Source organism: Streptomyces sp. NPDC001292 (genome assembly GCF_042896465.1).
In the GTDB taxonomy this organism is placed as follows: domain Bacteria; phylum Actinomycetota; class Actinomycetes; order Streptomycetales; family Streptomycetaceae; genus Streptomyces.
Genome location: NZ_JBIAXG010000004.1, coordinates 213,736 through 270,605, shown reverse-complemented (window position 1 = coordinate 270,605; position 56,870 = coordinate 213,736). Strand labels below are relative to the sequence as shown.

At 70.2% G+C, this 56,870-nt stretch carries 52 protein-coding genes and 2 pseudogenes (2 of these 54 only partly in view); 19 read left to right on the top strand and 35 right to left on the bottom strand.

Annotated features, from left to right (window positions below):
- The 11 genes in view from ACFY4A_RS07770 to ACFY4A_RS07720 are tightly spaced (at most 26 nt apart) and all read right to left on the bottom strand, a layout consistent with a single transcriptional unit that may run on beyond the window.
- Positions 1-321 carry the start of a Rieske 2Fe-2S domain-containing protein gene (locus ACFY4A_RS07770; protein ID WP_390828495.1) on the bottom strand. 708 nt of this gene lie to the left of the window's left edge, so the window shows 321 of its 1,029 coding nt (coding positions 1-321); its start codon is at positions 319-321; the stop codon falls past the left edge of the window.
- 1 nt (position 322) lies between these two features.
- A complete protein-coding gene (locus ACFY4A_RS07765; RefSeq protein ID WP_390828494.1) occupies positions 323-556 on the bottom strand; it encodes a recombinase-like helix-turn-helix domain-containing protein in 234 nt (77 codons plus the stop codon).
- A 22-nt stretch (positions 557-578) separates the two neighbouring features.
- Entirely contained in the window at positions 579-1,526 is a 948-nt protein-coding gene (locus tag ACFY4A_RS07760; RefSeq protein ID WP_390828493.1) for a PDR/VanB family oxidoreductase, read from the bottom strand.
- 13 nt (positions 1,527-1,539) lie between these two features.
- Complete coding sequence (locus ACFY4A_RS07755) at positions 1,540-3,165, bottom strand: thiamine pyrophosphate-binding protein (RefSeq protein WP_390828492.1); 1,626 nt, start codon at positions 3,163-3,165, stop codon at positions 1,540-1,542.
- An 11-nt stretch (positions 3,166-3,176) separates the two neighbouring features.
- Positions 3,177-3,968, bottom strand: coding sequence for an SDR family oxidoreductase (locus ACFY4A_RS07750; RefSeq protein ID WP_390828491.1), 792 nt, complete (start codon positions 3,966-3,968; stop codon positions 3,177-3,179).
- A gap of 26 nt (positions 3,969-3,994) precedes the next feature.
- Positions 3,995-4,744: an SDR family oxidoreductase gene (locus ACFY4A_RS07745; RefSeq protein WP_390828490.1), complete on the bottom strand. Its 750-nt coding sequence runs from the start codon at positions 4,742-4,744 to the stop codon at positions 3,995-3,997.
- Positions 4,737-5,258 carry a cupin domain-containing protein gene (locus ACFY4A_RS07740; protein ID WP_390828489.1) on the bottom strand — a complete coding sequence of 174 codons (522 nt, stop codon included), beginning with the start codon at positions 5,256-5,258 and terminating at the stop codon, positions 4,737-4,739. Before ACFY4A_RS07740 ends, ACFY4A_RS07745 begins: the two co-directional genes overlap by 8 nt.
- Before the next feature lie 5 nt (positions 5,259-5,263).
- On the bottom strand, positions 5,264-6,073 hold the full coding sequence (locus tag ACFY4A_RS07735; protein ID WP_390828488.1) for an alpha/beta fold hydrolase: 810 nt from the start codon (positions 6,071-6,073) through the stop codon (positions 5,264-5,266).
- Entirely contained in the window at positions 6,070-6,873 is an 804-nt protein-coding gene (locus tag ACFY4A_RS07730) for an aspartate dehydrogenase domain-containing protein (protein WP_390828487.1), read from the bottom strand. Before ACFY4A_RS07730 ends, ACFY4A_RS07735 begins: the two co-directional genes overlap by 4 nt.
- A complete protein-coding gene (locus tag ACFY4A_RS07725; protein WP_390828486.1) occupies positions 6,870-7,808 on the bottom strand; it encodes a VOC family protein in 939 nt (312 codons plus the stop codon). The genes ACFY4A_RS07730 and ACFY4A_RS07725 overlap by 4 nt, the downstream gene beginning before the upstream one ends.
- A 23-nt stretch (positions 7,809-7,831) precedes the next feature.
- Positions 7,832-9,319 (bottom strand): aldehyde dehydrogenase family protein, encoded by a 1,488-nt coding sequence (locus tag ACFY4A_RS07720; protein WP_390828485.1) that lies wholly within the window; start codon positions 9,317-9,319, stop codon positions 7,832-7,834.
- Positions 9,320-9,725: 406 nt separating this feature from the next.
- Here ACFY4A_RS07720 and ACFY4A_RS07715 point away from each other — a divergent pair, with 406 nt between their 5' ends.
- Complete coding sequence (locus ACFY4A_RS07715; RefSeq protein WP_390828484.1) at positions 9,726-11,129, top strand: MFS transporter; 1,404 nt, start codon at positions 9,726-9,728, stop codon at positions 11,127-11,129.
- A gap of 339 nt (positions 11,130-11,468) precedes the next feature.
- Here the strand turns inward: ACFY4A_RS07715 and ACFY4A_RS07710 are convergent, their stop codons facing one another.
- Complete coding sequence (locus ACFY4A_RS07710; protein ID WP_390828483.1) at positions 11,469-12,146, bottom strand: DUF429 domain-containing protein; 678 nt, start codon at positions 12,144-12,146, stop codon at positions 11,469-11,471.
- 422 nt (positions 12,147-12,568) lie between these two features.
- Between ACFY4A_RS07710 and ACFY4A_RS07705 the strand changes: the two genes are divergently transcribed.
- On the top strand, positions 12,569-13,177 hold the full coding sequence (locus tag ACFY4A_RS07705) for a hypothetical protein (protein ID WP_390828482.1): 609 nt from the start codon (positions 12,569-12,571) through the stop codon (positions 13,175-13,177).
- A gap of 260 nt (positions 13,178-13,437) precedes the next feature.
- Here ACFY4A_RS07705 and ACFY4A_RS07700 read toward each other — a convergent pair whose 3' ends face one another.
- Positions 13,438-14,112: a pyridoxamine 5'-phosphate oxidase family protein gene (locus ACFY4A_RS07700; RefSeq protein WP_390828481.1), complete on the bottom strand. Its 675-nt coding sequence runs from the start codon at positions 14,110-14,112 to the stop codon at positions 13,438-13,440.
- A 978-nt stretch (positions 14,113-15,090) separates the two neighbouring features.
- Between ACFY4A_RS07700 and ACFY4A_RS07695 the strand changes: the two genes are divergently transcribed.
- The 6 genes from ACFY4A_RS07695 (at position 15,091) to ACFY4A_RS07670 (ending at position 24,201) form a co-directional block, all read left to right on the top strand.
- The gene (locus tag ACFY4A_RS07695) at positions 15,091-16,320 is read left to right on the top strand and encodes a sensor histidine kinase (protein WP_390828480.1); all 1,230 of its coding nucleotides are present in this window, start codon (positions 15,091-15,093) and stop codon (positions 16,318-16,320) included.
- Positions 16,317-16,985: a response regulator gene (locus tag ACFY4A_RS07690; RefSeq protein WP_390828479.1), complete on the top strand. Its 669-nt coding sequence runs from the start codon at positions 16,317-16,319 to the stop codon at positions 16,983-16,985. Before ACFY4A_RS07695 ends, ACFY4A_RS07690 begins: the two co-directional genes overlap by 4 nt.
- A gap of 159 nt (positions 16,986-17,144) precedes the next feature.
- On the top strand, positions 17,145-19,388 hold the full coding sequence (locus ACFY4A_RS07685; RefSeq protein WP_390828478.1) for an MMPL family transporter: 2,244 nt from the start codon (positions 17,145-17,147) through the stop codon (positions 19,386-19,388).
- 568 nt (positions 19,389-19,956) lie between these two features.
- Positions 19,957-21,768 carry an ABC transporter ATP-binding protein gene (locus tag ACFY4A_RS07680; protein ID WP_390828477.1) on the top strand — a complete coding sequence of 604 codons (1,812 nt, stop codon included), beginning with the start codon at positions 19,957-19,959 and terminating at the stop codon, positions 21,766-21,768.
- Positions 21,765-22,604 carry a serine/threonine-protein kinase gene (locus ACFY4A_RS07675; protein WP_390828476.1) on the top strand — a complete coding sequence of 280 codons (840 nt, stop codon included), beginning with the start codon at positions 21,765-21,767 and terminating at the stop codon, positions 22,602-22,604. Before ACFY4A_RS07680 ends, ACFY4A_RS07675 begins: the two co-directional genes overlap by 4 nt.
- Positions 22,605-23,025: 421 nt before the next feature.
- The gene (locus tag ACFY4A_RS07670) at positions 23,026-24,201 is read left to right on the top strand and encodes a hypothetical protein (protein ID WP_390828475.1); all 1,176 of its coding nucleotides are present in this window, start codon (positions 23,026-23,028) and stop codon (positions 24,199-24,201) included.
- Positions 24,202-25,124: 923 nt separating this feature from the next.
- On the opposite strand, the gene ACFY4A_RS07665 is transcribed toward ACFY4A_RS07670, so the two are convergent.
- From ACFY4A_RS07665 to ACFY4A_RS07655, 3 genes are all read right to left on the bottom strand, one after another.
- On the bottom strand, positions 25,125-25,205 hold the full coding sequence (locus tag ACFY4A_RS07665; RefSeq protein WP_390828530.1) for a hypothetical protein: 81 nt from the start codon (positions 25,203-25,205) through the stop codon (positions 25,125-25,127).
- Between the two features lie 111 nt (positions 25,206-25,316).
- Positions 25,317-26,495: a Cmx/CmrA family chloramphenicol efflux MFS transporter gene (locus ACFY4A_RS07660; protein WP_390828474.1), complete on the bottom strand. Its 1,179-nt coding sequence runs from the start codon at positions 26,493-26,495 to the stop codon at positions 25,317-25,319.
- Between the two features lie 441 nt (positions 26,496-26,936).
- Positions 26,937-27,989, bottom strand: coding sequence for an aldo/keto reductase (locus ACFY4A_RS07655; protein ID WP_390828473.1), 1,053 nt, complete (start codon positions 27,987-27,989; stop codon positions 26,937-26,939).
- A gap of 103 nt (positions 27,990-28,092) precedes the next feature.
- On the opposite strand from ACFY4A_RS07655, the gene ACFY4A_RS07650 reads away from it, so the two are divergent.
- Positions 28,093-28,722, top strand: coding sequence for a TetR/AcrR family transcriptional regulator C-terminal ligand-binding domain-containing protein (locus ACFY4A_RS07650; RefSeq protein ID WP_390828471.1), 630 nt, complete (start codon positions 28,093-28,095; stop codon positions 28,720-28,722).
- A gap of 31 nt (positions 28,723-28,753) precedes the next feature.
- Here the strand turns inward: ACFY4A_RS07650 and ACFY4A_RS07645 are convergent, their stop codons facing one another.
- The 11 genes and pseudogenes from ACFY4A_RS07645 to ACFY4A_RS07595 form a co-directional block, all read right to left on the bottom strand.
- Positions 28,754-29,614: a hypothetical protein gene (locus tag ACFY4A_RS07645; protein WP_390828470.1), complete on the bottom strand. Its 861-nt coding sequence runs from the start codon at positions 29,612-29,614 to the stop codon at positions 28,754-28,756.
- The gene (locus ACFY4A_RS07640) at positions 29,586-29,831 is read right to left on the bottom strand and encodes a hypothetical protein (RefSeq protein ID WP_390828469.1); all 246 of its coding nucleotides are present in this window, start codon (positions 29,829-29,831) and stop codon (positions 29,586-29,588) included. Before ACFY4A_RS07640 ends, ACFY4A_RS07645 begins: the two co-directional genes overlap by 29 nt.
- A 69-nt stretch (positions 29,832-29,900) precedes the next feature.
- Positions 29,901-31,361 (bottom strand): aldehyde dehydrogenase (NADP(+)), encoded by a 1,461-nt coding sequence (locus ACFY4A_RS07635; RefSeq protein WP_390828468.1) that lies wholly within the window; start codon positions 31,359-31,361, stop codon positions 29,901-29,903.
- Positions 31,358-32,833 (bottom strand): amino acid permease, encoded by a 1,476-nt coding sequence (locus ACFY4A_RS07630; protein ID WP_390828467.1) that lies wholly within the window; start codon positions 32,831-32,833, stop codon positions 31,358-31,360. Before ACFY4A_RS07630 ends, ACFY4A_RS07635 begins: the two co-directional genes overlap by 4 nt.
- Positions 32,834-32,974: 141 nt before the next feature.
- Entirely contained in the window at positions 32,975-33,976 is a 1,002-nt protein-coding gene (locus tag ACFY4A_RS07625; protein ID WP_390828466.1) for a proline racemase family protein, read from the bottom strand.
- A complete protein-coding gene (locus ACFY4A_RS07620) occupies positions 33,976-34,908 on the bottom strand; it encodes a dihydrodipicolinate synthase family protein (RefSeq protein ID WP_390828465.1) in 933 nt (310 codons plus the stop codon). Before ACFY4A_RS07620 ends, ACFY4A_RS07625 begins: the two co-directional genes overlap by 1 nt.
- A 50-nt stretch (positions 34,909-34,958) precedes the next feature.
- Complete coding sequence (locus ACFY4A_RS07615) at positions 34,959-36,440, bottom strand: FAD-dependent oxidoreductase (RefSeq protein ID WP_390828464.1); 1,482 nt, start codon at positions 36,438-36,440, stop codon at positions 34,959-34,961.
- A complete protein-coding gene (locus tag ACFY4A_RS07610; RefSeq protein WP_390828463.1) occupies positions 36,437-36,805 on the bottom strand; it encodes a (2Fe-2S)-binding protein in 369 nt (122 codons plus the stop codon). Before ACFY4A_RS07610 ends, ACFY4A_RS07615 begins: the two co-directional genes overlap by 4 nt.
- Entirely contained in the window at positions 36,802-38,001 is a 1,200-nt protein-coding gene (locus ACFY4A_RS07605; protein ID WP_390828462.1) for an NAD(P)/FAD-dependent oxidoreductase, read from the bottom strand. The genes ACFY4A_RS07610 and ACFY4A_RS07605 overlap by 4 nt, the downstream gene beginning before the upstream one ends.
- Positions 38,002-38,110: 109 nt before the next feature.
- Positions 38,111-38,725, bottom strand: a complete 615-nt coding sequence (locus ACFY4A_RS07600) for a helix-turn-helix domain-containing protein (protein ID WP_390828461.1) — start codon at positions 38,723-38,725, stop codon at positions 38,111-38,113.
- A gap of 105 nt (positions 38,726-38,830) precedes the next feature.
- Positions 38,831-38,995 (bottom strand): annotated as a pseudogene (locus tag ACFY4A_RS07595) (transcriptional regulator); the annotation flags it as partial.
- A gap of 239 nt (positions 38,996-39,234) precedes the next feature.
- Between ACFY4A_RS07595 and ACFY4A_RS07590 the strand changes: the two are divergent.
- Positions 39,235-39,468: a hypothetical protein gene (locus tag ACFY4A_RS07590; RefSeq protein ID WP_390828460.1), complete on the top strand. Its 234-nt coding sequence runs from the start codon at positions 39,235-39,237 to the stop codon at positions 39,466-39,468.
- Positions 39,469-39,831: 363 nt separating this feature from the next.
- Here the strand turns inward: ACFY4A_RS07590 and ACFY4A_RS07585 are convergent, their stop codons facing one another.
- From ACFY4A_RS07585 to ACFY4A_RS07575, 3 genes are read right to left on the bottom strand one after another with little or no spacing between them, the layout of a single operon-like run.
- A complete protein-coding gene (locus ACFY4A_RS07585) occupies positions 39,832-40,617 on the bottom strand; it encodes a 3-oxoacyl-ACP reductase (RefSeq protein ID WP_390828459.1) in 786 nt (261 codons plus the stop codon).
- 5 nt (positions 40,618-40,622) lie between these two features.
- Complete coding sequence (locus ACFY4A_RS07580) at positions 40,623-42,020, bottom strand: aldehyde dehydrogenase family protein (RefSeq protein ID WP_390828529.1); 1,398 nt, start codon at positions 42,018-42,020, stop codon at positions 40,623-40,625.
- A gap of 29 nt (positions 42,021-42,049) precedes the next feature.
- Positions 42,050-43,414 (bottom strand): glutamine synthetase family protein, encoded by a 1,365-nt coding sequence (locus tag ACFY4A_RS07575; protein ID WP_390828458.1) that lies wholly within the window; start codon positions 43,412-43,414, stop codon positions 42,050-42,052.
- Between the two features lie 76 nt (positions 43,415-43,490).
- On the opposite strand from ACFY4A_RS07575, the gene ACFY4A_RS07570 reads away from it, so the two are divergent.
- Positions 43,491-44,234 (top strand): FadR/GntR family transcriptional regulator, encoded by a 744-nt coding sequence (locus tag ACFY4A_RS07570; protein ID WP_390828457.1) that lies wholly within the window; start codon positions 43,491-43,493, stop codon positions 44,232-44,234.
- Positions 44,235-44,369: 135 nt separating this feature from the next.
- A complete protein-coding gene (locus ACFY4A_RS07565) occupies positions 44,370-45,071 on the top strand; it encodes a gamma-glutamyl-gamma-aminobutyrate hydrolase family protein (RefSeq protein ID WP_390828456.1) in 702 nt (233 codons plus the stop codon).
- 24 nt (positions 45,072-45,095) lie between these two features.
- Here ACFY4A_RS07565 and ACFY4A_RS07560 read toward each other — a convergent pair.
- The 3 genes and pseudogenes from ACFY4A_RS07560 to ACFY4A_RS07550 form a co-directional block, all read right to left on the bottom strand.
- Positions 45,096-45,317, bottom strand: a pseudogene (locus tag ACFY4A_RS07560) (LysR substrate-binding domain-containing protein); the annotation flags it as partial.
- 267 nt (positions 45,318-45,584) lie between these two features.
- Positions 45,585-45,881, bottom strand: a complete 297-nt coding sequence (locus tag ACFY4A_RS07555; protein WP_390828534.1) for a hypothetical protein — start codon at positions 45,879-45,881, stop codon at positions 45,585-45,587.
- A 52-nt stretch (positions 45,882-45,933) separates the two neighbouring features.
- Positions 45,934-46,449, bottom strand: coding sequence for an RICIN domain-containing protein (locus ACFY4A_RS07550; RefSeq protein WP_390828455.1), 516 nt, complete (start codon positions 46,447-46,449; stop codon positions 45,934-45,936).
- 325 nt (positions 46,450-46,774) lie between these two features.
- On the opposite strand from ACFY4A_RS07550, the gene ACFY4A_RS07545 reads away from it, so the two are divergent.
- Both ACFY4A_RS07545 and ACFY4A_RS07540 read left to right on the top strand, forming a co-directional pair.
- Complete coding sequence (locus ACFY4A_RS07545; protein ID WP_390828454.1) at positions 46,775-47,692, top strand: LysR family transcriptional regulator; 918 nt, start codon at positions 46,775-46,777, stop codon at positions 47,690-47,692.
- A 206-nt stretch (positions 47,693-47,898) separates the two neighbouring features.
- Positions 47,899-48,048, top strand: a complete 150-nt coding sequence (locus ACFY4A_RS07540; RefSeq protein ID WP_390828453.1) for a hypothetical protein — start codon at positions 47,899-47,901, stop codon at positions 48,046-48,048.
- A 174-nt stretch (positions 48,049-48,222) separates the two neighbouring features.
- Here ACFY4A_RS07540 and ACFY4A_RS07535 read toward each other — a convergent pair whose 3' ends face one another.
- Entirely contained in the window at positions 48,223-49,653 is a 1,431-nt protein-coding gene (locus ACFY4A_RS07535) for a M28 family metallopeptidase (RefSeq protein ID WP_390828452.1), read from the bottom strand.
- A 666-nt stretch (positions 49,654-50,319) separates the two neighbouring features.
- Between ACFY4A_RS07535 and ACFY4A_RS07530 the strand changes: the two genes are divergently transcribed.
- The 5 genes from ACFY4A_RS07530 (at position 50,320) to ACFY4A_RS07510 (ending at position 56,213) form a co-directional block, all read left to right on the top strand.
- The gene (locus tag ACFY4A_RS07530; RefSeq protein WP_390828451.1) at positions 50,320-51,342 is read left to right on the top strand and encodes an ABC transporter permease; all 1,023 of its coding nucleotides are present in this window, start codon (positions 50,320-50,322) and stop codon (positions 51,340-51,342) included.
- A gap of 11 nt (positions 51,343-51,353) precedes the next feature.
- The gene (locus ACFY4A_RS07525; RefSeq protein ID WP_390828450.1) at positions 51,354-52,292 is read left to right on the top strand and encodes a carbohydrate ABC transporter permease; all 939 of its coding nucleotides are present in this window, start codon (positions 51,354-51,356) and stop codon (positions 52,290-52,292) included.
- Between the two features lie 70 nt (positions 52,293-52,362).
- A complete protein-coding gene (locus ACFY4A_RS07520) occupies positions 52,363-54,015 on the top strand; it encodes a hypothetical protein (protein WP_390828449.1) in 1,653 nt (550 codons plus the stop codon).
- Between the two features lie 69 nt (positions 54,016-54,084).
- Positions 54,085-55,272, top strand: a complete 1,188-nt coding sequence (locus tag ACFY4A_RS07515) for a Gfo/Idh/MocA family protein (RefSeq protein ID WP_390828448.1) — start codon at positions 54,085-54,087, stop codon at positions 55,270-55,272.
- Positions 55,273-55,427: 155 nt separating this feature from the next.
- On the top strand, positions 55,428-56,213 hold the full coding sequence (locus ACFY4A_RS07510; RefSeq protein WP_390828447.1) for a DeoR/GlpR family DNA-binding transcription regulator: 786 nt from the start codon (positions 55,428-55,430) through the stop codon (positions 56,211-56,213).
- A gap of 103 nt (positions 56,214-56,316) precedes the next feature.
- Here ACFY4A_RS07510 and ACFY4A_RS07505 read toward each other — a convergent pair whose 3' ends face one another.
- Positions 56,317-56,870 carry the 3' portion of a patatin-like phospholipase family protein gene (locus tag ACFY4A_RS07505; protein ID WP_390828446.1) on the bottom strand. It continues 403 nt past the right edge of the window, so the window shows 554 of its 957 coding nt (coding positions 404-957); its start codon lies beyond the right edge, outside the window; its stop codon occupies positions 56,317-56,319.

Sequence of the window (56,870 nt, the reverse complement as noted above, 5' to 3'; positions counted from 1 at the left end):
GCCCTCCAGGTTGCAGCCGGGCAGGCCGGGCACGGAGGTGACCGTGCCGGAGCCGTCGACCTCGACTCCGTGGTACCAGCAGGCTACGCGGTCGCCGACGTGCTTGCCGAGGGAGAGCGGGGCGCCGCGGTGCGGGCAGCGGTCGGCGAGCATCGACAGGGTGCCGTCGGCCTTGCGGAACAGCAGCCAGTTCTCGCCGAGCGCGGTGACCTTGCGCAGGCCACCCGGCCGGACGAAGTGGGAGGGGACCACGGGGTGCCACTGGTTGCGCAGGCCGTGGGCGTGGATGTGGGCTGCGGTGTCGTGCGTGGAGAGGGTCATGTCAGGCTCCCAGGCGGTGCATCTCGGCGCGGAAGGTCTCCTCGGTCCACGGCTCGCCGCCGGGGGTGTGGACCTTGCGGGCGTTGAGCCCGCTGACGACGTCGGCCAGCTCGTGGCCGTCGTGGGTGAAGATCTCTTCGAGGGTGCGGGCGAGCTTGAGCTCGTACGGAGTGGGCTCGTGGTCGCGGGTCTGGTGCGGTTCGAGGCAGGGCCAGGTGGTCGTGTCGGTGGTCATGGGCTCTCGCTCTCCGTACGGGTCACAGGTCCAGGACGAGGCGGTCGGAGGCGCAGCGTGAGACGCAGATCATCATCGTCTCGCCGGCGGCGTGCTCGGCCTCGCTGAGCAGGTGGTCGCGGTGGTCGGGGGTGCCGGCGAGGACGCGGGTCTCGCACGATCCGCAGATGCCGTCGCGGCAGGAGGAGTTCACGGTCAGGCCGGCGTTCTCGGCGGCTTCGAGGATGGAGGTGGCGGCGCCGACGCTCAGGGTCACACCCGAGGTGCGGCATTCGACTTCGAAGGCGGTTTCGTCTCCGTCGCGTTCGACGACGGGCGCGGCGAACCGTTCGAGCCTGAACCGACCGGCCGGGCAGGCCTCTTCGGCCGCCTTGAGCAGCGGCTCCGGTCCGCAGCAGTAGACCAGTGTGTCCGCCGGCAGGTCCCGCAGGGCGGCTGTCAGGTCGATGTTGCCCTGCTCGTCCTGCGGAACGAAGGTCACTTCGCCGCCGGTGAGCGCGGACAGCTCTGCGCCGAACGCCATGGTGGCGCGTGACCGGCCGCCGTGGACGAGACGGAAGGCCACCGCGTCGCGCTCGGCCTGGCGGGCCATCGCAAGGATCGGGGTGATGCCGATGCCGCCGGCGAGGAAGACGTAGAAGGCGGCGGGCTCCAGGGCGAAGTGGTTGCGCGGACCGGTCACATGGACCGTCTGGCCGGGGCGCAGCCTGGTGTGCACGTGACGTGAACCGCCGCGCGAGGACGGCTCGTCGAGGATGCCCAGGCGGTACGTCGTGGGATCGGCGTGGTCGCCGCACAGGCTGTACTGGCGGACGTACCCGCCCACGTGGAGATCGAGGTGGGCGCCGGGGGCCCAGGCGGGCAGCGGCTTGCCGTCGGGGTGGACCAGGTCGACGGAGAGGACGCCGTCCGCCTCCCAGGTCATCCGGCGGACGAGGAGGTCGAGTTCGTGCTCTTGGGCAGCGGTCATGGCGGTGGCCTCCCTACGCGGTGTGGATCTTGACGGGCGGGGTGAACGGGTTCTTCATCGGGCCGAGCGCGTCGAGGTCGACCTCGACGAGGGTCGGGCCGTCGGAGCCGAGGGCGGCCTCCAGGACGGGTGCGGCGTCCGCTTCCGTCGTGATCGGCGCGTAGGCGAGTGAGCAGGCGGCGGCGAGCCCCGCGAAGTCGGGTGTGAACAGGTCCACGCCCGAGCGGCGTTCGCCGTACTTGTCCTGCATGTTGCGCAGCACCCCGTATCCGCCGTCGTTGAAGACGACCAGCGTCAGGCGCGGGCGTTCCTGCGCGACGGTGAGGAGTTCGCCAAGGTGCACAGCGAGGCCGCCGTCTCCGGCGATGACCACGGTCGGCGCGTCCGGGCGGGCGAGCGCGGCGCCGATGCCCATGCCGAGGCCCTGGCCGATGCCTCCGCCGCGCGGGAAGACGTTGGCGCGCGGGTCGTGGATCGGCAGGAGCCGATTGCCCCAGGACGAGGAGGGGATGGTGACGTCGCGGGCGACGACCGCGCCGCGCGGCAGGGCGGCGGCCAGTGCGTCGCAGACGGCTGCCTGGGGGCCGATGCTGTCGTGGAGGGTGGCGCGTACGTCCTCGCGCACGGCGGTGATCCGGGCCGACCAGTCGGTGTCCGCCCGTACGGCGCTTCCGGTCAGCGCCGGCAGGACGGCGGCCGCGTCGCCGTGCAGGGCGTGGCGCGCCGGGTGGACCCGGCCGAGCGCGGCCTCGTCGATGTCGATCTGGATGTGCGCGCCGGGGAACTTCAGCCCATAGTCGGCGGTTTCGTTGGAGCGGAAGTGGGTGCCGACGGTGAGGAGCACGTCGGCGTCGGCCAGCAGGGCGCGGCCGGCCGGGGTGGTGGCGAAGTTGCCGATGACCAGCGGGTGGTCCTCGGGCACGCAGCCGCGGCCGGAGTTGGAGGTGAACAGGCCGGCGCCTGTGGCCTCGAGCAGCGCGAGCAGCTCCTCACGGGCGGTGTTGGCGCCGCCGCCCGCCCAGATCAGCGGACGCCGGGCGCGGGACAGCAGCTCGCGCGCGGCGGCGAGCGCGGCCGGGTCCGGCACCGGTGCCACGGCGCCCGTTGGCGCCTCACCCGTGTCCTGCTGGGCCGCGTACTGCAGGTCGATGGGCCATTCCACGCTCGCGGGACCTCCGGGCGCGGTGAGCGCGGCGGCCGACGCCTCGCGCAGGAGCCGTCCTGCGTCCCGTGCGGAGCCGACGGTGGCCGCGTACTTCGACACGGCCGTCAGCATGCCGAGCTGGTCCTTCGTCTCGTGGATGTATCCGCGTCCGCCGCCCAGGTACGCGGCCTCGATCTGGCCGGTGATGTGCAGGACGGCTGTGCCGGACGCCAGGGCCTCGATCAGCGAGCCGGCCGCGTTGCCCGCACCCGTACCGGTGGAGGTGAGGGCGCATCCGATCGACCCGCGCGCCCGCCCGTACCCGTCGGCGGCGTTGACGGCGGTGGCCTCGTGGCGTACCGGCACGAACCGCAGCTCGCGGTCGACCGCTTCGACGAGCGGAAGGTTGTGCACCGATACGATGCCGAAGACGGTGTCGATGCCGAGCGACTTCAGATGGGCGACGAGGAGGTCGCCTCCGTTGTCGTACTGCATGGAGAGGCTCCTCACAGAATGCCGCGGCCGACTCCGCCGCAGACGTCGATGCTGGTTCCGGTGATGTACGAGGCGCGCGGGGCGAGCAGCGTGACGATGGCGTACGCGACCTCCTCGGCGCGGCCGAGCCGCCCGAGCGCGATGCCCCGGTCGGCGGCCAGCTCGGCCTGCCACTCCTCGTACGTGAGCCCGCTGTCCGCGGCGGCGTGCCGGCGGGTCCACTGGCCGGTGTCGATCAGGCCGAGGCAGACGGAGTTGACTCGGATGCCCTCGGCGGCGAGTTCGTGGGCGAGGGACTTGGAGAGGTTGAGGATGCCCGCGCGGGCGGCGCTGGTGGTGATCAGGCGGGTCTCGGGCTGCTTGGCGAGAACCGCGTTGACGTTGACGACCGACGCGGCGTCCGAATCTCGCAGGTAACTCCTCGCCGCGGCCAGTGGGTTGAGGACGCTTGCGAACTTCAGCTCCAGTTCGTCGCGCCAGTCCTCGGCCGTCGTGTCGTCGAGGCGCTTCATACGGGACTGGCCCGCGTTGTTGACCAGGCCGTCGATCCTGCCGCCGAAGTGGGCGGCGGCGTCCTCGGTGAAGCGGCGTACGGCGTCGGCGTCGCGGACGTCGCATGTGCCGGTGAACAGCCGCTCGGGGCCGGCTCCGAGCCGGGCGGCGGCCGTGGCGAGGCGTTCGGTGTCGCGCCCGCAGGTGGCGACCCGGGCGCCCTCGCCGAGCAGGGCGCGGACCGTGGCCAGGCCGACGCCGGAACTGCCTCCGGTGACCAGTACCGTGCGGTCGGCGAGGCCGAGATCCATGACGTACTCCTTGCAGGTCGGGTGGTTCAGTGCATGGTGAAGCCGCCGTTGACGGCGATCACTTGGCCGGTGATGTAGCGGGACTCCTCGCCGAGCAGAAAGGAGACGAGGCCGGTGAGGTCCTCGGGCTGCTGGGGGCGGGAGATCGCCCGGTTCGCGGCGTAGAGCGCGTGCCGCTCGGGTGGGACGGTGTCGGTGGCCTCGACCTCGGTGAGGCCCGGGGCGGCCGCGTTGACGGTGATGCCCTGTTCGCCCAGCTCACGGGCCATCCCCCGGGTAAGGGAGATGACCGCGCCCTTGGAGGCGAGGTAGTGGGCGAGTCTCGGCGAGCCGTACAGGGCGGCGTCCGAGGCGATGTTGACGATGCGCCCCGGCCGGGTCATCAGCGGCAGCAGGTGCTTGGCCACCAGCCAGGGTCCGCGCGCGTTGACCGCCATGAGCCGGTCCCAGACTTCGATGTCGATGTCCTGGAACTCCTTGCCGCCTACACCGTTGGCGAGCGCCGCGTTGTTCACCAGGCCGTACACGGGACCGGAGGCGGCCAGCCCGTCCGCGAGCGCGGCGACCGACTCCGGGTCGGCGACGTCCAGCGACACGAACTCCGCTTCGCCGCCGGCCTCGCGGATCGCCCGCGCGGTCCGCCTCCCCCACGCGGCGTTCAGCTCGGCGACCACGACCCGGAACCCGTCCGCGGCCGCCCGGCGGGCCACGGCCTCCCCGAGGCCACGGCCCGCCCCCGTCACGACGACCGTGCGCCGGGCGGCCGGCTCAGTCACGGGTGATGCCGTACAGCGGCGAGTACTCCGGGTACGTCGGCACCTGGGGCTTCTGGGTGCCGATGATCACGCAGAACAGTGCGTCCGTGTCGCCCTCGTTCTTCAGCGAGCGGGTGACGCCCGCCGGCACCACGATCATGTCGCGGTAGCCCAGGGTCCGGTACTCGACCTCGTCGGGGCCGCGGTGGATGCCGACGCGGACCTGGCCCTCCAGGACGAAGAACGCCTCCTCGACGTCGTGGTGGGTGTGGGCCGGCCCCTCGGCGCCGGGCGGCAGCAGCATGTTGGAGAAGGTGAAGCCGCCGGAGGGGATGATCCGGTTGTCGTTCTCGTGGTTGCCCGTGGCGCCGGAGCCGACGTAGCGGATCTGCGCACGCTTGAACTGCGGGCCCGCCTTCTCCTGGAAGGACAGGGTGCCCCAGTCGGGGTCCCGGGAGTCCTTGGTGGCGATCAGGGAGTCGGTGTACTTGGCGAGGTCGCCGCCGTGGTCGTACTCGGTGGTGGTGAGAGGCATCAGGCTCAGCCCTTCCTACGGTTCGTCAGGTGGTCGGTGGCGATGTGCAGATGGGAGGCGAGCCAGGCGTTGACACGCTCGGGCTGCTCCTGGTTGGCCAGGTGACCGGCGTCCTTGACGATCACGTAGGCGGTCTTGTGCAGACCGCCGGCCAGTACCTGTGAGCTGTCGGGGCCGGTGATCCGGTCGTTGTCGCCGCACAGGACGAGGGTGGGCGCGGTGACGCGGTGCAGTTCACCGCGCAGATCGGTGCAGGCCATGGCCTCGGCCGCGTATCCGTAGCCGGGCAGGCGGATCGAGGCTGCCATGGTGGCGGTGACGCGCTCGACGAGGTCCGCGGGGGCGTCGGGGGACAGCAGGCGCGGGGCGCGGACGGCGGCGAAGGCGTCCGGGCCGAGCTTGGCCAGCTCGTCCGTGCGGGCGCGCATCCCGGCCGCGTTGCCGGGATCAGTTCCCGAGCCGGGCGTGGAGTCGAGGACCATCACCGACTCGACGAGGTCGGGGTGGCGCACGGCGAGCCGCAGTGCGATCACGCCGCCCCACGAGACGCCGAGGACGTGGGCGCCGCCACCGCGCGCGCGGATCACGTCCGCTGCGACGTCGGCGAAGTCGTCCATCGTCAGCGGGCGCTCCGGGTCGGCCGACTCGGCGTATCCGGGAGCGTCCCAGGCGATGGCCCGGTGCGTCCGGCTCAGTGCCGCGAGTTGCGGGGCGAAGGCCGCCGAGGACGATCCGATGCCGTGCAGGCACAGCACCAGCGGGCCGCTGTCGCCGGCCTCCTCCAAGTGGAGACCGGAGATGTCGTAGGCGGTCACAGGATCTGCCCCGTCCGCCCGGCGAGCGCGGCGAGCGAACGCAGCACCGCGTACGGGACGACCTGGCTCGTCGCCGGGTTGGCGGCGTCGGGCAAGTGCCGTACCTCGAAGCGGTAGGCGCCGTGCGCGCCGCTCGCCTCGATCACGTGCGAGGTGTGCCGGGCCGCCGGGTCCGCGAGGACCCGGACCCGCACCGCGTCCGGGTCCCCGACGGCGAGGGCGACGGACGCCGCGACGTTGGTCGACTTGGGGAACTTCGCCGGCACGTCTCGCGCGGTCCCCGTCATCACCTCGACCGGCTCGGTCGCCGACCGCATGCGCCCGAGCAACTTCTCGTCCATCCAGGGCTGTTCGAGGGTGGACGGCAGTTTCGTGGTGGTCAGCCGCACCTCGTCGAGGGGGCCCATGGCGCGTACGGCCTGCAGGAGGTCGAGCCCGCCGACCGCGCCGCCGGTGAAGTACACGCGGCCGGGCCCGGCGTGCAGGAGCCTCTTGGTCAGCTCCTCGTCCGTGAGGGCTCCGGTCGAGGCGACGAGCAGGTCCGGGCCGGCGGTGAGGATCGCCTCGCCCCACTCGCGCACGACGCCCTGCCCGGCGGCTTCGACGATCAGGTCGCAGTGTTCCAGGGCCTGTTCGACGGTGTACTGCGGGACCGGGGCGGAGTCGCCGAGGGGCCGGTTGTCGACCACGCACACCAGCTCGGCGCCCGGGATCTCGCCCGCGGTCAGCGCGCCGCCGACGACGCGGCCGATGGCGCCCCATCCGATCAGGCCGATGCGGCGCGGGGTGTTTGTGCTCATGCGGGGACTCCTTCGGCGTCGACGGGCGCAACGACGGGACTGCCGTCGGGCGTGCCCGCCATGTGGGCGCGGATCAGCTTGGACGGCGGCCCTGCCGTGCCCCACACGTCGGACAGTTCGGGGGTACGCCGCCACACCTTGCAGATCCAGGCGTCCTCGGCGACCTGGGCGACGTCCGAGGTGTACTCGCAGACGAGGCCGGTCGGGTCGGTGAAGTAGGAGAAGGTGTTGTTGCCGGGCCCGTGCCGGCCCGGACCCCACTCGGGGGTGACGCCGTGGTGCCGGAGCCGTCCGAGGCCGCGCATGAAGTGGTCGAGCGAGTTCATCTCGTAGGCCACGTGGTTGAGCGACACCCATGGTGCCTGGTTGAAGGCGATGCAGTGGTGGTCGGTGTTGCAGCGCAGGAACGCCATCTGGTGCTCGGACCAGTCCGAGACACGCATTCCCAGGACGTCCTGGTAGAAGGCCACGGACGCGTCGATGTCGGGCGTGTTGAGCACGGCGTGCGTGACGCCGACCGGCACGGCGGCGTCACGTCCGCGTGCCGCGACCGCCCAGGTGTGTGCGGACAGTTCGATGAGCCGCCCGTCGACGTCCTGGAACCGGAGGCCGTAGCCGCCGCCCACCTGGTCCAACGGCCCCGGCCCGGTGACCGGGGTGATGCCGCGCGCTTCGAGCCGGCGCGCCGCCTCGTCGATCTCGGCGGGGGTGGCCACGGCGAAGGAGAGCTGCCCGAGGCCGATCCGGTCGGCACGGGTGAGCTTCAGGGCGTGGTGCTCCTCGCCGGTGCCGCGCAGCCAGCTCGCGCTGTGCTCGGCCTCGACGACCTCCAGTCCCCACACCTCTTCGTAGAAGTCGGTGGCCTCGGCGAAGTTCGGGGTGAGCAGTTCGACGGAGCGCAGTGAGCGCAGCCGGGCGATCGGGGGGTGTGTCATGGTGGGGGCCTCCGGGGAGTGCGTCAGTTGGCCCAGGGCAGGGGGGTGGCCTCGGTGCCCCAGTACAGGGACTTCTGCCGCTGGTAGGCGCGGATGAGGTCGCGGCCCTTCTCCGTGCCGAGGCCGCTGTCCTTCATCCCGCCGAACGGGGTGGAGATGGAGAACTGCTTGTAGGTGTTGATCCAGACGGTTCCCGCCTCGATGCGCCGTGCCAGCCGCCAGGCCGCCCGGGCGTCGCGGGTCCAGATACCGCAGGCCAGCCCGTACACGCTGTCGTTGGCCTGCTGTACGAGGTGGTCCTCGTCCTCGTACGGCAGCGCGACGAGGACCGGGCCGAAGATCTCCTCCTGGCAGACCCGGGCGGAGTTCGGCAGCCCGTCGATGACGGTCGGCAGGTAGTAGGCGCCGTCCGCGTAGGCAGCGCCGTCCGGGACCGCGCCGCCGCACAGGATGCGCCCGCCCTCCGCGCGCGCGAGGTCCACATACGCGGCGACCGCGTCGCGGTGCCGGTGGTGGACGAGCGGGGCGACTCTGGTGTCCGGGTCGGTGCCCGGCCCGACCCGCAGTTTCCGTACCCGCTCGACGAGTTGACCGAGGAAGGAGTCGTACAGCGACCGGTGCACGAAGAGCCGCGATCCGGCGACGCAGGACTGCCCGCTGGAGGAGAAGATCCCGAACATCACGCCGGCGATGGCCTGTTCGACGTCGGCGTCCTCCCGGACGATCGTCGGTGACTTGCCGCCGAGTTCCAGTGAGGCCGGGACGAGCTTGTCGGCGGCGGCGCGCGCGATGGTCCGGCCGGTACCGGTGCCGCCCGTGAAGCCGATCCGCCGCACGAGCGGATGGGTGACGATCGCATCCCCGACGATGCTGCCCTTGCCCGGCAACACGGAGAGCAACGCGGTCGGCATCCCGGCCTCGGTGAGGGCCTGGTGGACCAGGCGCCCGAAGGCGAGCGAGACGAGCGGCGTCCACTCGGCGGGTTTGAGCAGCACCGCGTTCCCGCCGGCGAGGGCCGGTGCGACCTTCTGCGCGTCGGAGGCGATCGGTGAGTTCCACGGGTTGATCGCGCCGACCACACCGATCGGCTCGTACACGCTCATCGTGAGGTAGGGGCCGCGCGCGGGGGTGAGAAAGTCCTCGGCGGTCTCGAGCGCGGCGGCCGTGAAGCGGAAGGTGCCGGCGGCGCTCAGTGCCAGGGCGCGGGTCTCGGTGAGCGTCTTGCCGGTGTCGGCCGTCTGCAGTGCGGACAGCTCGCCGGCGTGCTCCTCGATCAGGTCGCCGATCCGATGCAGGAGGCGGGCGCGCCGATGGGGAAGCAGGTCGCGCCAGGCGGGCGCGGTCGCGGCGTCGGCGGCGGCGCGGGCCGCCTCGTCGACATCGGCGGGCGAGGCGGCGTGGATGGTGGTGATCAGGGTTCCGTCGGCCGGGTTCACCGTCTTGATCGGGCCGCCCGCGCCGCGCCTGAAGGTGCCCGCGATGAGGATCTCGTCGGCTGGGATGCGCGGCATGGCAGAACCTCCGGACAGGAGTGGTACGGGAACCTCCGCAGGCGGTCGGCTCATGGGCCTGAAGCCGCGACGGCGAAGTGCTGGAAATCTAAGGGCTTAAATATTCTGCCCGCAAGGGGGCGGCTCCACTATTTTTCTTCCAAGGTGACGACTAACCCTTGACGGCCCCCGACATACAGGCGGTACAACCTAAGCGCTAAGAGATTCAGCGCTTACTCAATTAGCCGGTGGCGAGATCCGCGCTGCCCGCCCCTGAGGCACTCCGACCCGACCCCGCCGTACCCTCCCGTCCCTGCCTGCCGCGCGTTCGCCGGGGCCGCCCAGCCCCGCCCCGCACGGCCCGAACCCTCCCGCGCGTATCCTGCTCGTCCCGTAACACTCCGCGCGGGAGCCGGAGGACCCCTCCATGACGATCGACGCCCCCCGCGCCGCCGCGGGCCGCCACCCGGACAGCGCGGCGCTCGCCGCCGCCATCGGCGCCCGCTTCGAACGCCTGCCCCTGTGCCGCTGGCACGTCACCGTCCGTCTCATCATCGGCGCGGTAACCTTCTTCGAGGCCTTCGACCAGCTGCTCATCGCCTATGCCCTGCCCGAACTGCGTACCGAATGGCAGCTCACCACCGCGAACACCACCGCGCTGATGACCGTCGGCTCGGTGGGCATGCTCGCCGGAGCACTCCTCTCCGGCCGCCTGGCCGACCGCCTCGGCCGGGTCAAGGTCATCGCGGCCTGCATCGCACTGTCCAGCCTCTGCAACCTGGCCCTCACCCTGTGCACCTCACCTGCCCCGTTCATGGCCGCCCGTTTCGTCCAGGGCCTGGCCATCGGCGGCGAGGTGCCGGTCGCGGCCACCTTCATCGCCGAGATCACCCGCACCCACCAGCGTGGCCGTTTCGTACTTCTGTACGAGCTGGTCTTCCCGGCGGGCCTGACGGCGGGCGCCCTGCTCGCCTCGTGGCTGGTTCCCCTGCTCGGCTGGCGCTGGATGTTCGGACTCGCGGCGATCCCGGGGGCGCTGTGCCTCCTCATCGCCCGGTACGTGCCCGAGTCGCCGCGCTGGCTCGCCGACCACGGACGCCACGAGCAGGCGCTCGAAACAATGACGTCGATCGAGGAGAGGGTAGAGAAGATCACCGGCGAGCCACTTCCCGAACCTCCGGCCGCGGCACCTGCCGCACAGGGGACCACCGGCCGGGGGGGCCTGCGTGAACTGCTCTCCGGCCGCTACCGCAGGCGCACGCTGGTCGTCGGCGTCCTGTGGTTCACCGGCTACTTCGCCAACTACGGCATCACATCCTGGCTTCCCACGATCTACGGCACCCGCTTCGGTCTGAGCCTCTCGGACTCGCTCGTGTACGCGACGGTGACCTCCTGCGCGGGCCTCGTCGGGTGCCTCGTCGTGGCCCTGACCGTGGACCGCGTCGGCCGCCGCCGCACCATCATGTGGTGCCTGGGCGCCGCCGCCGTCGCTCTGCTGCTCCTCGGCCTCTTCTCCGGCGGTTCGGCCACAGGCGTCCTGGTCTGGACATCGCTGGCGAGTGTCTTCCTCTTCGGCTCCAACATCTGCCTGTACCTGTACACCCCCGAGTTGTTCCCCACCCGCATGCGGGCCCTCGGCTCGAGCGTCGGCGGCGCCCTGAACCGCCTCGGCGTCATCCTCGGCCCGATCGTGGTCGGCGCGATCTACGCGGACGGTGCGCTCGGCACCGTCTTCGTGACCCTCGCGGCAGTGGCCCTCGCCGGATCACTCACGGCGGGGGCGGGCGCGGAGGAGACGAGCGGGCAACGGCTGGAGGACTTGGCGCCGTAGCTGAGCCACACGAAGCCCCTCCACCCCTCCGGCGCGGGCGTGGGTGACAAAGCCTGCTGCACCAGGCACGGACCCGCTCCGGTTCCTCTTCGCGCGGCACGCGCCGGGAAAGCCCGCTTCGACGGCCTCTCCCGGCGCAGCCCGCTGCCTCACCACCGGAATCGAGCCCTCGCTCGGACCGCAGGCCACGGCGTACGTGCGCCCCGACCCGCGCAAGACCTGACACCCCGCTCCCCGGGACGCCGGACCCGGATCCACCGCATACCGGAACAGCGTCGGCGTGCCCGACGATTCGACGTCCGCGCAGGAGCCCTCGCGCGGATTCGAGTCATGAATCAGTCAGTATCGAATCTCGATGAGGCGGCCCTCCACGTCCGGCTCGGGCACCATGGGAAGCCGCTCTGCGATCCCGAGCGCGATCCGGTGCGCCGACCAGGCGGCGGCAGCGGCGTCGAGTACATCGTCCACGACGACCCGATCAGCCTCTCCGAGTTCGTCCGGGAGCACGAGTCCGGCCTCGGCCAGCAGTGCGCGGCGCAGGTTTTGGCCGCGCCAGGTCTTCTTGGCGTACGCCAGTGGCACCCCGCCGGCCAAGGCATAGAAGGACACCTCGGGATGTACCTCGTGAATGCGCTCATCGGCAAGCCAGCACGCCCTAGCCTCGAGAAGTTTCGGTGCCAGCGCCCACGCCTGCTGGCTCAGCCGACTCCCGGTGAGCTCCTGGCACCGGTTTGCGGCTGCCGGATAATCAAGCTCCTGCCATGCGGGCCTTGGCGCGATGAGGAAAACGCTGCTGCGTCGCGTTCCCAGCAGCGCCTTGGCCGCGAGATCAGCGGCACGCCAGCCCTTCTCGCCAAGACCCAGCGGCATGTCCACCGCGATGGCCTCTACCGCACCGGCACGCTCGATCAGCGTATTGAGGGATACAGCCACCAGACTTCCCGCGTACGCGCCGTCCGTGAGCCGGATCCCCACCCACCCCTGCTTACCGCAGGCGTCGATCCCCAGGACGTCCATCCCATCCCCAGACCAACTCGGGCCGAAAGGCAGTGTCCCGTCCGCTGCCGGCAGCGGACGGGACGGCAGCTGTGACAGGCCGAACACGCTGAGAGTACCGTCCACCCGGCTGGATCAGCGACGGACCCGGCCCCGCCGCGGCACGGGACTCCCCTGCCGTTACCTGCACACCCATGTATCTGGTGCCTCCAGGCAACGTTTGCCCGTGAAGGAGCGGCGTCCGGTGCGTGCCGTGTCCGGCTCGGTGGTGTCCACCAGACAGCAGCACCCCTCCTCGCCACGCAGCCGCAAGCGTGCGATCGACTCGAGTGCGGCAGCGACCTGCGGCGCGAATCGATGCGGCACCAGTGGGTACGGGGGGTGGACAGGTAGGCGTCGAGGAAATGACGCCGCCGGAGCGAGAAGGTGCGATGTCACCCGAGGTGAGGACCCACGAATGGTCGCCGGCCTCCTTCCTCGCGGGGCGGCTGATCGAAGCGCTCCCGCGGATCCCGGTCCGCGATCTGAATACGTTGCGCAGGCAGTTCCCCGGCCAGGGCCCGGAGGAGATCGCCGACCATCTGGTCACCGGTGCGGTACGGGGCACCGAGGTGGTAGGAGCGGGCGTCGGGTCTGCTTCGGCGCTGCCCACGCCCCCGGCGATGCCCGCGGAACTGGCCGCGGGCGTCCTGGGGACGGCGGCCGTCGAATTCAAGCTCATCGCCGAACTGCACGAGGTGTACGGTCTGCGGGCTCCTGGCACCGCGCGACAGCGTGCCGCGCTGTATCTCGCGGAATGGACCGAGGGACGCGGCCTGAACGTTACGAAACCGGCCTCCGCCGTCAGTCTCATGCTCAGCGTCCGGCTGAGAAGGGAACTGCGCCGACGGCTCTTGAGCCTCACCGTCCGCCGGGTCCCCATGCTGATGCCCTTCATGGTCGGCGCGGTCATCGGCGCCTCGCTGAACCGCTACGACACCCAAAGGCTCGCCCAGCGCATTCGTGCGGACCTGCGCGCCCGTCAGGTGCCCTGGGAAGGCCCGCCCGCCTGAGCGGGAATCCCCGGTGCGCGCTCGGCCGCCCCGGTGGGTGCCAGTGCACGAACAGCCGGCCACAACTTCACGGTGAAAGGAACGGATGGCCATGGGTTCACCCATGAGATGGCCATGGGTGAACCCATGAGATGGAACGACAGATCCGCCACCGTGGCGATACGTCCTCCGTCCCTCGGGTCCCTGAGGCCCCCATGCACAGGACCGGGGCTCACTGCCCCCGTCCGCCCACCCTCCCCGAAAAGCGTCACCGCAATCTCTCAGCCGTGCCGGGTTCCCACCCGGCATGCGATGTGCGCCGGTACGGGGGTGCCGGCAGGCAGTGCTGGATCAGGGACGGGCTCGCCCCATACAGCGGTCAGCGGCAGGACCCCGGCCCACAGCTCGAGCCCCGCGTCGGGTCCGTCACCGTCCTCGGGTGCGCCGGTACGGATCTTGACGGAGGCTTCTTCCAGGGAGACGGCGAGCAGGGTGGTGGCGGCGAGTTCTTTGCGGTTCGGGCGGCGGGCGTAAGACCACTGGCCAGGAGCCGAATGCTCGGTGAGCCGGCGAAGTCCCGTCAGTTTTTCCTCGGGGTCGGTGACCTTGCGGGCGTCGCCGTGGATCACGGCGCTGCGGTAGTTCACACCATGCTCGAAGACGGACCGGGCGAGCACCAGCCCGTCGACGTGCGTGACGGTGACGCAGACGGGGATATCACCGGTCAGACTGCGGCTGGCCACGGACCCGTGCAGATACAGCCACTGCTCGTCCCGCCCGTACACCGTGGGTAGGACGAGTGGCCGCCCTTCGATCACCACCCCCAGGTGACAGACGAACCCGGCGTCCAGGACCGCCTCCAGATCGGTCCGCTCCAGGCTGGCCTGTTCACGTAGGCGGCGGTGCCGGGTGCGGTCGGTAACGGGGAGTCGGGGTGGGAGAGGTTTCGAGGCCATGCCCCCGAAGATAGCGATATCGCAAAGAACCGTCTAGATATCTTCCGATTTCATCGAGCATTAGACGCTGAACAACGAAATCCGTAGAAACTTGCCGCGCACAAGCTGGCGCGGATCAACTGCTCGGCCGTCTGAGGCACACCTGAGAAACATCTGATGCGCACCTGAGACACACCGCACATCGCGCCGCCGGTCGGCACGCTGACCGAGACACGGTCACTGCCGACCCGGCGGTCGCGTGCTTCTCAAGAGGTACCGGCGGCGCGATGGGCGCTGATCACCTCGACCGGCGTCGGCCCAGGCGGCGCCCGACTCCGACACTCCTCGGCGAAGGCAGCACGGAACTTCTACGTCGTCACATACACAGCCCCGGCACCGCCCCGCACCGACCACCTGCAAGCGTCTGGGACGCCACCTCGGCCGAGGCCCTCATCACACCGCCCGCTCGTACGACCCGCCAAAGCCCCCGCCAGGAGGACACGACCGGCGCAGCAACGGCACAAGAACAGCGACAAGAGGCTCTTGACGCGGATCAGCCGCACACGAAGGCACGCGCCGAGCGTGGCCAGGCCCACTCCCCCGGCCCGGAATCCACCACCTCCCGCCCGGGCAAAGCGTCATCCACCCCTCCGGCCAAACGAAGAATCCCTTCACCAACCAGACGACACCATCAACACCAACTGCCCACACGACCGCACCATGGAGGATGCCTGCGCGAGGAGTGCCGGGGACGGGGAAGCGTGGTCAACGACGACGGACGCCACGAGCTGTGTCCAAGTGCCGGATGTTCAAATGAAGCTGACAGGGCGTCGATTCATCCAGGGGCGGAAAGGCGCCGAACAGGAGATCGACACCCTCTGCCGTACTCCACCGGTTGCGCCTCCGACCCCCTCCCGTACCCCCGGAGTTGCGCGCCGGCGCCGCCGGATCCGCCGCGCGGTGGGCGCGCCACTCCCGTACCGCCCCTACCCTGACCGTATGGCCTTCGAACCCGCCCCTAGCCAGCGCGGCGAACCGCGGCTGCCGCACGGCCGGGCCGCCGACCTGGCGTTGGCCGGAGCCGTGTTCATCGTGGTGTGGCTGGGCTCCCTCCATTCGTTCTGGGACGAGAACGAACGGAGCGGCCCGGTGCTCGCACTGGCCGTGCTGCTCCTCGTCCTGGCCTGCGGGGTGCTGTACTTCCGCAGGCGCCACCCCGTCGCGGTGGGCTGGACGGTGCTCGTGCTCACCGGCACCTTCTACTCGCTGCGCTTCGACGGTCCCCTGATAATCGCCCTGATCGTCGCGCTGTACACCGTCGCCGCGACGGGCCGCATGCGCGCCGCCGTCGCGCTCGCCTCGGTCGTCGTGTTCGGCGTGGGCACGGTCAGCGTCCTGGGCAGCAAGGACCTGACCGGGCTCGCCGTCTTCCTGCTCTCCGGTTGGCTCGTCGCCGTCGTCGCGCTCGGATATGTCCGCTACAGCCGCCTCGCACGCGCCCACGAGGTCGAGCGGCGTGCCGCCACCGAGGAGCGGCTGCGCATCGCCCGCGAACTGCACGACGTCATCGGCCACCACATCTCGCTCATCAACGTTCAGGCGGGCGCCGCCCTGCACCGCCTGAGAAAGGACCCGGCGAGCGCCGGAGCTCAGGCCGAGGAGGCCCTGGCCGCCGTCAAGGACAGCAGCAAGGCGGCACTGCGCGAACTGCGCGCGACCCTCGGTGTGCTGCGCCAGGCCGACGAGGCGGCGCCGCTGGCACCCGCGGGCGGGCTGGACCGGCTGGGCGAACTGGTCCGGGCGGCGGAGCGGGCCGGGCTCGCCGTACGCACGCGGACCGAGGGCGTCAAGCGGCCGCTGTCCACCGAGGTGGACCTGGCGGCGTACCGCATCACGCAGGAGTCGCTGACCAACGTCGCCCGGCACGCCCACGCGACTGCGGTCACCGTACGGCTGCGCTATGGTGGCCGCGAACTCCTGGTGGAGGTCGCGGACGACGGGAACGGCACGGCAGCGCAGGACGGCGCCGGCGCCACGGGTCCCTCGACCGGCAGCGGCCTGCGCGGCATGCGCGAGCGCGCCCGCGCCCTGGGCGGTGAGCTCACCGCGGGGCCCCGGCCGGGCGGCGGATTCGCCGTGACAGCCCGGATTCCGTACGGTCCGTACGTTCCAGACCGCCCCGACGATCCGCAGGCGTCACGCGAGAACGGAGCAGGCAGACGACCATGATCAGGGTGCTGCTCGCCGACGACCAGCGACTCGTCCGCGCCGGTTTCCGCTCCATCCTGGAGGACGAGGACGACATCACGGTCGTCGGCGAGGCGGCCGACGGCGACGAGGCCGTCACCGCCTGCCGCGAACTGCGCCCCGACGTGGCCCTGCTGGACATCCGGATGCCCGGCTCCGACGGCATCGAGGCCGCCCGGCGGATCGCCGCCGACGAGCGGCTCGCGGGCGTCCGCGTCGTCATCCTGACCACCTTCGACCTGGACGACTACGTCTACGGCGCGCTGCGCGCCGGCGTCACCGGCTTCCTGCTCAAGGACACCGAGCCGGAGGAGCTGATCCACGCCGTCCGGGTGGCCGCCCGCGGCGACGCGCTGATCAGCCCGTCCGTCACCCGCCGGCTGATCGCCGAGTTCGCAGGCCGGATCAGGACACCGAAGCCCGGCCCCCGGCTCAACGCGCTCACCGAGCGGGAGCGGGAGGTCATGCAGCTGGTCGCGGCCGGCCTGAGCAACGACGAGATCGCCGCCCACCTGGTCCTCAGCCCCGCCACGGCGAAGACCCACGTCAGCCGCATCATGACCAAGCTGTGCGTGCGGGACCGGGCCCAACTGGTCGTGCTCGCCTACGAGTCCGGGCTGGTCCGCCCCGGCTGGCTGACCGACTGACCACAGCCGGACGACGCGGGACGGCCCGGCGAGCCCCGACTCCCACGGACGGGACAACCGAAGTAGTACGCGCCCCTCCGAACCCACAACCGCCGGGGTATGCGAGGTGTCCGCCCCGGGCGGACGTGCCCGGCCATACGCCCACCGCACGCTCGGCGCATGAACACATCACCCGCAAGCGGCGACGACATCGCCACCGACGCCCCTCCCACAACCGGGGTCCGCACGCCCCCGACGCCCGAGACCGCTGTCACCCCGGCGGCCCCCGGCCGCGGCGGGGTCTTCGCCCGCCTGGCCTTCTGGTCGCAGCGCCACCGCTGGGCCGCCCTGCTCCTCTGGGTGGCCGTGGTCGCCGTGATCGCCGCCGGCGCACGGGCGGCCGGCAGTACGTACCACAACGACTTCCTGCTGCCCGGCACCGACTCCCAGGCCGCCACCGATCTGTTGAAGAAGCATGGCTCGGCACAGGCCGGCGACAGCGTGCAGATCGTCTTCAAGGGCGAGACCGGGCTGCGGGGCGCCGGCATCCGGCCCCGCGTCGAGTCGATGCTGAACGAGGTCCGCGGCCTGCCGGGCGTCGCCACGGTCCGCAGCCCGTACGCGGACACGGCCGCCATGTCCCAGGATGGCACCATCGGATATGCCACTGTGACGCTGGCCGGCAAGGCGCAGGACGTACCGAAGCCGGACATCGTCAGGATCATCGACACAGCGAAGTCCGCAGAACGGTCCGGGGAGACCGGCCTGAGAGTGGAGCTCGGCGGTGCGGCGGTGCGCGCGGCGGAGGAGCAGCAGAGCGGGGCCGCCGAGGGCGCGGGACTGATCGCCGCGCTGGTGGTACTCGTGCTGCTCTTCGGCTCGGTGGCGGCCGCCGCGCTGCCCCTGGTCACAGCGCTGTTCGCGGTGGGCGGCGCGATCGGCCTGATCGTGCTGGCCTCGCACGTTTTCACGGTCGCCGACTTCACCCCGCCGGTGATGATGCTGGTCGGCCTCGCGGTCGGCGTCGACTACGCGCTGCTGATCTTCTACCGCTACCGCCACGAGATCACGGACGGCGCCGATGCGTCCACGGCCACGCGCCGGGCGCTGGACGCCGCCGGTCGTACCGTCTTCTTCGCCGGCTGCACCGTCATCATCGCGCTGCTCGGCCTGGTGGCCCTGGGACTGGGCGCGCTGCAGGGCGTGGCGCTCGCCGTCGCGCTGACCGTCCTCGTGACCATGGCGGCATCGCTCACCCTGCTGCCGGCGCTGCTGGCGGTGTTCGGCGGGCGCATCCGGCGCCAGGTGCTGCGGCACGCGGCCAAGGCGCAGGCCAAGGGGAGGGTGACGGGCCGCCGTTGGCGTGCCCTGGCCCGCGCCGTACAACACCGGCCGCTGCCAGCCCTGCTGGTCGCCACCGCGGCCCTGCTGGCCCTGTCCGCGCCTGCGCTCGGCATGCGCCTCGGCTTCGCCGACGCGGGCAACGACCCTGCCTCGTCCACCAGCCGGCAGGCCTACGACCTGCTGGCAGAGGGCTTCGGCCCCGGTTTCAACGGCCCGCTGATCGTCGTGGGCAAGGGCAACCAAGCGGCGGGCGCTCAGCTGCGCTCGGCCATCGCCGCAACCGACGGCGTGGCGGCAACGACCCCGCCGATCCCTTCCCCCGACGGCTCCCTGTCCACGGTCCTGGTGTTCCCCACGACCGCGCCACAGGACAAGGGCACCACCGACCTCGTCCACGAACTGCGCGACCACGTGCTGCCGCCGCTGGAGCAGCGCACCGGCGCGGACTTCCTGGTCGGCGGTTCGACGGCGGCCGCGCAGGACTTCGCCGACAGGGTCTCGGCCCGCATGGCACTTTTCATCGCCATCGTGGTGGGCCTGTCGTCACTCCTGCTGATGGCGGTCTTCAGGTCGCTCCTGATCCCCCTCAAGGCCGCCGTCCTGAACCTCTTGTCCATCTCCGCCGCCCTGGGCGTGATCACCCTGGTCTTCCAGCACGGCTGGTTCGGCGCGCAGCCGGGGCCGGTCGAGGCCTTCATCCCCGTGATGATCTTCGCAATCGTCTTCGGTCTCTCCATGGACTACGAGGTGTTCCTCGTCTCCCGCATCCACGAGGAGTGGGTACGCACCCGGGACCACTCCCACGCCGTCCGCGAAGGCCTGGCCGCGACCGGCAAGGTCATCACAGCGGCCGCCAGCATCATGATCGTCGTCTTCGCGGCCTTCATGCTCAGCCCCAGCCGCATGCTCCAGCAGTTCGGCCTGGGCCTGGCGACGGCCATTCTCCTGGACGCGCTGATCATCCGCTGCCTGATCGTCCCGGCCGCCATGCAGCTTTTCGGCACCCGGGCATGGTGGCTGCCGGCCCCGTTGTCCCGCCGCCTGCCGAGGCTGGCGCTGGAGGGCGATCACACCCTCTGACAGGGGGCCACAAGGGAGTCGCCCGGCAGGTGTGCGCGATCGCAAGGCACCGGAGCGCCCTCGAGGCGGAGCCGCGTGGGCGGCTCCGCAACGCGGGTACCACGAACTCGGCAGAGCGAATGACAACAGCACTGCCCGAGCGCCGCGCCTCGTCGACGGACGGAGTCACCGTGACGAGCCCACGCACCGCGACCGCGGGACCGGTCGCCCCCGGCGCGTCGGGCAGCACGATGAGGCTGAGGACGACATTTTTTCCTCGCGAGCCATCCGAATCCGACCCTGACACGTATCTGTAGTGAAGAGAGTTCCTCAATGAGGTTCAGGAGGATCCATGGCTATCTTCAGCAAACTCATGCCGGCACGAAGTGACGACTACCGCTCGACGAGGCACCGCAGCGGACACGGTTCGCACCATCACCACAGCGGACACCGTTCGCACCGCCACCACAGCGGACACCGTTCGCACCGCAGCGGACACCGCCGCAGCCGCCACTGACCGAACGAGTGCTGAGCGGGCCGGAGACTGGATGCCCCGGTCCGCTCCGCAGACCCCCGAGGTGCGCGTCTCATGGTGCATGTCCTGCGGCGTCTGCTGTCGGTGGAGGCTTCCGACGCCGTCGTGGCGGCCGCGCCCGCGATGGCGCCGCGTGAGGTGTTCCGGCGGTTCTGGCCCTATACGCGCGGCGGCCGGCGATGGCTCGTCCCCGTTCTCTTCTTCAGCCTGATCGGCCCGGCCGTTGACGCCTCGGAGATCTGGCTCTTCAAAACCGTCGTGGACGCTGTGCTCGTTCCCCGCGATCTGCGGCCGTTGCTCTGGATCGCACCGGTCTACCTGGGGCTCATCGTCTGCTCCGGGGTGCTGCGGTTCGCCGACGACGTGACGTCCACCTGGGTCGGCGAGCGCTTCCTGCTCTCTCTTCGCGCCGATGTGTTCCGGCACGTCCAGGGGCTGTCGCTGGGCTTCTTCGAACGCCGGCGGCTCGGGGACGTGCTGTCCCGCATCACGGGCGACGTCGACGCGGTCGAGACGTTCCTGCTCTCCGGGGTGGCGGACGCCCTCTACTACGTGGTCTGCCTGGGTGTCTACCTCGGCATGCTGCTCTACCTGCGGTGGGACCTGACCCTGCTCGCCCTCGCCATCGTGCCGCTGTTCTGGGCCGCCGCCCGGCACTTCTCACGGCTGATCAAGGCCGCGTCACGGGAGCGCAGGCGCCGAAGCGGCTCGCTCAGCGCGGTCGCCGAAGAGGCGCTCGGCAACGTCGCGCTGGTGCAGGCGTACAACCGGCAGGGGTGGGAGGAGCACCGGTTCGAGCGGGAGAACGTCGGCAAGTTCCGGGCGGCGATGGCCTCGACGCGGATCCGGGCCGTCTACTCGCCCGTCGTCGAGGTCATCGAGGTGTCCGGCGGCCTCGCCGTGATGGGCCTGGGCACCTGGAAGCTGGCCCAGGGACAGCTCACCCTGGGTGGACTGCTGGTCTTCCTCGCGCTGATCGGCAAGCTCTACAGCCCGGTCCGCGGCCTGGCCCGCCTCGGCAACACCTTCTACGCGGCCTCCGCCTCGGCCGAGCGGATCATCGAGTTGCTGGACCAGCGGCCGCAGGTCGTCGAGGCTCCAGGCGCCCGGCGGATCGGCCGCGCGCGGGGGGACGTGGAGTTCGACGGCGTCTGGTTCCGCTATCCCGGTGCCTCCTCGTGGGCGCTGTCGGACGTGTCCTTTCACGTGGCCTCGGGCGAGACGCTGGCGTTGGTCGGGGCGAGCGGGGCCGGCAAGTCGACGGTCGCCAAGCTCCAGTTGCGCTTCTACGACCCCGACCGGGGCGCGGTACTCCTCGACGGCACCGACCTGCGGGACCTGAGCCTGTCCGCGGTACGGGAGAACGTCGCGGTGGTGCTCCAGGAGACCCTTGTCTTCCACGGCACCGTGCGGGAGAACATCGCCTACGGCCTGCCGGACGCGACGGACGCCGAAGTCGTCGCGGCGGCGCGCGCGGCGGACGCTCACGAGTTCATCGAGCGGCTCTCGGAGGGCTATGACACGCTGGTCGGCCAGCGCGGCCGGACACTGTCCGGCGGACAGTGCCAACGCCTGGCGATCGCCCGGGCGATGATCAGGGACGCGCCCGTGCTGCTGCTGGACGAACCGACCACCGGGCTCGACGTCCGGTCGGGCCGACGGATCATGGACCCGCTGCGCCGGCTCATGGCCGGGCGGACCACCGTCGTCATCTCCCACAACCTGCTGACCGTCCGGGACGCCAGCCGCATCGTGGTACTCGACCACGGCCGGATCGCCGAGCAGGGCGCCCACGACGACCTGCTGTGCCGCGACGGCACATACGCCCGGCTGCACCGGCTCAGCGCGGGCGCGGTGCTGTCATGAGCGCCCCCGTCCCCTGGGCCCCGGGCACGAAACCGGCGCCGGGCTACGTGATCCTGGAGCATCTGGCGCGCACCGGCTGGCTCGACGTCTACGACGCCTGGAGCCAGGAACGCGAATGCCGGTGCGTGGTCAAGGTGGTGCGACCGGACCATCGCGGCGAGCAGCGGCTGGGCGAGCGGTTGCTGCGCGAGGGGCGGTGGCTGCGGGACTTCGCCCATCCGCACCTGGTCCGTGGCTACGAGACGTTCACGTCGCCCGAGCCGCTCGTCGTCCTGGAGACGCTGACCGGTGAGACCCTGTCCCACCTCGTACACCGGTTGCGGCGGCGGCCGGCCGCCGCCGATGTGGCGCTGCTCGGGGTGCAGATGTGTTCGGCGGTCCACTACCTCCACGGTCGGGGCCTGCTCCATCTGGATCTCAAGCCCGCCAACGTAGTGGTGGACCGCGGCCACGCCAAGGTACTGGACCTGAGTCTCGCCCGGCCTCCCGGGCCCGCGCCCGCGGGGCTGGGCACGTGCTGCTATCTCGCTCCGGAGCAGGCCCGGGGCGGGCCGCTCACGGCCGCCGCCGACGTGTGGGGCATCGGCATCACGCTGTTCGAAGCGGCCTGCGGGGAGGAGCCGGTCGCCTGCGGGGCGAGCACGGCCACGGCAGACGGCCACGACACCGATGACCGGTATTGGCAGCTCGAGGAGGCCGCCCCGCCGATCGGGTCCCGGCGGCGCCTCCCGCTCGCCCTCGCCGCCGCCGTCGACACCTGCCTGCGGGCCGATCCGTCGTCCCGGCCCACGGTCGCCGGACTGGCCTCCGCCCTCAAGGCGGCGCTGCCCGAGTGACGCTGCTGGGCCGGGGGCCCATACCTCCCGGGCCGGCACAGGGCGGTCTGCGGGTGAGCCATGGCGAGAACGGCGTCCGTCGGCGGACGCCGGAGAGCGTGTTCGAGTCGACCGGGGGCATCGCGGTGGCCGTTTCGGACGGGGAGGTCGCGGACGCGGACGGTCGTGCTGTCCGAGTACAACACCTCAACATACGAGCCCACTGGATTTAACCCCCTCGCCCGCCTCGGCGACGCGCCCGGAAACTGGCTGCCGTCGCCCCGGGACGCATCCGTGCCCCGGCGGTCCTGGGGGCGCAGGGCCTTCTCCGCAGTCCGGCACGGCACTGCTTCCCCGTTACTTCTGCCACCCGCGTAGATACCGTCCTCGGCCGTCGCGGAGGAGTCATCGCGGAGGAGTCATCGCACCGCTGGGTGCACTGGTGAGCAACTGGCCGATGATCTGCGCAGGCCGTGAAATGGCGTACCCGAGTGACCGGCTCGCCAGGCGATCTTCGGCAACCTTCCGCAGGATGGGTTCCGGTTGCCCGGCCGAAGCGACGGACGGCGGGCACTCTTCGTCGTGCGCGGCAGCCATGCCGCCCCGAGCTCAGGAGCACCATATGGGAGCGAAGACGGATGTGCTGATACCAGCACTTGAAGACGTCCGTGACGCCCACGCCGCAGTCATCGGCCGATTCCGGACGAATGCGACCATCACCCCGCCGGGCACCGACCGGCAAAGACTCGAAAGCCAAGCGATCGAGGCGGAGTACCACCTCGGGCGGATCGAGGCCCGGGTGCGCGAAATGCGCCCGCCCCGTGGGCTGATGTCGGCCTCCGGGCAGCTGATGGGGATGGTGACCCGCGGCGCCCTGCGGGTGAGCGTACTTCCGCTGGAGGCGGGGGTGTCGGCCGTGACGGAGATCCTGCGTGGTAGCAGGCCTGCCGATGAGCACCGGCTGCTGAGGGCCGCCGAGGACCAGTACACGGCCGCGGCCCGGGCCCTGGCGACCTGCCAGGCAGGCAAGGACATAGCCGAACGGCTCAACGACCAGGAGACCGCCGAGCTGCTCGCCGTACTCAGCCGGCAGAACGAGGTGCTGCTGGAGACCAGCGAGGAGAACCTCGCCCGACGGGCCAGGGCCGTGGCGGCGGCTACCGAAGCTCCCCGTCCGCCGCGGGGAGAAGCTGCTGAAGGCGGCAGCCTGCTGCAGGCGATCATGCGCAGGAGGCGCGCAGTCATGCCCACCACTACCCGTGTGGCCGAGAAGGTTCAGGGCGCGATGACCCGCGAGGAGGGCCTGCCCATCCCCCGCTTCAGCCAGCTCAGTGTCAGGGAAATCCAGCAGCGCTTGCGCGGCCTGTCCCAGACGGAGCTGACGACGATCGAGGGCTATGAACGCGCACACGCGCGCCGCCCCGAGATACTGAATGCCATCGAGCGTCTCCGCCAGGCCGAGCCCTGGGCCGGCTACGACGTGATGGACCCGGAACGCATCAAGATGCACCTGCACGACGTGTCCGACGACGTGGTCCGGCAGGTGCTGGAGTACGAACAACAGCACCAGCACCGCCAGCCGGTCATCTCCGCAGCCCGAACACGCATGCCCACGTAGCGCTGCGCTGCTGTGAGCCCTGGACGGTGAAGGTGTCCGGTACACGGTGCTGGTCGTGGTTTGGGGAACCCCTCCGGAGGCGAGGCGACGCCCGCCCATCCGTGCCGGGAACCAGTGGGCCGCACCGTACCGCGCTGTCAGCACTAACGGTGCGACGGACAGTCGCCGTCCTCGCCGAGGAGGGGGTGTCGATGGCCTACCGCACCTGCCGGCGCCGGGCCGAGGGCCCTGCCCTCCGACGGGCCGCCCACACCTCGCGGGCTCGCCGGCCGCCCGCAGAAGAGGACACCGCACCACGATCCCCCCGACCCGCACGCGGCCACCCGCCCGGACCCGGTTCTGCGCGACTTCCGGCCCGACCCGATCCCCTACCGACGAGGGCTGGCTCTACCTGGCCACCGTCATCGACATCGCCTCCCTGCGCGTGATCGGCTGGGCCACCGCAGACCATCTGCGCACCGAGTTGGTCGCCAAGGCGCTGCGGTCCGCCTGCCGCCGACACCGCCCCGCCGAGTCAGTGATCTTCCATTCGCGGCTGTCAGGACACCGACCATGAATTCGCCCTCCTGGCAGCCGAGCGGGATATCCGCTGTCGGCCGGCACCGGCCAGTTCGGAGTCGCGGCCGTGGGCCCGCCACCCGCCGCCGACGGGGATGCCTCCGACCTTCTTGACGTCCAGGTGGATCATGTGGCACGGGTAGCGGGCCACGATCCGCTTCGGCGGGCGCCGGTGGCGGACCCGTCCGGGTCGGGCAACTGGCGGTGGTTGATGCCCAGGTGCGCCGGCCACCGGCCCACGGTGCGTTCGCTGATCCGCACACCCTGATCCGTGAGTTCGAGCGCGCTCCCGCGGGCCGCGGTCGGACCACTTGCCGGCCCGCCGCAGTCGCTCGATCCTTCGACGACCTCGGGCGGGGTCCGGGTCAGTGAGGAGTCGGGACGCTCGGGCGGTCCCGCAGCCCGGCCTCACCGTACGTGTCGTACCGGTTCTTCCACTTGGACAGGCAAGCACGGGAGACACCCGGCCTCGGCGGCGACGTGCGCGATCGGGCGGCTGCGGCAGCGCTCCACGAGACTTCGGCGTCCCTCGATGTTCAAGGGGGCGTTCGCACGCGTCACCGGAGCACCTCGATGCTTCGGCCGTCCGCGATCACAGTGCGGAGGGGGAACGCGATGAGCAGCGCGACGGCGGTCACGATTCCGCTTGCCCACAGCGGCCCGAGGTTCCCGGCTGTGGTGCTGAGGGTGGTCGCGGCGACGAGTGGTCCAACGGCGGCGCCGACGTTGAGTGCCGCAGTCGCGTACGAGCCGGCCATGGTGGGGGCTTCTGCCGCCTCGTAGAGGACCCGCGTGATCAGCGTGCTGCCCAGCGCGAACGACAGCGCGCCCTGCACGAACACGAGGGCGAGCAGAGCGACCGGCTTGTCAGCCAGCATGGCCAGGGCCGGCCAGCCGATGAGCAGCAGCGGACCACCGACTGCGATGACCAGACCAGGACGCTGGTCGGACAGTCGGCCGGCGACGGTGACACCGACGAAGGAACCAGTACCGAAGAGCACCAGAACGGCAGAGATCCACAGCTCGCCCAGCCCGGCGGTGTCGGTCACAACGGGGGCGAGGAAGGTGAAGCTTCCGAACGTTGCCGCGTTCACCAGCGCGCCGAGCAGCATCACCAGGATCAATCGCGGCCCTGTGAGCTGGGCGAGCTCCGCCCGCAGGACTGGCCTGTCAGCCGCGTCGTTCTGCACCTGGCGCGCGGGGAGTCCGGTGAGGATGCCGATGGCTGCGGGCAGGCAGAGAACGGCGACAGCCCAGAACGTGGCCCGCCAGCCGAGCAACGTGCCGAGTACCGACCCACCAGGGACACCGGCGATCGTGGCCACCGTCGTGCCTGACAGCAGCACGGCCAGCGCACGTCCCTTCTTGTCGGGCGAGACCAGCGTGGTGGCAGTTGTCAGAGCGATGGCAAGGAACCCTGCGTTCGCGAGCGCGGCGACGACCCGAGTGGCGAACAGGACCGGGAAGCTCGTGGTGATGGCGCCCACGGCGTGAGTTACCGCGAAAGCGAGGATGAACCCGAGAAGGCTGGAGCGCCTGGACCAGTTGCGGGCGAGCGCGGCCACAAGGGGGGCGCCAATGATCATGCCGATCGCGAAGGCTGAGGTGAGCGCGCCTGCTGTCCCGACGGTGACGTCGAGATCTGAGGCGATGTCCGGCAACAGGCCGGCGAGCATGAACTCGGAGGTGCCCATGGCGAAGACCGCCATGGCAAGTAGGTACAGCGGGAGAGGCATCGAGTGGCTCCGAGGTGAGGAGAAGCACGAGAAGGTCGTCTCGTCACCGCGGCCAGCCCCAGGGGCACACTCGTCCGACCGCAGAACGCGGCGCGACGGCAGGGCTGGGAGCTCAGTGGTTCAGGGGGCTGACGGCGTGACCGAAAGCCCCCACCTTGTCTGACTCAGGACTCGACATGGCCCGCACGCTACCCGACCGATGCCCGTCGAGGCCCCTTGGGGCATGAAACTGGCGACCTCGCGTATTCGACTGTCGCGTATTCCTCCGTGCGTGCGGTGCCGTGGTGACCGTCTGTGGTCGTGCCGACAAGTTGGCGGACAGGGGAAGAGAGGCTGTCACCGCAGCTGTCCGGGCCCCGGGCAGGCGTTGGGCGAGGCAGCACCCCGCCAGTCCGAGTCTGTGATGCGCGGCTATACGCTCCAGTTACTTATCGGCGACGTTCATGCAGCAGGCGGAGGCGCGACAACTGGCGGGTTGAGGCGGGCGAAGCCTTCCTGGCGCTGGTAAGGGAAGTACGGGTAGGGCGCTGTCCTGGCGCTCGCCGCATCGAGTTTCGCCGTCTGGTCGGGCGTGAGCGTCCAGCCGACGGCACCGAGGTTCTGGCGAAGCTGGACCTCGTCGCGGGCGCCGATGATGACGGAGGAGACGGTCGGTCGCTGCAGCAGCCAGTTGATGGCGATCTGCGGAATGCTCTTGCCGGTCTCCTGCGCGATCTCGTCGAGGGCGTCGACCACGCGGTAGAGGTGTTCGTCCTCGACCGGCGGGCCGTAGTCCGCGGTGTGGTGCAGTCGGCTGTTGGCCGGTAGCGGCTGGCCGCGGCGGACTTTGCCGGTGAGCCGTCCCCAGCCGAGCGGGCTCCAGACGAGGGCTCCGAGGCCCTGATCGAGCCCGAGGGGCATCAGCTCCCATTCGTAGTCGCGGCCGATGAGGGAGTAGTAGACCTGATGTGCGACATAGCGCGGGTGGCCGTACTTCTCCGCGTTCGCGAGGGACTTCATCGCCTGCCAGCCGGAGAAGTTGGAGATGCCGAGGTAGCGGACCTTCCCTGCTCGTACGAGATCGTCGAGTGTGGACAGGACTTCCTCGATCGGCGTGCCGGCGTCAAAGGCGTGCAGCTGGAACAGGTCGATGTAGTCGGTGCCGAGCCGGCGCAGGGCGTCCTCGCATGCGGTGATCAGGCGGGAACGAGAGGAGCCCGCATCGCCTGGGCCGTCGCCCATCGGCAGGCTGGTCTTGGTGGACACGATCACCTGGTCCCTGCGGCCTTTGATCGCTTCGCCCAGCACCTCCTCGGAGGCGCCGCCGGAATAGACGTCGGCGGTGTCGAACATCGTGATCCCGGCGTCGAGGCAGATGTCCACGAGACGGCGTGCTTCTTGCGCATCGGTGTTGCCCCAGGCACCGAACAGCGGCCCTTGGCCGCCGAAGGTGCCGGCGCCGAAGCTCAGTGCGGGGACCTTGAGGCCGGATGCGCCCAGCCGCCTGTATTCCATGGCTGTTCCTCTCTCGTCGCCTGACTAGCTAATGGGATTGAAGTTCCGTTAGCGTGGTCTCAACATAACAGGCGTGAGTGATTAACGAAACTGGAGTCCCGTTATGAGGTTTGAGGGTGCGGATCCGGGGACCGTCCGTCCTGGCGGGCGCACGGCGCGGGTGCGGGCGGCGGTGCTGCAGGCGACTGGGGACGCCTTGGCGGAGCGGGGCTTCGCCCACCTGGACCTCGCCGACATCGCACGCCGTGCCGAGGTGGGCAAGACCACCGTCTACCGCCGCTGGGGAACGGTGACTAGCCTGGTGGCCGACCTGCTGACGGACATGGCCGAGCAGTCACTGCCACGTACCGAGGCCGGCTCGCTGCTCGGCGACCTCAAGGCCAACGCCCGGCTCGTGCAGCGCACCTTGGCCGACCCGCGGCAAGGAGCGCTGTTCAAGGCAGTGATCGCCGCCGCCACCTGCGAGGCGAAGACAGCCGAGGCCCTGCACCGCTTCTACGACATCCGCGTCAAGGAGTGGGCACCCTGCGTCCAGCAGGCCATCGACCGGGGCGAGGTGCCCGAGGGCACCGATGTCCACGAGGTGATCCGTGCTGTCTCCGCCCCCCTCTACTACCGCCTGTTGACCACCGGCGACCGCATCGACGAAGCCGCCGCAGACCAAGCCGCCGAGGCCACCGCGGCTGCGGCGCGTGCGGGAGCGTACCTGCGGGGCGACGAAGGTCGTGCGTGACCGGCTTCCCGCATCCGTCGCTGAGCTCGGGTCACCGTGCGTGATCCCCGGGGGCATAACGTTTCCAGGTTCCTCCGGCCTCTTCAGCGAGCCGGGCTGTGATTTCGTCGTTGTAGCCGAGCATCCGGGCGATCAGGATGGTGACGGTCGGCATGTGCTTGGACTGCATGGCCCAGCGGAGGAAGGAGTGGTGAGGCGCCGGGCGGTGTAGCCGCCTGCGTACCAGGTGTCGACGTCGGCCTGGGTGCAGTCGGCGAGAGCGCGTCCGCCACACGGGTCCGAACCCGCTGGTAGTCGCTCTCGGCCATGCCGCCCCCTCTTGATCACCGAACAGGTCGTCGTTCTTGCGAGTGACGCCGTCATCCTCGGTCTCGTAGTGGGAGTTGGCGCTGATGATCTGCGCTTCGGTCGTGGCGATCGGGCCGCCGGACGCGCCCTTGCCCATGTCGCGGTCGACCTTGACCCGGTCGTCCAGGGGGTTCCAGTCGGACGCGTCCTCGGCGTTGCCGGTGCAGTAGAACTGCTTGAAGCCGTCCATGTCGGTGCGCTTGTAGCCTTCACCGGGGAACCCGGAGTCGATGACGTCGGAGAAGTCCGACCCAGCGCCGAAGCGGTATCCCAGCGCGCCGACCGCGGCCGTCAGAGACGTGTACCCGGACGGAACCGCTACGTTGAACGCGGCCATGTCCGCGTCCGCAAAGTCGCCGTCGGCGGTCCACTGGGTGGGGGCAACCTTCTTCGTCGCCGTCCACTTACCCCACGGCGCGTCATTAGCTGGTCGTAGATGCCCACGCAGATCGAGGCGTTCACCTCGGTGCGGACCTTCGCACGCGAGCGCGTCCAGCGTGGTGAAGCCCGGCAGTTCACGACCGACCTCGACGACCTTCTCCAAGCACGAGGTTGATCAGGTCCGCCGGGCGGTTCTTCGAGACGGCCTCGCTCCGCATCACCGCCTCGGCGATCTTCCGGGCCTTCGCCTTGTCGTACGACAGGCCGTCCGCTGGCGTACGGCAGTGCGCCGCCGCTCCGCCGTACGGTTCGCGGCTCTCCGCGCGGTGCCCTCCGGCAGGTTCACCGCGCGGCGCATTGGCCTGCGTCACCAACGCCATGTCCCGCAACACCTGGAGTAGGGGGCCGTAGGGGCCATGACTCGATCCCCTCGGGGAAGCGAGCCTCCATCAGACCCGGAGCGATTCAGGCCACTGCCCGTTCACACGCCGCGGTACGCCCCAGGGGTTGTCGTCGCGCAGGGGTGGCGGGAGCAGTTGCCGCGGCCACGACTGGTAGGCGACCGGCCTGAGGAACCGCTCGATGGCGGCGGTGCCGACCGATGTGGTGGTGGGCGCGGTGGTGGCGGGGTACGGCCCGCCGTGTTGCATCGCATGTGTCACCGCCACGCCAGTGGGCCACTCGTTCCACAGCACTCGGCCGCTGCGGTCGGCCAACGTCGCGGTCAACGGGTCGAGTTCGTCTGCCTCGTCCGGCTCGGCGTGCAGGCTGGTGGTCAGCTGTCCGGGCAGGGCGGCGATCACGTCGGGCACGTCCTGCAGTCGTTCGTACATCACCACCAGGCCCAGCGGACCGAAGCATTCCTCGGCGGCCGCCTTCCGGTCGGCCGCGAACGCGGCCAAGTCCATCGCGAGCAGCCGTGGCCGCGACGACGCCGGGTCGTCCGGCCACACCAGCTTGCGGGCGCAGGGGCGCCCGGCCAGCCGCTCCGCGGTGTCGAGGTAGGCCTTGGCGATCCGCTCGTTGAGCATGGGTGCGGCCGGCACTTCGCGCAGCAGCCGCGCGATCTCGTCCAGGATGCCGTTGCCGGCCGGGACGAACAGCAGGCCGGGATTGGTGCAGAACTGGCCCGCCCCCAGCGTGAGCGACCCGACGTAGCCGTTGGCGATCTGCGCGCCGCGCGTCTTCGCCGCACGTGGCGTGACCACCACGGGATTGACGCTGCCCAGCTCGCCGTAGAACGGGATCGGCTCGGGGCGTTCGGCGGCGATCCGGGCGAGCGCCAGGCCGCCACGCTCCGATCCGGTGAAGGCGGCGGCGCGCAGGTTCGGGTGGCGCAGCGCGTCGACGCCGGCCTGTTCTCCTTCGACGAGGCCGAATACCCCGTCCGGGGCTCCGGCGCCGGCCAGCGCCTGATGGGTGATCGTGGCGGTCGAGCGGGACAGCTCGGGGTGGCCCGGGTGCGCTTTGACCACCACGGGGCATCCCGCGGCCCAGGCTGATGCCGTGTCACCACCGACCACGCCGAACGCGAAGGGGAAGTTGCTCGCCGCGAACACCAGCACCGCGCCGAGTGCGGTCCGGTACCGGCGCAGGTCGGGTCGAGGGCCGCTCGGCCACCGCGGATCCGGCCGGTCGATCCTGACGTCGAGGAAGTCCCCGGCCACCACCAGCTCGGCGAAGAGCCGCAGTTGGAATGTGGTGCGTGCCAGTTCCCCGTTCAGCCGTGCTGTTCCGAGCCGGGTCTCGGCATCGGCGAGCTCGACCAGGTGCGTGCGCTCGCCTTCCAGGGCGTCGGCGACGGCCGTCAGTGCGTGCGCCCGGGCGGCCGGCTCCGTGTCGGCCCATTCACGGGCGGCGCCGGCGGCCGCGGTCACTGCCCGGTCCGGTGTGATGGCGACCGTGCTCACGGGGTTGCTCCTTCCTGGTGACCGCTGGCCTGGTTCTCCGCCGAGTTCCGGAAGCCGAACAGGATGTAGACGATCAGGCCGAGGGCCATCCACACCGCGAAGCGCACCCAGGTCACCCAGTCCAGGTTGCTGATCAACCAGACCGAGAAGGCGATCCCGATGGCCGGGACCACGGGGACCAGCGGGGTGCGGAAGGCGCGGGGCAGATCGGGGCGGGTCCTGCGCATCACCACGACGGCGACGGCCACCACGATGAAGGCCATCAGGATGCCGATGTTGGTCAGATCGGCCGCCTCGCGGATGGGCAGGAACCCGGCGATGAACGCCGAGCCGACGCCGACCGGCCAGATCACCCGGGTGGGGACGTGCCGCTTGGGGTGGTTCTGTGCGAAGGACCGCGGCAGCAGACCGTCGCGGCTCATGGAGAACCAGACCCGGGTGACGGCGAGCATGTTGGCGAACGCAGAGGTGGTGATGCCGATGACGGCGCCGACGGCGACGACCATGCCAAGTCCGCCCAGTCCCACCGAGGCGAGCGCGCTGGAGAAGGGACTCTTGACGTCGATGTCCCGGTAGTTCTGCATGCCCAGCAGCACCAGGCAGACCAGCAGGTAGACGACCGCGGCGATGGCGAGGGAGATCACGATGGCCTTCGGCAGCACCTTCTTCGCCTCGGCGCTCTCCTCCGCCGCCGCGCTCATCGCGTCGTAGCCGTAGACGGCGAAGAAGGTGGTCGCGGCGCCGGTGAACGCGCCGCCGATACCGAAGGGCAGGAAGGGGCTGTAGTTGCCGGAGGAGATGTGGAAGGCGCCGGCGACGATCACCAGTGCGACGATGCCGAGCTTGACGGCCACCAGGACCGTCTCGAAGCGGGCCGACTCCTTGGTGCCACGGGAGAGCACGAAGGCCAGGAACACGCACAGCAGGGCGGCGAGCAGGTCGACTCTGTGACCCGATCCGGTGCCCGGTGCGCCGAGCATCCAGTGGGGCAGGTCGATACCGATCCGCTCCAGGATGTAGGAGAGGTAGCCGGACACGGCGATGGCCACCACGGCGACGATGGCCGTGTATTCCAGCAGCAGGTCCCAGCCGATCGCCCACCCGACGATCTCGCCGAGCGCGGCGTAGGAGTAGGTGTAGGCCGAGCCGGCCTTGGGGATGGTGCCGGCGAATTCCGCGTAGCACAGCGCTGCCGCGGCGCTGGCGATGATTGCGATGAGGAAGGAGATCATCACGCCGGGTCCGGCGTCCTCGTGGGCGACGACTCCGGCGAGTGAGAAGACGCCCGCGCCGACCAGGCCGCCGAGGCTGAGGGCGACCAGCTGCCAGAGTCCCATGGTCCGGCGGAGTCCGCCGGTGGTCTCCTCCTCGGAGGAGTCGACGGGCTTGAGGCGGAAGATTCCCTCCCGGGAGAACAGGCCCCCGCGGGGCGCCGTTCTGTCCCGGGGTATTACTTGAGTCGAACGGGACATGGGGTCCCTCCGGTGAATACGTACGGGGTGTGTGCGTGGGGGATGCGCCAGTGCCCCAAACCAGGCGACGATCGCCTCGTCGCGACGCTCCTTGACGGGCAGACGTCGCCTGCCGGGGCACTGGGAATTTGACGACAGGCCCTAAAGCACGAATCCGTGCGGGAAGGGGTCGCTCGGGTCGAGCAGGTAGTTCGCGGTGCCGGTGATCCAGGCGCGGCCGGAGAACTCGGGGACGACCGCGGGCAGACCGCCCACCTCGGCCGTGCCGACCAGGCGGCCGGTGAACCGGGTCCCGATGAACGACTCGTTGACGAACTCGGTGTGCAGCGGCAGTTCACCGCGTGCGTGCAGCTGCGCCATCCGCGCCGAGGTGCCCGTGCCGCACGGCGAGCGGTCGAACCAGCCGGGATGGATGGCCATGGCGTTGCGGGAGTGCCGGGCGGTGGAGTCAGGGGCCAGGAACTGTACGTGCTTGCAGCCCGCGATGAGCGGGTCGGCCGGGTGCTGCGGGCGGTTCTGCTCGTTGACCGCCCGCATGATCGACAGACCGGCGGCGAGAATCTCGTCCTTGCGGGCCCGGTCGAACGGCAGGCCGATCCGGTCGAGTTCGACGACGGCGTAGAAGTTGCCGCCGTAGGCCATGTCGTAGCGGACGTCCCCGAGGCCCGGCACCTTCACCGCCGCGTCCAGTTCGAGCGCGAAGGCCTCCACGTTGCGCAGGGTGACCTTCTCGGCGCGGCCGTCACGGACGGCCACCCGTGCCTCGACCAGCCCGGCGGGCGTGTCGAGGCGCACGATGGTCTCCGGTTCGGTGACGGGCACCATCCCGGTCTCCACCAGGACGGTTGCCACGCCGATGGTGCCGTGCCCGCACATCGGCAGGAACCCGCTGACCTCGATGTAGAGCACGCCCCAGTCGGCGTGCGGGCGGGTCGGCGGCTGGAGGACGGCGCCGCTCATCGCGGAGTGGCCGCGCGGTTCGTCGACCAGGAACCGGCGCAGCCCGTCCAGGTTCTCCACGGCGTGGCGGCGGCGCTCGGCCATGGTGTCGCCGGGGATCGGCCCGACGCCGCCGGTGACGACACGGGTGGGCATGCCCTCGGTGTGCGAGTCGACCGCGCTGATCGTACGGACGGACCGCATCAGGCGGCCTGCCGCTCGAGGGAGGCGATGGCGCGGGCCATGTCGGCCTGGACCTGCTCGCGCATCTGCGGCGGCAGCGGCCCGCGCGGCGGACGGCAGGGGCCTCCGAACCGGCCGACCTGCTCCATGCCGAGCTTGATGGCCTGGACGAACTCGGTGCGCGAGTCCCAGCGGAAGGCCGCGACCAGAGGTTCGTACAACGCGCGGGCCTCCGCCAGCTTCCCGGCGACGGCCAGGTCGTACAGGCGGGCGGACTCCGCCGGGAAGACGTTCGGGAAGCCTGCGAACCAGCCGGTGGCGCCCATCAGCAGGCTCTCCAGTACGACGTCGTCGGCGCCGCTGATCACTTCCAGGCCCGGCGCCTGCTCCTTGATCTCCAAAACGCGCCGGACGTCACCGGAGAACTCCTTCACCGCGACGACGTTGTCGATGTGGGCGATCTCGGCGAGCAGGTCGGGGGTCAGGTCGACCTTGGTGTCGATGGGGTTGTTGTAGACCATCACCGGCAGGCCGACGGAGGCCACGGCCTCGAAGTGCGCCAGGATCTCACCGCGGTTGGCGCGGTACATGGTCGGCGGCAGGCACAGCACGCCGTCGGCGCCGTCCTCGGCCGCCAGTTCGGCCCAGTGCCTGGCCTGGTGCGAGCCGGCGCCGTGCACACCGACGACCACGGTGCCAAAGTCGCCGACCGCGTCGATCGCCGTACGGGCCACCTTGCGGCGCTCCTCGTCGGTCAGGGAGGAGTACTCGCCCAGCGACCCGTTCGGACCGACGCCGTGGCAGCCGTTGTCCACCAGCCAGCGGCAGTGCTCGGCGTACCGGTCGTAGTCCACGGCCAGGCCGGCCGGGGCGGAGGCGTCCGCGTGGTAGGGCAGGGCGGTCGCCACCACGACGCCGCCGAGAGAGAGGTCCTGCTTCCTGGTGTCGCTCATGAACTCTGCTCCTTCTTCGCGCAGGGGTGTGCTGATGGGGTCTGGAGCCGTCAACGGGGTCGGGGGGCGGGGCGCTCGGGTGAGGGTTCGGGGGCGGCGGCCAGTTCGCCGAGCCGGATGGGCTGGGCGATCGGCCGGTGGTGAGGGCCGGCCGCCGGCAGGCCCTCGGCAGGGCGTTCCGCGGGCCGGCCGGTGAGCCTGGTGCTGAGCTCGGCGACCGTGGGACCGCAGATGCGGGCCTGGCAGGGGCCGAGGCCGGCTCGGGACTCCAGCTTGGTGACTCGCGCGGCAGCGCTCGCCTCGTCGGTGAGGGCCCGGCAGAGCGAGGCGTAATCGGCTTCCTCGCAGCGGCAGATGACGGTCTCGGGACGCAGCCAGCGGGGCCAGGCCTCGCCGATGGGGTGCGCCCTGGCCAGCCGTGCGGCGAAGGCGCGGCCCTGGTCCCGGCCGCGTCGCAGCGGGCGCAGGGCGGGCGCTGCCGGGTCGCCGCCGCCGGCGAGCCATCCGGCGAGCGCGCCCTCCGACCGTGCGGCCGGGGCGCCCGCGACACCGGTGATCTCCCCGGCGGCGTAGACGCCCGGGCAGCTGGTGCGCTGATCGTCGTCGACGTCCACGAAGTCACCACCCGGTGTGCGGCGCAGCGCGCAGCCGGCGGCCAGCGGCAGCTCCAGCTGGGGGCTGAAGCCGTGGGCGACACACACCGCGTCGACCGCGGTCGTACGCTCGCTGCCCGGCACCACCGACCAGTCGGCGTGCAGCCTTGCGGTGACGACTTCCTCCACCCTGCCCTTGCCGCGTGCCTCGATGACGGTGCGGCCCATCCGGTAGGGCACCCGGTGGCGGATCAGCAAGGCGGTGTACTCGGCGAGTTCACCGGTCTTGTGAGCCTGCGCCGCCAACTGCCAGGGGCGCTGCGACCAGCCGCGGGCGAGGGTGCCCGGTGTGTTGGCCTCCAGCACCTCCAGGACGCGGGAGCCGGCCTCGAGCAGCGAGGCGGCCACCGGGAGCAGGAACGGTCCTGTGCCGGCGACCACCACGCGGTCGCCGACGACGACCCGCTCGCCCTTGGCGAGCGCCTGTGCGGCGCCGGCGGTGAAGACGCCGGGCAGTTCCCAGCCGGGAAACGGCAGGACGCGGTCGTGTGCGCCCGCGGCGAGGACCAGCGCATCCGGGTCGACCGTGGCACGGTGCCGCCCACCGCCGTCGGCCGGGCCGCGCAGCACGTGCACCCGGGGCACTCCCGGCCGTGCCGCGTCCAGCCGCTCCAGCGCCCACACCGAGGTCTGGGACCACCAGGTGCACCGCGGATGGGCGAGCACTCGGCGGCGACGCCGGTCGAAGGCACGCCAGCCGTGCTGGAGCCGCTCGGGGCGGGCGGCGTCGTAGGCCTCGGGCAGCATCCGGTGGTACTGGCCGCCGGGCTGGTCGGCCGAGTCGATCAGCGTCACCCGGGCGCCGGCGCCGAGCGCGGCATCCGCCGCGGCGAGACCCGCGGGTCCCGCGCCGACCACGACGACATGACGGTCCGTCACCTTTCCTCCTCCCCCAATGCGCCGGGGTGCTGCCGGCACTCCGGACCCGCGCCCCGGCCGGTCTCCGGCTCGCGGGTCTGGATGGTCACCACGTCGCCGTCCCGGGCCCGGCGGCGGCAGGCTCGGACATCGCGCTCCTCGCCCACGGTGACCAGGCAGTCGAAGCAGACGCCGATGCCGCAGAACACTCCGCGGGGTGCGCCGGAGCGCTGCCGGCGCCAGGCCAGGCGGTCGTCGGCCAGCAGGACGCCCGCGATGGTCTGGCCCACGATGCCGTCGACGGGTTCGCCGTCGACGGTGATCCGCAGCGGCCTGTCCTGCCGCCCGACGGCGTCGGAATCGGCGCGGACACGTCTGGGACTCATGCCGTCTCCTCACTCGTGGTGGGTGCGCTCCCGCCCAGTACGGCCGGGCGGTCCACCCGGAAGGGGGTCGTGTCCATGTCGGCCGGCTGACCGAGCATCAGGGCGCGCAGCAGCCGTGCGCTGCCCACCGACAGACCGATTCCGGCGCCCTCGTGGCCGCCGACGTGCCAGAGGCCGGTCAGACGAGGATCGGCCCCGATGACCGGCAGATGGTCGGGGACGTAGGGGCGGAATCCGCCGTAGGCGCGCATCACTGGGACCCCGGCCAGTGCCGGAAACAGCCGCAGCGCCTTGGCGGCGATGGCCGACAACACTTCGGGGCGCAGCCGGTCGTCGAATCCGACCCGGCGGCGCGAGGACCCGATGAGCACGCTGCCGCCGCGCGTGGACTCCACCACCGCCGAGGTCTGCAGATCCTCGGCGCTGCTGCCCACGGCTCCCACGTAGTCGGCGTCGTAGACCTTGTGGAAGACCGTCGGCGGCAGCGGCGTGGTCACCAGCACGTCACCGCGCCGTGGCCGAATGTCGACGGGTGCACCGAGACGGGCGGCCAGTTCGCCGGACCAGGGGCCGGCGGCGTTGACGAACCGGTCGGCCTCCAGCACACCGGTCGAGGTGCGGACCGCGGTGATCCGGTCACCGTGGGTGACCGCGCCGAGCACCTCGCAGCCCGTCCGAAGAGTCGCGCCGGCCGCGAGTGCGTCACCGAGCAGGGCGGCTGCCGCGGCGGCCGGCTGCACCTGGGCGTCCTCGGGGTAGTACAGGGCAGCCGTGTGCCGACGGGTGACGTACGGCTCGGCCTTGGCGAGGGCGTCGGCGTCGAGGGCTTCGGTGTGCACACCCGCCGCCTGCTGGCGGGCCGCGAAGCGGGTCAGTTCGCGGGCTCCGGCGTCGGTGGTCGCCACGACGATGCCGCCCTTGGGCTCCCACTCCACCGCCTGCGCCGCCCGGGCGGACCGCTCGGCGATCTCTGCGAGCACCTGCGGCCACAGCCGCCGGGACAGCTGGGCGAGTTCCAGCTCCGGTCCGGGTCCCTTGTCGGAGACCAGCACGTTGCCCTCGCCGTGCGCGGTCGTCGCGGAGGCCGCGGCACCGCGCTCGACGACGGTGACGTCCAGTCCGGCCAGGGCCAGTTCACGAGCGCAGGCACAGCCGACGATCCCGGCACCCAGGACCACCACCCGCGTTCCGTACATCGAACCCTCCTCGTTCGTTAAACCGAACGCGGGAAAACGTATGACCGGGCAGGAGGTGTGTCAACGGTCACGGCCGGAGGAATTTCCGCGACCTTTCTCGCGGCCGCGGCTACCCCTCCGCCGGGCCGGGACCGCCGAGTGCCGGGTCCGACAGATGCAGCCGCTGATCCGCTCGGTACTGCAGCAGCAGAACCGAGCGCACCTCGCCGTCGAGCGCCGTGTAACTGTGCGGCCGCGCGGCGTCGAAGCGCACGTAGTCGCCCGGGCCCAGCTCCACCTCGTGCTCCTCCACCCGCACACCCAGGCGGCCGGCCTGCACGATGGTGTGCTCAGTGCCCACATGACCCAGTGACTCCTGCCTGCGTCCGGCCCGCACCCGCTGGTCGAAGACTTCGACGACGGCATCGCCCGACTCGATCCGCTGCAGTGGGCGCAGATCGACACCCTCGCCGCTGAGCACCTCCGTCTCCGCCGCGCGCACGACCGTCAGCTCCCCGGCGGGCCGGGCGTCCAGCAGGTCCGAGATCGGCACCTCGAGCACCCGCGAGAGGCTGAACACCGTCTCGATGGTGGGGTTGCCGGTTCCGGACTCCAGCTGTGACAGCGTCGCCTTGCCGATCTTCGAACGCCTGGACAGCTCGGAGATCGACAGCCCCCGCTCGGTCCTCGCCCGTCTCAGATTGGTCGCCAGCATGCCCCGGACGGAACCTTCGGAGACGCTCACATTCTCCCCCTTACTTTCCTACTGCGTTCGGTATAGCGTACGGACGTTCCGCAGATGCGTTCACTATTCCGACCAGGATCGGGGTTCACCCTGCGGCACCGCAAGAAGGTTCCTCCGCGACGGGGAGCGGCTGCCCTCCAGCCAGGCCCGCAGGGTGCGGTCGGTGACGGTCAGGCCGGCCTCGCGCGCCCTGCCGTGGGCGTGCTCGGTGCGGGTGTGGTGCTGCAGGCGGACGAGCAGGCCTCGCCGGGCGGTGACGGAGGTGGCGATGGTCTCCGCCGCCCCGCCGTACACCTCCGCCTGGCAGCCCGTCGATGCCGCCGGCGACGCCCGGGTCCAGGGCAGCGCAGACCGGCTCACCGTCGCCGCGCACAGCAGCGGCGCGGTGACGGTACACATCGAGCAGCCCGACGGAGTCCCCCAGGGCACCCTGTTCGGGGGCTGGGTGGAGTTCACCCCGATCGGCGCGGCCGCCCCGGAGATCCGGGTGCCCTACCCGGGCATGGCGGGTGACGGTCTCCGCGATCAACCCCGTCTTCTCCGCGATCAACACCACGCTGGACGATCCAACACTGCGCCCCGGCTACTTCAGCTTCGGCCGGAGCGTGCCGATCACCGTCGACCTCACCGACGCGAGCACCGCCAACGACGAGGCACGGGTGATGCTGTCGCACGGCTTCCCTCTGCTTGAGCGAATGCGCCTCCAGGTCCTCGACGCGCGCGGAACGTCTACCGGGCGCTGATCACGCGGCTCGCCGCCACCCCCGACGAAGTGGCGGAGGCGGCAGCCGTACCGGGTCCGCAGATCGTGGCCGTGCTGGACTCGCTGCGACCGCGGTCTGGTGGGCCGGCAGGGTGACGGCAGCTACACTCCCGCGCCGCCCACAGTCGCGCTCGGCGCAGAGCTGGCCGCGCACCGCGAACGCCAGCGTTGTACGCGGTGGTGGCGCAGAGGTAGGGGTCAGGTTGGTGCGGCAGCGGTGCGATGAACATGGGGTTGATCAGCCGGTGGCCGTCGGCGTCGTCGTAGGCGCGGCCACCACCTCGACAGCCGGGCGCCTTGCGACGCCCGGCCGCCGAGGTGGTGGCCGGAAGATGAAAGGGGACTACAGCGGCGTGACGTACGCGCCCGAGATCCCACCGTCGACGAGGAAGTCGGTGGCGTTGACGAAGGACGAGTCGTCGCTCGCGAGGAACGCGACCGCGGCCGCGATCTCGTAGGCCTCCGCGAACCGCCCGACCGGGATGTGCACGAGGCGTCGCGCCGCCCGCTCCGGGTCCTTCGCGAACAGCTCCTGGAGAAGAGGGGTGTTGACGGGCCCCGGGCAGAGCGCGTTGACGCGGATACCCTCGCGGGCGAACTGCACGCCAAGCTCGCGCGACATGGCGAGCACGCCGCCCTTGGACGCGGTGTAGGAGATCTGCGAGGTGGCGGCGCCCATGACGGCCACGAACGACGCGGTGTTGATGATGGAACCGCGGCCCTGACGCTGCATATAGGGGATGGCGGCCTTGCAGCACAGGTACACCGAGGTCAGGTTGGTCTCCTGGACCCGCTTCCAGGCGTCCAGGCCGGTCTCCAGGATCGAGTCGTCGTCCGGCGGCGAGATGCCCGCGTTGTTGAAGGCGATGTCGACGGAGCCGTAGGTGTCGAACGCGGTCTTGAACAGCGCCTCGACCTGCTCGGCGTCGGTCACGTCCACCTTCACGAAGGTGCCCCCGACCTCCTCGGCGGCGGCCTTGCCCGCGCTGTCGTCGATGTCGCCGCAGACGACGTTCGCGCCCTCGGAGGCGAGGCGGCGCGCGGTGGCGAGGCCGATGCCGCTGCCCGCGCCGGTGATGACGGCGGTTCGGCCGACGAGGCGGCGGCAGACGTTGCTGGTGTCGGTCATGAGTGCTAACCCTCCGTGCTGTCCGTGCTGGTGGAAACGTTGCTGATGAAGACGTTCTTGGTCTCGGTGAAAGCGGCGAGGGCGTCCGGGCCGAGTTCGCGGCCGAGCCCCGACTGCTTGTAGCCGCCGAACGGGGTCCAGTAGCGAACGCTGGAGTGGGAGTTGACGGAGAGGTTCCCGGCCGCGACGGCGCCGGACACGCGCAGCGCACGGCCCACGTCCCGCGTCCAGATCGACCCGGACAGGCCGTACTCGGTCGCGTTGGCGAGCCGTACCGCGTCGGCCTCGTCCTCGAAGGGCAGGACGACGGCGACCGGGCCGAAGACCTCTTCGGCGGCGATGGGCGCGGCCGGGCCGACGTCGGTGACGACGGTCGGCGGGAACCAGAAGCCGGGCCCTTCGGGCGCGCTGCCGCGGATCGCCTTCAGGTCGTCGGTGACATACGACCGTACGCGCTCCAGCTGGACCTTCGAGATCAGCGGGCCCATCTGGGTGCGCTCGTCGTTCGGGTCGCCGACAACGACGGACTCGATGCCGGGCGTGAGCAGGTCCAGGAAGCGGTCGTAGACCGAGCGCTGGACGAGGACGCGGGTGCGGGCGCAGCAGTCCTGCCCCGCGTTGTCGAGGAACGACATGGGCGCGGCAGCGGCGGCGGCCTCGATGTCGGCGTCGGCGAAGACGATGTTGGGGCTCTTGCCGCCGAGTTCGAGGGTCACGCGCTTCACGCGAGCGGCGCACTTGGCCATGATCGCCTTGCCCACGCGGGTGGATCCGGTGAACACGATCTTGGCGACGCCGGGGTGCTCGACGAGTGCGTTGCCCGCCACGTCGCCCGCGCCGGGCAGCACCTGGAAGAGGTGTTCCGGAAGGCCTGACTCCAGGGCGAGTTCGGCGAGCCGGCGGGCGGTCAGCGGGGTCGTCTCCGCGGGTTTGAGGAGGACGGCGTTGCCGGCCGCGAGTGCGGGTGCGGTTCCCCACGCGGCGATCGGCATCGGGAAGTTCCACGGCGCGATGACACCGATGACCCCGAGGGGTTCGAGGATCGTGATGTCGAGTCCGCCGGGGACGGGGATCTGGCGGCCGGACAGGCGTTCCACTCCCCCGGCGGCGAAGTCGAGCAGGTCGCGGACGTTGCCCGCTTCCCAGCGCGCGTTGCCGATGAGGTGCCCGGACTCGCGCACCTCCAACTGCGCGAGTTCTTCGAGGTGTTCGTCGACGGTGGCGGCGAAGCGGCGCAGCAGCCTGGCCCGGTCGGCGGGCGCGAGCGCGGCCCAGCGGGTCTGGGCCACAGCAGCGCGGGCGACGGCCGCGTCGACGTCCTCGGGAGTGGCGGCGGGGACGGTCGCGATCACTTCTTCCGTCGCCGGGTTCAGTACCTGGTGCTCGTGCACGTACGTGTCCATGTCCTCGTGCTCGTACGACAAGAAGGGCCTCACATGCGTTCGAAGGAGCGGCGGAGTTCCCAGTCGGTGACCGCGGCGTCGAAGGCCTCGAGTTCGACGCGGGCCATGTTGCGGTAGTGCGCGACCACTTCGTCACCGAAGGCGGCCTTGGCGATCGGGCTGTTCTCCCAGAGCTCGGCGGCCTCGCGCAGGGTGGTGGGGACGTGTTCGTAGCGGGAGGTGTAAGCGTTGCCCGGACATGCGTCGGGCAGCTCCAGCCGCTGCTCGATCCCATGGAGACCGGCGGCGATCAGGCCCGCGACCGCGAGATGCGGGTTGACGTCGCCGCCGGGCAGCCGGTTCTCGAAGCGCAGCGAACGGCCGTGGCCGACGACGCGCAGCGCGCAGGTGCGGTTGTCGTATCCCCAGGCGACGGCGGTCGGCGCGAAGGAGCCGGGCTGGAAGCGCTTGTAGGAGTTGATGTTGGGGGCGTAGAGGAGTGAGAAGTCCCGCAGCACGGCCAGCTGCCCGGCGAGGAAGTGCCGCATCACCGGCGACATGCCGCCGGGTCCGTCCCCGGCCATGGTGCTGGTGCCGTCCGCGTCGGCGAGGGAGAGGTGGATGTGGCAGGAGTTTCCCTCGCGCTCGTTGTACTTCGCCATGAAGGTGAGGGCGTAGCCCTCCTGTGCGGCGATCTCCTTGGCGCCGGTCTTGTAGATGGCGTGCTGGTCGCAGGTGACCAGGGCCTCGTCGTAGCGGAACACGATCTCGTGCTGGCCGGGATTGCACTCGCCCTTCGCGGATTCGACGGTCAGCCCCGCCGCGCTCATCTCGTTGCAGATGCGGCGCAGCAGCGGCTCGATGCGGCCGGTGCCGAGGATCGAGTAGTCGACGTTGTACTGATTGACCGGGGTGAGGCCCCGGTAACCGGCGTCCCAGGCCTGTTCGTACGAGTCCTTGAAGACGATGAACTCGAGCTCCGTGCCGACGTTGGCCGTGTAGCCGAGCTCGGCGAGCCGTTCGAGCTGGCGGCGCAGGATCTGTCGGGGCGCGGCCACGACCGGTGTTCCGTCCTCCCAGGCGAGGTCGGCCATCAGCATCGCGGTGGCTCCGTTCCAGGGCGACCGGCGCAGGGTGGCCCGGTCGGGGAGCATGGCGAAATCGCCGTAGCCGCGGTCCCAGGAGGACATCTCGTAGCCTTCGACGGTGTTCATCTCCGCGTCGACGGCGAGGAGGTAGTTGCAGCACTCCGTGCCGTGCTGGAGAACTTCGTCGAGGAAGAAGCGGGCGGCGAACCGCTTGCCCTGGAGTCGTCCTTGCATATCGGGGAAGGCCAGGACAACAGTATCAATCTCGCCGCTCGCGACGAGGGCACGAAGCTCCTCGACGCTGAGCGGGGGTGTGCGGTCTGCCACGGGAAAGCCTCCTTCGGTCAGCCGAGGCCTATAAGGTATTGCTGAGAACCATTGCTTGGGAAGGGGGTGCGGCCAGATGTCGCAGACGGACGCGGGCGAGGGTGCCTTCACGGACGACCCACTGACTCCGGTGCTGCGGCCGGTGCGGGCGGGGAACGGTTTCGAGGAGGCTCTTGAACAGATCCTCCAGGTCGTACGGCTGGGCCTGGTGCCCGGCGGCGAGCGACTGCCGTCGGAGCGGGAGCTGGCGGATCGGCTCGGTATCAGCCGGGTGACGCTGCGCGACGTGCTGAAGGTCCTCCAGGACCAGGGTCTGGTGGAGTCGCGGCGCGGCCGCTACGGCGGAACGTTCGTCCTGCCGAAGGCAACCGCCCCCGGCGAGGACGAGCTGCGCCGCCGCATCGAGGAGGTCGACGTCGAGGACGTCCTGCGGTTCCGGGAGGTGCTGGAAGTGGGCGCGGCCGAGCTGTGCGCGGCACACGGGCTCACCGACGAGCAGGCGGAGCGGCTGCGCGACGCGCTCGCCCGCACGCACGACGCGCCGCTCACCGAGTACCGCCGGCTTGACACGCTGCTGCACCTCACACTCGCCGAGCTGTCCGGATCACCGACGCTCACCGCGCAGTACGCGGCCGTGCGCGCGACCGTGAACGACTTGCTGGACTGCATCCCGCTGCTGGTGCGGAACCTGGAGCACTCACAGCGCCAGCACACCGCCCTGGTCGAGGCCGTGCTCGACGGGGACGCCGACGGCGCGCGGGAGATGATGCGCGAGCACTGCGCGGGCACGGCCGCGTTGCTGCGCGGCTTCCTGACGTGAGCGGACGGTTCACGGCGACGTCACGCACGGGTCTTGATTTCCCGTCGCCGCCGACACAAAGGTATGAATCCGTTCCATGGAGCGTTTCACGGCGCTCGCCGCGGCGGAAGCCGAGTTGGAACGCGACTGAGAGCCATGAAGGAGCACACAGTGGGCAAGCCGCTCATCGGCGTCAGCACCTATCTGGAATCCCGGGCGTCATGGGGGGTCTGGGAGCTGCCCGCGGCGCTGCTTCCCGCCGGGTACCCGCGGCTGGTGCAGGCCGCGGGCGGGCTCGCGGCCATGCTGCCGCCGGACGATCCGTCCCACGCAGCGTCGGCGGTCGCCCGCCTCGACGGGCTGGTCGTCGCCGGCGGCCCGGACGTCGAGCCGGAGCACTACGGCGCCGAGCGCGAGCCGCGCACCGGGCCGCCCGCGCCGGAGCGTGACGCCTGGGAACTCGCCCTGATCCGGGCCGCGTTGGACTCCGGAACGCCTCTGCTCGGCATCTGCCGCGGAATGCAGCTGCTGAACGTCGCGCTCGGCGGCACCCTCGTCCAGCACATCGACGGCCACACCGAGGACGTCGGCGTCTTCGGCTCCCACCCGGTGACCCCGGTGGCGGGCACGCGCTACGCGGCCGTGGTACCGGAGGAGACGTACGTCCCGACGTACCACCACCAGGCGGTGGCCCGCCTGGGCAAGGGTCTGCGCACCTCGGCCCATGCGACGGACGGCACGGTGGAGGCGGTCGAACTCCCCGGCGACCGTTTCGCGCTGGGCGTGCAGTGGCACCCGGAGATGGGCGAGGACGTACGGGTGATGACCGCGCTGGTGCGCGCGGCGTCGGGGGGCTGAGTCCGGGCACTGGGGTCGGCCCCTGCGCGTCAGCGCGAGCAGGTCGCGCGCCGGGCCCGTGGGCCGATGTCCCGTCGGCCACACGGGCCGCAGCGCGCCGCAGCCCCTCCACCGGTACCTCTACAAGGCGGCGCGCCCCCAGCTCCTTCCCCACGGCCAGTTCGCTCAGCACCGAGGGCCGGCCCCGCTGACGGCCGCGGCCTTCACCACCGTCGTCGACGACAGCTCGATGAACGTCGTACGCAACGTCACCCTCGCACCGATACGGGTAGCGGGAATGCCCCGCACCGAGGCAGAGGAGCGGGCCGCACACTTCCCGCCCGCGTCGGCCTCACCGACAAGGCCGGCCGCATGCCCGATCAGCTCTCCGGCGGACAGCGGCAGCGCGTGGTCATCGTGCGAGCCCCGGCCACACAGCCGCGTGCCCTGCTCCTCGACCGGCGCGCGCCCCGCGGTCTGCTCGTCCAGCAGGGCGCGCATTCGATCAACGATGCAGGAACAGTAGTGCCGAGGTCAGCTGTCCTGTTGCTGTCTCCCATCCTCGCTCACGGTCTCGACCTCCCAAACGCTGGCATCGACGAGGCCAAGCGCGGTGTCAACGGCCTTGTCGACCTCTCGATCGCGGATCGCTGTGAACAGTTCCTTGTGAAGCACCTCGCCGCCTGCGGCTTCCTCCGTCTCGAGGCATGAGCCTCGACGCATGGCTTCGGCCAACGTGCCTACCAGGCTGCCGTACAACCGACGGCGCAGCGCCACGTCGGTCACGTCTGCGGCAACGACGAAGTTCCCGTCGAGCGGGCGGAACTCCACCCGGGTGCCCCTTCGCGGTTGAGGCGGGCGGGCAGATAGCTGCGTTTCCGGCTCAGTACCAGCTCTGGAACCGGCTGGCGTTGCAGGGGTACGTGCGCAGCCCGAAGGCGAAGCTGTCGTCCAGGCACCGCCCGGTCTCCTGGTTCTTCAACTCGATGGTGCCGTCCTTCCAGCGGTGGACGTACCAGCTTTGGACCCGGGTGCCGTGGCAGGTATTGACGCGTGCGTTGTGGAAGACGATGTCCGTGTCCTCCAGGCACTGGCCGGTCTGCAGGCTCCTCAACTCGCGTGTGCCGTCCGTCCACTGATGGACGTTCCACTTCGTTTCCGTGCGCCCGTCGCAAGAACCGGCATAGGCCCATGGCGCGTAGAGCGTTGCGACGCACCTCCCGGTCTCCTGGTTCCTGAACGTCTGGACCGAATCCTGCGTCGCGGCCTGAGCCGTCGAGGCTCCCGCGGCGCCCAGCGAGAACACCGCCGTGATCAACGCGCCGGCGAGTCCGGCCGCACGGCGGACCGGGCGGTGGCTGAGGATGCCGTTTTTGTCACCCTGTTTGACGATTCTCATATTTCTCTCTCCCCGCTGTTGGTCTTGTTGTGGAGTCGGTGTAACGGCGGGGTGGCAGCGGGACGACCTATAGAGGATGCGTCCTGACCGGGCGTGACCTTGTGAACCGCGCTCACTCGATGCCGTCCCGGTGCCCCCATGCCATCGGCCTGGCGAGCGGATCACCGCGGGCGGCAATCCGAGGTCACCTCGCTCAGCGGCGCCTGTTCGAGTCTGGTTCCCCCATGGATGGTAGGGATGTGCCTCACCGAGTCTTCCGTGCCGGAACCGCCCGAGGAAAGAGGATTTTGATGCCTGCTCAGCTTCCATTGTTAGCGTCTTCAGCATGACTCGTATGCGGGACGCCAGGGAGCCGAGCATCCAGCAGCTCAAGCTGTTCCTGCTCCTGGCAGAGGAACTTCACTTCGGCCAGGCGGCGCGCCGGGCCTTCGTCTCCCAGCCCACGTTCTCGCGGCACATCCGCTCCCTGGAACGCAACCTCGGTATCCAGCTCGTCGACCGCACCACCCGCACCGTGACCCTCACTCCAGCCGGTCACGCCCTGACCGACCAGATACGCACCGTCGTGGACGCCACCGGTGAACTGCACCGCCAGGCCGTGCGCGCAGCGACCGCCGGAGCCGGCCGGATGGTGATCGGCTCCTTCGAAGCGATCACCTCCATGGAGCCCGTACTCACGATCCTCGACGAACTGCGACGGCGCCTCTCAGGGGTGGACATCCAGATACACCGTGCCGCCTTCGACACCCCGACCGTCCTGCTCGAAGGTCTGGTCGATGCCGCGTTCCTGCCCCTGCCGGTACCCGAAGGCATCCAGTACCTCGAGCTGGAGACCGGCACCAGGTGCGCGGTGATGTGCGCCAGTGACCCGCTCGCCCAACACGACACAATCACCATGAAGGATCTGTCCGACCGGCCACACATCGGCTGGTCCACCAGGGTCCCCAAGATCTACCGGGACTACTGGTCCTGTGACCCCCGCCCGGATGGCACCCCCGTCCGCTACTCCCAGCACGCGGTCAGCGATTACGAAAGCGCTCTGTTGCTGATCTCGATGGGCGAAGGCATCCAGCTGCCGCCCGATGCCGCTCGGATCATCTACCCGCGCCCGGGAGTCGCCTACGTCGACGTCGAGGACCTGCCGCCGTGGACGACGGCCCTCGCCTGGCTGCCACAAAGACGCGAACACCCCTACGTCGCCGCCCTGCGTCACGCGACGCGTGACGTACTCCGCAAGATTTGACCTGCGGCATCCGCGGAACCCTCACCCGGTAGGCCCTTGGGAATCCAGACGTGTTGGATGCGCACCAAAGGGGGCCGGGCCGTCCTCGCCGACGCCGAGACCGCCGGCCCCGACAACGTCCCTGTCCACGTTGACGACTCCCTCACCCAGGACCCGGACACGTTCTGGAGGCATACCACCCGGCTGCCGGCGGTCAGGATGAGGTGGTGGCGCTGCTGGTCACCGACGCCAGGATTCTGCGCGGCCTCTCCGGCTGCGACGGGACGCACCCACGCGCCGCGCCGGGGCTTTTGGCGGCCCGTCTTCTTGAGCACCAACTGCCAGGCGCCAGCGTACTCGCCGACGACGAGCCGTAGGTGCCGTGCGCCGGTGATCCCGGAGCGGTTGAAAACCGCCAAGACATCAGCGTCCTCGCTGCTGTAATGGGGCAGAAACGGGCACAGGCCCGGCCGGTCATCGAGGTGCTGGGACGCCAATCGGGGCGGGCCGGCCCGGGGTGGCCGCTCCCCATGGAACGGCCACCCCCGTGGTCAGCGCTTCGGAACCGGGAACGCCACCGGGCTGCGCAGACCGGCCCGGTTCACCGCACGGACACCGAAGTAGACATTGTCCTTGGACAGGTCCACCGTGTGGCTTGTCACATCACCGATCTCGGTCACATGGGTCCACTCGGGCGCCGTGGTCTCCCGCCACACCACCTCGTATCCGGCCAGGTCCGCCTCCGTACCGCGCTCCCACACCAGTTCGGTGTCGTTGGTCAGCCTGCTGGTGACGATCCCCACGCCCCGCGGGGTGCCGGGGGCCTGTGCGAGGGTCCACAGCGCGGCTCCGTTGACCTTGGCCACGCGCTCGATGAAGTCGAAGTCGCAGAACTCCGGCAGGTCTCCGAGCTGCTTGCCGTCGACAACCTTCACGTCCTGGTGCTGGTGCGCGTAGTCCTCGGCGGGCTCGGTGAAACGGGCGGCGGCGAAGCCTCGTTCGAGGAACGGGATGTGGTCGCCGCCGCGCAGATAGCGATCGCGGCGGTAGACGACGCGTACGTTCATGCCGGTCGCGCCGTTGACGGCGACATCGCGTACGAAGCGGGCGAGCTGTCGGGACGGGGAGTCGTTCTCGCCGCCCACCGAGCGGCGGGTGGCAGCCTGTTCGGGGGTCTCGGAGGTGGGCACGCCCTCGGCGAACAGCCGGATCGTGTACGGGTCGCGGGTGCCGTCGTCGGCGGTGGAGCTGCCGACGATGTCATTGGTGAACATGGCCTGGAGGTCCGCACCGGCGGTCTTGAACTGCTCGGCCATGTGGGCAGCTCCGAGCAGGCCCTGTTCCTCGCCCGCGACGGCCGCGAAGACGATGGTCGCGGCGGTACGCCGGGTCGCCATCACGCGCGCCAGCTCCATGGCCACCGCGACACCGGAGGCGTCGTCATCGGCGCCGGGTGCGTCGCTGGTGGCGTCCATGACGTCGGTGGCCCGGGAGTCGTAGTGCCCGGAGACGACGTACACACGATTGGGGTCGGCCGAGCCACGGAGGGTCGCGACGACGTTGGTGATGCGGGTTGGTACGGGGACGCGCGGTACCGGCTGCTGTACGAACGACTGGAGCTCGACGGTCATCCGGCCGCCGGAGGCGGCGGCGTACTTCGTCATCTCGGAGAAGATCCAGTCGCGGGCGGCGCCGATGCCCCGCTGTGGATCGTCCTGGCTGGACAGGGTGTGCCGGGTGCCGAAGGAGGCGAGCTTGCGCACTGTCGCCTCGATGCGATCGCGGTCGATCTCCATGAGAAGTTGGCGCAGTTCACGGGACGGATGTTGGGCGGTGGCGGGCCGGCCGGCAGCCTCACTGCCGTTGGCTGCGGCCGCGGGCGCCGCGCCGGCCGATGCCGACGCGACGCCCAATGCCGCGGCTCCGGCGGCCGCGGAGAGGACGGTTCTGCGGTGGGTTCCCGTGCGGGGCTGCTGTGACATGCGAGCTATAGTCATGACCCTGCCAAGCATGCACAAGGGGTGAGACACGCTCAGCGGAGGCGCAGCAGCTCGTCCGCGTGGGTCGGCGCCCGAAGGCGCACCGTTCCCGAGGCATTGCGCCTGCTCAAAGACCTTGATTCGCGGCGAAACCCTCACCGTCGCGACCTCGCAGCCCGTAGCACCGGCAGCAACCAGCCCGGCCGACCGGTCCCCCTCTACACCTGCGCCGGCGCGAGCGACCGCAAGGAGCGCCAAGCCGGTGGCAGCTGTGCGACTCACGAGCTGCGACGTTCGGCTGGTGCCTCCGTTCGAGGCTCTCGAAGTAGTTTCCCGTCCCGACAAGCAGCACATCCCGACGGGAGCAGTTGGAACCCGGCGCCCACCCGACGCGACAGTCGGGGCCACCGGCTTGCCCGGGACCAGTCACGAAGAACAAAACGGACCACCGACTCCGTCGGCAGGCCGTCGCGACAGATCGAAGCCAGTGCGTGAAGTTGCAAGATCTAATTAGTTTCCAATCAAGTCTTGTCATCAGTTGGCAGGTTGCCGCAAGATTCCGATACCTCGCGCATCGGGCCGCAGCCCCCGCCGGGGCCCTAGGAATCAACCCTCGCTCGCCACTCGACGCAGGAGGTGAATGTGTCGGCCGCTGCGTCCGCATCGCCCATGCCCACATCGCAAATCCCACCCGACCAACAGCACGAGGCACCCGGGACGTCCGGCACGAAGAAGGCGTCCGGCACGAAGGGGGCGCCGGGCGGGAAGAGGCGAGAGCCCACCGGCCGACGGACCCTGCGGGAGCGCCTGAGGCAGGACCGGACACTGCTCCTGCTGTGCCTGCCGGGCATCCTCTACTTCGCGGTCTTCTTCTATCTGCCGCTCGCAGGCAACAGCATCGCCTTTCAGGACTACCAGCCCTACCTCGGCTTCAGGGGAAGCCCGTTCACCGGCTGGGACAACTTCAGGGCTCTCCTCGAGCAACCGGAGTTCTGGACGGCCGTATGGAACACGCTGGAGATCAGCGCCGCCCAGCTCATCCTCTACTTCCCCGCTCCGATCGCCCTCGCGCTCTTCCTCAACTCGCTGATCAGCACCAAGACCCGCCGGCTCATGCAGACCGTGGTCTACCTGCCCCACTTCCTGTCGTGGGTCGTGGTCGTCGGCATGTTCCAGCAGGTCTTCGGCGGCGCAGGTACGGTCACCAGCTACCTGAACGACCACGGCGTACACGTCGGCAACATCATGAACAACCCCGACACCTTCATCTACCTGATCACCTCCCAGAACATCTGGAAGGACGCCGGCTGGGGCGCGATCATCTTCCTCGCTGCCATGGCCTCCATCGACGCCTCGCTCTACGAGTCGGCGGCGATGGACGGGGCGGGCTGGCTGCGCCGCATGTGGCACATCACGCTGCCCGGCATCAGGCCTGTGATGATCATGCTGCTCATTCTGCGCCTCGGCGACATCCTGTCGGTCGGCTTCGAACAGATCCTCCTCCAGCGCGACAACGTCGGCAGGGACGCCTCCGAAGTCCTCGACACCTACGTCTACTTCCATGGCGTCGTCGATGGCGACTGGGGCATGTCCACCGCCGCCGGTCTGATGAAGGGCGTCATCGGCTTCGTCGTGATCGTCCTCGCCAACAAGTTCGCGCACCGCCTCGGCGAGCAGGGGGTCTACCAGTGAGCACCTCACCCATGTCCACCACGCTGCCCGGCTCGAGCCGCGACGGCATCAGGAAGCGCCGCCGCTCCGCCGAGCGCCCGGCCTGGATGGAACAACCCAACCCGGCGGCGCAGACGCTGAAGTTCCTCGTCATCATCGCGATGATCGTGGCTGTCGGTTACCCCTTCCTGCTCGCCATAGGCACCAGCCTCTCCTCCAAGGCCGAACTCGCCGCGAACGGCGGCTACGTCCTCTTCCCCTCCCACCCCACGCTCGAGGCGTACCGGGTGGTCCTGTCCGGCGGAGTCGTCACCCGCGCCGCCCTCGTGAGCGTGGGCGTCACCGTCATCGGCACGGCGCTGAGCCTGCTGTGCACGATCGCGCTCGCGTACGGCCTCTCCCGGCCGCGGACCTTCGCGGGAAAGCCGCTGCTCCTGATCGTCGTCGGCACGTTCCTCTTCACTCCCGGCATCATCCCGAACTACCTGGTGGTACAGGAGTTGGGGCTGCTCGACACCTACGGGGCGATGATCGCGCCGATCCTGCTCAACGCCTTCAACATCATCGTGGTCCGGGCCTTCTTCCAGGGCATCCCCGAGGAACTGCACGAGGCGGCCCGCCTCGACGGAGCCGGTGAACTCACGATCCTGCACCGGATCGTGCTACCCCTGTCGAAGGCCGTCATCGCCGTGGTCGGCATGTTCTACGCGGTGACGTACTGGAACAGCTTCTTCAACGCGATGCTCTACATCAACGACCCGGACAAGCTGCCGCTCCAGGTGGTTCTGCGCAGTTACGTCCTCCAGGGCGACACCGTCAACGCGAAGGCGCTCGGCGTGAGTGTGCTGCCCGCCAGCACCGCCCTGTCGATGGCTGTGCTCATCCTCGCGGTCCTGCCGATCATCGCGGTCTACCCCTTCCTCCAGCGGTACTTCGTCAAGGGCGTTCTCACCGGCGCCATCAAGGCCTGAGCGAGCCCTCCCGAGCCCTCCCTCAGCAGCCACCACCCCGTCAGCCACTCCTCGTCCCCCTAGGAGAGCCATGTCCCCGAAAGACTTCAACCGCCGCGGATTCCTCGGCGCCGCGGCCGTCGCCGGCCTCACCATCGCCGGAGCCGGCTCGCTCACCGCCTGTGGATCCGGCTCGGCATCGGGCCGTGGCGGCGCCAAGGCGTCCGCCAAGCTGAAGCTGCCGACGTACGTCCCCGCGAGCGTCCCGGCCCCCGATCTGCCGGGAAACGCGATGGGGCTCGACCCGGCCTACCTGCGCTACCCCAAGTCCGTGACACGCAGCGTCAGCAACAGGCCGGGCGATGGAAAGCCGGTCACCGCCCTGACGGAGACCTTCACCACCGCGGCCCCCGCGGCCAACCGCAACCAGTACTGGCAGGAGCTCAACAAGCGCCTGGGCTCCGACCTGAAGATGACGATCGTCAACGGCCTCGGTTCCGACGACGTCTACCGTGCGAAGTTCAACGCCACCATCGCCGGGGGCGACATGCCCGACCTCATGTGGTTCCCGCCGAACCAAGGCCTCAAGAACGTCCCCGCGCTCCTCGAGGCGAAGTTCCACGACCTCACCTCGCACCTCTCGGGCGACGCGGTGAAGAAGTACCCGAATCTGGCCAACATCCCTGAGTTCGCCTGGAAGACGGCCGTGTTCAACGGCAAGATCTGGGGCATCGCCGTCCCGTACGGCCGCATGGGACAGGTCTACGTGACGAACGAGGACTTCTGGAAGCCGGTCGGCGGCGTGCAGTTCGACAGCGCCCAGGACTTCTTCGACAAGGCGAAGGAACTCCTCGACGTCAAGCGCAAGAAGTACGTCCTCGAGCCGGCGTATGTGAACCACATCCTGCAGTTCGCCTACTGGCACGGCGCGCCCAACGGCTGGCGCATGGACGGCGGCAAGCTCACCCACTACTTCGAGACCGACGAGTTCCACGCCGGTCTCGAATTCGCCCTCAAGTGCCAGAAGGCACAGCTGTTCTGGCCGGACCCCAACCTTCCGACCACTCTGGAGAAGCTGGAGGGCGGGTTCCTCGGCCTGCACGTCCAGTCCTTCCCGGGCTTCCTCAGCGACTGCAACCAGTACGACTGGCCGGAGAAGGTCGTCGTCCCATTCGCCGCGGAGAAGGGCATGACTCCCACCTGGGGATTCGGCTACGGCTCCGTGGGCTTCACCGCCATCAGCAACAGCGTGAGCAAGGATCGGATCGAGACCCTGCTCCAGGTCATGAACTACCTCAGCGCCCCCTTCGGCACCGAAGAGCGGCTCTTCCTGGACAACGGCATCGAGGGCACGCATCACACCCGATCCAAGGACGGTGACGTGCTGCTGACCAAGAAGGGCAACGCCGAGGTCCTCACCACCCGGCAGGCCATCAGCTTCTTCGGCAACGCCCCGGAGACCCTGTACCTCCCCGGCAAGCCCGAGATCACCCGCAGCATCCATGAGACCCAGGTGCAGTTGATGAAGCTGGCCAAGGTCAACCCGACTTCGGGCTTCTTCTCGGACACCTTCGCCAACAAGGGCGCATCCTCGACCGACACCGTGTACCAGGCCGTCAAGGACATCGTGGCAGGCCGCACGCCGCTCTCCTCTTTCAAGGAGGACATCCTGCCCACCTGGCAGCGCGAGGCCGGCAACGCGATGCGACATGAGTTCGAGAAGGCCATCGCCGACAGCAAGTAACCCGGCTGGCACGGCACAGCACCGCTCAGCACCCCTAGGCGTCTCGTACGCAGAACAGGACACTCGCACGTGGAAGACCTGCGCATCGGAGTCATCGGGCTCGGACTGCGACGGAACCTGGCAACCGCCGCGCACCGCCCCGGCAAGGGATCGGTCGTGGCGGCGGTTGCCGACCTCGACCCTCAAGTTCGTTCGAACGTGCCGGGGTTGTACGAGGGGGCGGTCGCCGTCGCCAACTACCGGTGGCTCCTCGACAACCCCTCGATCGACGCCGTCATCGTCGCCACCCCCGACGACACCCATGAAGCCATCGCCTGCGAGACTCTCGAAGCGGGCAAGCCTGCGTACGTCGAGAAGCCGCTCGGCATCACGGTCGAGCAGTGCGACACCATTTTGCGCACCGCGTACAAGACCGGCACCCGTCTCTACGTCGGCCACAACATGCGCCACATGGGTGTCGTGCGCCTGATGCGCGACGTCATCGCGCGCGGTGACATAGGAGAGCCGAAGACCGTGTGGGTACGGCACTTCGTCTCCTACGGCGGCGACTACTACTTCAAGGACTGGCATGCCGACCGCCGCCGCACCACGGGCCTGCTCCTGCAGAAGGCCGCCCACGACATCGACGTCGTGCACTGGCTGGCCGGCGGCTACACCAAGCGCGTCAACGCCCTCGGCGACCTCATGGTCTACGGGGACCTGCCGCGCCGCGAGCCGGGCACTCCCCGCCCCGACGGCTGGCTACGGGAGTTCGACTGGCCGCCGACGACGCGCCGCGACCTGCACCACGTCGTGGACGTCGAGGACGTGTCGGTGATGAACATGCAGCTGGACAACGGCGTCATCGCCGCCTACCAGCAGTGCCACTTCAGCCCCGACTACTTCCGCAACTACACGGTCATCGGCACCGAGGGCCGCCTCGAGAACTTCGGGGACAGCCCGGGCGACGAGGTGAGGGTCTGGAACACGGGCCCGACCAGCTACCGCAGGGACGCGGACGCGGTGTACCGGGTCCCCGAGGCGAAGGGCTCGCACGGCGGCGCCGACCAGCTCATCATCGAGGAGTTCTGCCGCTTCGTGCGCGAGGGCGGGGTCACCGACACCTCGCCCGTCGCTGCCCGGATGAGCGTGGCCGCAGGCGCGCTCGCCACTCGCTCGCTGCGGCAGGGGGGCGTGCCGTACGACGTCCCGGAACTGGAGCCGGAGCTCTTGGCGTACTTCGACGGCGGGCAGTTCCCGCGCGGAGCCGGGAGGTAGCTGCCTGACGCAGGCGCGGGCGGGTATGTCAAAGGGGGTCGCTCCCGCCCACGCCTGTGTGCGCGCACAGACGGTCACACGTACGTACGCGGCTGTTCACGTCTGGATGCGGAGGACCGCGGGGGATACGCTTTGCGCGGTGCGAGGAGGAACAAGTGGGGGCACATACCCGGTGGGCCCAACTGCTCGACATTCTGGGAAATCAAGGGCATGTCAGTATCGCTGAGGCCGCCGAGCGACTGGACTGTTCCTCCGCCACGATCCGGCGCGACATGGACGAACTGGCACGGCAGAGCCTACTGACCCGCACACGTGGCGGGGCCGTGGTGAGTTCCGTCGCCTACAACCTGCCGCTGCGCTACAAGACGGCCCGCAAGGCGGACGAGAAGCAGCGAATCGCGAAGGCCGTGGCCGGACTCGTCCCATCGGGCTCCGTCGTCGGGATCAACGGGGGCACCACGACCACGGAGGTGGCCAGAGAACTGGCCGTCCGCACCGATCCGGGCGGCAGGGCCGACGGTGTCGTCCTCACCGTCGTCACCAATGCGATCAACATTGCCAACGAGCTGGCGATCCGCCCCCATGTGAAGGTCGTCGTCACGGGTGGTGTAGCCCGGCCCAACTCCTACGAGCTCGTCGGCCCACTCGTCACGTCCGCCCTCCAGAGCCTCACCTTCGACTGCACGATCCTCGGTGTGGACGCGGTCCACCCCCACTTCGGTGCAGCCACACACGACGAGTCGGAGGCCAGTGCGAACCGCTCGCTCGGCGAACGCGGAGGCACCGTGATCGTGGTGGCCGACTCCTCGAAACTGCGCCGCCGGGCATTCGCCCGGGTGTGCGCACTGGACGCGGTGTCGACCCTGGTGACGGACAAGGACGCCCCTGAGTCATTCGTCGAGGAAATCACCGCGCAGGGCATCGAAGTCCTCTGCGTGTGAACCAGGTTGGGTCCCCGGCGGACACGGTGTGTGATCACTGGGGCATGGTGGCGCCCGCACCACAGTGATCCTGGGGCGACGACGTCTGCAAGGACCCAACCGATCACGTTGGGAAAGTGAATGGCTGCTGAGGGCGTGTGATGCCGGGGGCGCTCCGCCGACCGTTGTCCAGCCATCGGCTGGTTGAATCAGTGGCCGCTTCCAAGAGTTGCGCCGTTTGCCGGAAGTCGATGGGAAGGACTTCCACCGGGCTCGGTGACGGAAGCACATATACCTCCACGTGGGGGCGCGCCTTCGCAATGGAGGCGGCCATGCGTTGTTCCTCCAGCAGGTTGTACGCGTGGATCGCCATGGCCAACACGGTGGACGGTGGAGCGGGAAGGTGACAGGAAAGGCCCGGCGCCAGGACGTAGACTTCATCCGCGCCGAGGTCGATCGCATGATCAAGGGTCGTTCCGTTGGCCACGGCACCGTCGATGAGATGGAGGCCGCCGATCTCCACCGGAGGATAGAACCCGGGGACGGCGACGCTGGCCAACAGCGCAGGTACTGCGGGGCCACGGGCCAGGAGCACCCCTCGCCCGTCACAGACGTCCGCGGTCAGGATCCTGAGGTCGACCTCCGCGTCCTCGATACGGCTCAGCGGCAGGACATTCT

Coding starts and splice junctions, on each gene's coding strand:
- ACFY4A_RS07765 (WP_390828494.1), bottom strand. CDS start 556: ATGACCACCGACACGACCACCTGGCCCTGCCTCGAACCGCACCAGACC.
- ACFY4A_RS07760 (WP_390828493.1), bottom strand. CDS start 1,526: ATGACCGCTGCCCAAGAGCACGAACTCGACCTCCTCGTCCGCCGGATG.
- ACFY4A_RS07755 (WP_390828492.1), bottom strand. CDS start 3,165: ATGCAGTACGACAACGGAGGCGACCTCCTCGTCGCCCATCTGAAGTCG.
- ACFY4A_RS07750 (WP_390828491.1), bottom strand. CDS start 3,968: ATGGATCTCGGCCTCGCCGACCGCACGGTACTGGTCACCGGAGGCAGT.
- ACFY4A_RS07740 (WP_390828489.1), bottom strand. CDS start 5,258: ATGCCTCTCACCACCACCGAGTACGACCACGGCGGCGACCTCGCCAAG.
- ACFY4A_RS07730 (WP_390828487.1), bottom strand. CDS start 6,873: ATGAGCACAAACACCCCGCGCCGCATCGGCCTGATCGGATGGGGCGCC.
- ACFY4A_RS07725 (WP_390828486.1), bottom strand. CDS start 7,808: ATGACACACCCCCCGATCGCCCGGCTGCGCTCACTGCGCTCCGTCGAA.
- ACFY4A_RS07720 (WP_390828485.1), bottom strand. CDS start 9,319: ATGCCGCGCATCCCAGCCGACGAGATCCTCATCGCGGGCACCTTCAGG.
- ACFY4A_RS07715 (WP_390828484.1), top strand. CDS start 9,726: ATGACGATCGACGCCCCCCGCGCCGCCGCGGGCCGCCACCCGGACAGC.
- ACFY4A_RS07710 (WP_390828483.1), bottom strand. CDS start 12,146: ATGGACGTCCTGGGGATCGACGCCTGCGGTAAGCAGGGGTGGGTGGGG.
- ACFY4A_RS07700 (WP_390828481.1), bottom strand. CDS start 14,112: ATGGCCTCGAAACCTCTCCCACCCCGACTCCCCGTTACCGACCGCACC.
- ACFY4A_RS07695 (WP_390828480.1), top strand. CDS start 15,091: ATGGCCTTCGAACCCGCCCCTAGCCAGCGCGGCGAACCGCGGCTGCCG.
- ACFY4A_RS07690 (WP_390828479.1), top strand. CDS start 16,317: ATGATCAGGGTGCTGCTCGCCGACGACCAGCGACTCGTCCGCGCCGGT.
- ACFY4A_RS07685 (WP_390828478.1), top strand. CDS start 17,145: ATGAACACATCACCCGCAAGCGGCGACGACATCGCCACCGACGCCCCT.
- ACFY4A_RS07680 (WP_390828477.1), top strand. CDS start 19,957: ATGGTGCATGTCCTGCGGCGTCTGCTGTCGGTGGAGGCTTCCGACGCC.
- ACFY4A_RS07675 (WP_390828476.1), top strand. CDS start 21,765: ATGAGCGCCCCCGTCCCCTGGGCCCCGGGCACGAAACCGGCGCCGGGC.
- ACFY4A_RS07660 (WP_390828474.1), bottom strand. CDS start 26,495: ATGCCTCTCCCGCTGTACCTACTTGCCATGGCGGTCTTCGCCATGGGC.
- ACFY4A_RS07655 (WP_390828473.1), bottom strand. CDS start 27,989: ATGGAATACAGGCGGCTGGGCGCATCCGGCCTCAAGGTCCCCGCACTG.
- ACFY4A_RS07650 (WP_390828471.1), top strand. CDS start 28,093: ATGAGGTTTGAGGGTGCGGATCCGGGGACCGTCCGTCCTGGCGGGCGC.
- ACFY4A_RS07640 (WP_390828469.1), bottom strand. CDS start 29,831: ATGGCGTTGGTGACGCAGGCCAATGCGCCGCGCGGTGAACCTGCCGGA.
- ACFY4A_RS07630 (WP_390828467.1), bottom strand. CDS start 32,833: ATGTCCCGTTCGACTCAAGTAATACCCCGGGACAGAACGGCGCCCCGC.
- ACFY4A_RS07625 (WP_390828466.1), bottom strand. CDS start 33,976: ATGCGGTCCGTCCGTACGATCAGCGCGGTCGACTCGCACACCGAGGGC.
- ACFY4A_RS07620 (WP_390828465.1), bottom strand. CDS start 34,908: ATGAGCGACACCAGGAAGCAGGACCTCTCTCTCGGCGGCGTCGTGGTG.
- ACFY4A_RS07610 (WP_390828463.1), bottom strand. CDS start 36,805: ATGAGTCCCAGACGTGTCCGCGCCGATTCCGACGCCGTCGGGCGGCAG.
- ACFY4A_RS07605 (WP_390828462.1), bottom strand. CDS start 38,001: ATGTACGGAACGCGGGTGGTGGTCCTGGGTGCCGGGATCGTCGGCTGT.
- ACFY4A_RS07585 (WP_390828459.1), bottom strand. CDS start 40,617: ATGACCGACACCAGCAACGTCTGCCGCCGCCTCGTCGGCCGAACCGCC.
- ACFY4A_RS07580 (WP_390828529.1), bottom strand. CDS start 42,020: ATGGACACGTACGTGCACGAGCACCAGGTACTGAACCCGGCGACGGAA.
- ACFY4A_RS07570 (WP_390828457.1), top strand. CDS start 43,491: ATGTCGCAGACGGACGCGGGCGAGGGTGCCTTCACGGACGACCCACTG.
- ACFY4A_RS07565 (WP_390828456.1), top strand. CDS start 44,370: ATGAAGGAGCACACAGTGGGCAAGCCGCTCATCGGCGTCAGCACCTAT.
- ACFY4A_RS07550 (WP_390828455.1), bottom strand. CDS start 46,449: ATGAGAATCGTCAAACAGGGTGACAAAAACGGCATCCTCAGCCACCGC.
- ACFY4A_RS07545 (WP_390828454.1), top strand. CDS start 46,775: ATGACTCGTATGCGGGACGCCAGGGAGCCGAGCATCCAGCAGCTCAAG.
- ACFY4A_RS07535 (WP_390828452.1), bottom strand. CDS start 49,653: ATGTCACAGCAGCCCCGCACGGGAACCCACCGCAGAACCGTCCTCTCC.
- ACFY4A_RS07530 (WP_390828451.1), top strand. CDS start 50,320: ATGCCCACATCGCAAATCCCACCCGACCAACAGCACGAGGCACCCGGG.
- ACFY4A_RS07525 (WP_390828450.1), top strand. CDS start 51,354: ATGTCCACCACGCTGCCCGGCTCGAGCCGCGACGGCATCAGGAAGCGC.
- ACFY4A_RS07520 (WP_390828449.1), top strand. CDS start 52,363: ATGTCCCCGAAAGACTTCAACCGCCGCGGATTCCTCGGCGCCGCGGCC.